Source organism: Streptomyces sp. NPDC001108, assembly GCF_053598535.1.
Genome location: NZ_JBSFKL010000024.1, coordinates 1 through 57,671, shown reverse-complemented (window position 1 = coordinate 57,671; position 57,671 = coordinate 1). Strand labels below are relative to the sequence as shown.

The 57,671-nt window shown below is 73.2% G+C and carries 44 protein-coding genes; 31 read left to right on the top strand and 13 right to left on the bottom strand.

The window, feature by feature from the left end; translation table 11 throughout:
* Positions 1-127: 127 nt before the first annotated feature.
* Entirely contained in the window at positions 128-2,662 is a 2,535-nt protein-coding gene (locus ACWC97_RS31990) for an MFS transporter (protein ID WP_450653131.1), read from the bottom strand.
* Between the two features lie 231 nt (positions 2,663-2,893).
* Positions 2,894-3,337, bottom strand: coding sequence for an SRPBCC family protein (locus ACWC97_RS31985; RefSeq protein ID WP_352279646.1), 444 nt, complete (start codon positions 3,335-3,337; stop codon positions 2,894-2,896).
* 180 nt (positions 3,338-3,517) lie between these two features.
* On the opposite strand from ACWC97_RS31985, the gene ACWC97_RS31980 reads away from it, so the two are divergent.
* The 3 genes from ACWC97_RS31980 (at position 3,518) to ACWC97_RS31970 (ending at position 6,912) form a co-directional block, all read left to right on the top strand.
* Positions 3,518-4,558 (top strand): Rv2578c family radical SAM protein, encoded by a 1,041-nt coding sequence (locus ACWC97_RS31980; RefSeq protein ID WP_352279647.1) that lies wholly within the window; start codon positions 3,518-3,520, stop codon positions 4,556-4,558.
* A 154-nt stretch (positions 4,559-4,712) separates the two neighbouring features.
* Positions 4,713-6,317 (top strand): alpha/beta hydrolase, encoded by a 1,605-nt coding sequence (locus ACWC97_RS31975; RefSeq protein ID WP_352279649.1) that lies wholly within the window; start codon positions 4,713-4,715, stop codon positions 6,315-6,317.
* Between the two features lie 85 nt (positions 6,318-6,402).
* Positions 6,403-6,912, top strand: coding sequence for an N-acetyltransferase family protein (locus tag ACWC97_RS31970; protein WP_450653128.1), 510 nt, complete (start codon positions 6,403-6,405; stop codon positions 6,910-6,912).
* A gap of 24 nt (positions 6,913-6,936) precedes the next feature.
* Here ACWC97_RS31970 and ACWC97_RS31965 read toward each other — a convergent pair whose 3' ends face one another.
* Entirely contained in the window at positions 6,937-7,518 is a 582-nt protein-coding gene (locus tag ACWC97_RS31965) for an adenylosuccinate lyase (RefSeq protein ID WP_352279651.1), read from the bottom strand.
* A gap of 359 nt (positions 7,519-7,877) precedes the next feature.
* Between ACWC97_RS31965 and ACWC97_RS31960 the strand changes: the two genes are divergently transcribed.
* The 14 genes from ACWC97_RS31960 to ACWC97_RS31895 all read left to right on the top strand — a co-directional run bounded on the left by ACWC97_RS31960 (position 7,878) and on the right by ACWC97_RS31895 (position 22,751).
* The gene (locus ACWC97_RS31960; RefSeq protein ID WP_450653126.1) at positions 7,878-9,659 is read left to right on the top strand and encodes a 3-hydroxyacyl-CoA dehydrogenase family protein; all 1,782 of its coding nucleotides are present in this window, start codon (positions 7,878-7,880) and stop codon (positions 9,657-9,659) included.
* A gap of 91 nt (positions 9,660-9,750) precedes the next feature.
* Positions 9,751-10,566: a TetR family transcriptional regulator gene (locus ACWC97_RS31955; RefSeq protein ID WP_352279654.1), complete on the top strand. Its 816-nt coding sequence runs from the start codon at positions 9,751-9,753 to the stop codon at positions 10,564-10,566.
* 60 nt (positions 10,567-10,626) lie between these two features.
* Positions 10,627-11,424, top strand: coding sequence for a GNAT family N-acetyltransferase (locus ACWC97_RS31950; RefSeq protein ID WP_450653124.1), 798 nt, complete (start codon positions 10,627-10,629; stop codon positions 11,422-11,424).
* 359 nt (positions 11,425-11,783) lie between these two features.
* Complete coding sequence (ccrA, locus tag ACWC97_RS31945) at positions 11,784-13,157, top strand: crotonyl-CoA carboxylase/reductase (RefSeq protein ID WP_450653123.1); 1,374 nt, start codon at positions 11,784-11,786, stop codon at positions 13,155-13,157.
* A 1-nt stretch (position 13,158) separates the two neighbouring features.
* Positions 13,159-15,171, top strand: coding sequence for a protein meaA (locus tag ACWC97_RS31940; protein WP_352279660.1), 2,013 nt, complete (start codon positions 13,159-13,161; stop codon positions 15,169-15,171).
* Positions 15,168-16,130, top strand: coding sequence for an HpcH/HpaI aldolase/citrate lyase family protein (locus ACWC97_RS31935; protein WP_352279662.1), 963 nt, complete (start codon positions 15,168-15,170; stop codon positions 16,128-16,130). The genes ACWC97_RS31940 and ACWC97_RS31935 overlap by 4 nt, the downstream gene beginning before the upstream one ends.
* Before the next feature lie 2 nt (positions 16,131-16,132).
* Complete coding sequence (locus ACWC97_RS31930) at positions 16,133-16,660, top strand: MaoC family dehydratase (protein ID WP_352279664.1); 528 nt, start codon at positions 16,133-16,135, stop codon at positions 16,658-16,660.
* A 2-nt stretch (positions 16,661-16,662) separates the two neighbouring features.
* Positions 16,663-17,868, top strand: a complete 1,206-nt coding sequence (locus ACWC97_RS31925; protein ID WP_352279666.1) for an acyl-CoA dehydrogenase family protein — start codon at positions 16,663-16,665, stop codon at positions 17,866-17,868.
* 181 nt (positions 17,869-18,049) lie between these two features.
* The gene (locus tag ACWC97_RS31920; protein ID WP_352279667.1) at positions 18,050-18,697 is read left to right on the top strand and encodes a phosphatidylserine decarboxylase; all 648 of its coding nucleotides are present in this window, start codon (positions 18,050-18,052) and stop codon (positions 18,695-18,697) included.
* The gene (gene pssA / locus ACWC97_RS31915) at positions 18,684-19,541 is read left to right on the top strand and encodes a CDP-diacylglycerol--serine O-phosphatidyltransferase (RefSeq protein ID WP_352279668.1); all 858 of its coding nucleotides are present in this window, start codon (positions 18,684-18,686) and stop codon (positions 19,539-19,541) included. The genes ACWC97_RS31920 and pssA overlap by 14 nt, the downstream gene beginning before the upstream one ends.
* A 240-nt stretch (positions 19,542-19,781) precedes the next feature.
* Entirely contained in the window at positions 19,782-20,180 is a 399-nt protein-coding gene (locus ACWC97_RS31910) for a DUF6221 family protein (RefSeq protein WP_450653119.1), read from the top strand.
* A 69-nt stretch (positions 20,181-20,249) separates the two neighbouring features.
* Positions 20,250-21,092 (top strand): PP2C family protein-serine/threonine phosphatase, encoded by an 843-nt coding sequence (locus ACWC97_RS31905; protein WP_352279672.1) that lies wholly within the window; start codon positions 20,250-20,252, stop codon positions 21,090-21,092.
* A 98-nt stretch (positions 21,093-21,190) separates the two neighbouring features.
* Positions 21,191-22,132, top strand: a complete 942-nt coding sequence (locus tag ACWC97_RS31900) for an MASE1 domain-containing protein (RefSeq protein WP_352279674.1) — start codon at positions 21,191-21,193, stop codon at positions 22,130-22,132.
* Positions 22,133-22,262: 130 nt separating this feature from the next.
* The gene (locus ACWC97_RS31895; protein ID WP_352279675.1) at positions 22,263-22,751 is read left to right on the top strand and encodes an SRPBCC family protein; all 489 of its coding nucleotides are present in this window, start codon (positions 22,263-22,265) and stop codon (positions 22,749-22,751) included.
* Between the two features lie 46 nt (positions 22,752-22,797).
* Here the strand turns inward: ACWC97_RS31895 and ACWC97_RS31890 are convergent, their stop codons facing one another.
* Positions 22,798-23,916 (bottom strand): glycerate kinase, encoded by a 1,119-nt coding sequence (locus tag ACWC97_RS31890; protein ID WP_450653116.1) that lies wholly within the window; start codon positions 23,914-23,916, stop codon positions 22,798-22,800.
* A gap of 132 nt (positions 23,917-24,048) precedes the next feature.
* Here ACWC97_RS31890 and ACWC97_RS31885 point away from each other — a divergent pair, with 132 nt between their 5' ends.
* The 3 genes from ACWC97_RS31885 (at position 24,049) to ACWC97_RS31875 (ending at position 26,743) form a co-directional block, all read left to right on the top strand.
* Positions 24,049-24,579 (top strand): NUDIX domain-containing protein, encoded by a 531-nt coding sequence (locus ACWC97_RS31885; protein WP_385217452.1) that lies wholly within the window; start codon positions 24,049-24,051, stop codon positions 24,577-24,579.
* A gap of 158 nt (positions 24,580-24,737) precedes the next feature.
* Positions 24,738-25,937: a hypothetical protein gene (locus ACWC97_RS31880; RefSeq protein WP_450653114.1), complete on the top strand. Its 1,200-nt coding sequence runs from the start codon at positions 24,738-24,740 to the stop codon at positions 25,935-25,937.
* A 65-nt stretch (positions 25,938-26,002) separates the two neighbouring features.
* A complete protein-coding gene (locus ACWC97_RS31875) occupies positions 26,003-26,743 on the top strand; it encodes an SIR2 family NAD-dependent protein deacylase (RefSeq protein ID WP_352279682.1) in 741 nt (246 codons plus the stop codon).
* 9 nt (positions 26,744-26,752) lie between these two features.
* Here ACWC97_RS31875 and ACWC97_RS31870 read toward each other — a convergent pair whose 3' ends face one another.
* Complete coding sequence (locus ACWC97_RS31870; RefSeq protein WP_450653112.1) at positions 26,753-27,160, bottom strand: (2Fe-2S) ferredoxin domain-containing protein; 408 nt, start codon at positions 27,158-27,160, stop codon at positions 26,753-26,755.
* Positions 27,161-27,495: 335 nt separating this feature from the next.
* On the opposite strand from ACWC97_RS31870, the gene ACWC97_RS31865 reads away from it, so the two are divergent.
* A complete protein-coding gene (locus tag ACWC97_RS31865) occupies positions 27,496-28,083 on the top strand; it encodes a TMEM165/GDT1 family protein (RefSeq protein WP_352279685.1) in 588 nt (195 codons plus the stop codon).
* A 61-nt stretch (positions 28,084-28,144) separates the two neighbouring features.
* Here the strand turns inward: ACWC97_RS31865 and ACWC97_RS31860 are convergent, their stop codons facing one another.
* From ACWC97_RS31860 to ACWC97_RS31845, 4 genes are all read right to left on the bottom strand, one after another.
* Positions 28,145-28,669 (bottom strand): methylated-DNA--[protein]-cysteine S-methyltransferase, encoded by a 525-nt coding sequence (locus ACWC97_RS31860; protein ID WP_450653110.1) that lies wholly within the window; start codon positions 28,667-28,669, stop codon positions 28,145-28,147.
* A gap of 21 nt (positions 28,670-28,690) precedes the next feature.
* The gene (locus ACWC97_RS31855; RefSeq protein WP_352279689.1) at positions 28,691-30,166 is read right to left on the bottom strand and encodes an AlkA N-terminal domain-containing protein; all 1,476 of its coding nucleotides are present in this window, start codon (positions 30,164-30,166) and stop codon (positions 28,691-28,693) included.
* 122 nt (positions 30,167-30,288) lie between these two features.
* The gene (locus ACWC97_RS31850) at positions 30,289-30,825 is read right to left on the bottom strand and encodes an O-acetyl-ADP-ribose deacetylase (RefSeq protein ID WP_352279691.1); all 537 of its coding nucleotides are present in this window, start codon (positions 30,823-30,825) and stop codon (positions 30,289-30,291) included.
* A 26-nt stretch (positions 30,826-30,851) separates the two neighbouring features.
* Complete coding sequence (locus ACWC97_RS31845; protein ID WP_450653151.1) at positions 30,852-32,258, bottom strand: phytoene desaturase family protein; 1,407 nt, start codon at positions 32,256-32,258, stop codon at positions 30,852-30,854.
* Positions 32,259-32,354: 96 nt separating this feature from the next.
* Here ACWC97_RS31845 and ACWC97_RS31840 point away from each other — a divergent pair, with 96 nt between their 5' ends.
* Complete coding sequence (locus ACWC97_RS31840; RefSeq protein WP_352279695.1) at positions 32,355-33,203, top strand: nucleotidyltransferase domain-containing protein; 849 nt, start codon at positions 32,355-32,357, stop codon at positions 33,201-33,203.
* 10 nt (positions 33,204-33,213) lie between these two features.
* Here the strand turns inward: ACWC97_RS31840 and ACWC97_RS31835 are convergent, their stop codons facing one another.
* Both ACWC97_RS31835 and ACWC97_RS31830 read right to left on the bottom strand, forming a co-directional pair.
* Positions 33,214-34,041 carry an inositol monophosphatase family protein gene (locus tag ACWC97_RS31835; RefSeq protein WP_352279697.1) on the bottom strand — a complete coding sequence of 276 codons (828 nt, stop codon included), beginning with the start codon at positions 34,039-34,041 and terminating at the stop codon, positions 33,214-33,216.
* 63 nt (positions 34,042-34,104) lie between these two features.
* Positions 34,105-35,910 (bottom strand): gamma-glutamyltransferase family protein, encoded by a 1,806-nt coding sequence (locus tag ACWC97_RS31830; RefSeq protein WP_450653107.1) that lies wholly within the window; start codon positions 35,908-35,910, stop codon positions 34,105-34,107.
* A 413-nt stretch (positions 35,911-36,323) separates the two neighbouring features.
* Here ACWC97_RS31830 and ACWC97_RS31825 point away from each other — a divergent pair, with 413 nt between their 5' ends.
* On the top strand, positions 36,324-37,514 hold the full coding sequence (locus tag ACWC97_RS31825; RefSeq protein ID WP_352279700.1) for a glycosyltransferase 87 family protein: 1,191 nt from the start codon (positions 36,324-36,326) through the stop codon (positions 37,512-37,514).
* 53 nt (positions 37,515-37,567) lie between these two features.
* Here the strand turns inward: ACWC97_RS31825 and ACWC97_RS31820 are convergent, their stop codons facing one another.
* Together ACWC97_RS31820 and ACWC97_RS31815 are read right to left on the bottom strand one after the other, a co-directional pair.
* Positions 37,568-38,233 carry a response regulator transcription factor gene (locus ACWC97_RS31820; RefSeq protein ID WP_352279702.1) on the bottom strand — a complete coding sequence of 222 codons (666 nt, stop codon included), beginning with the start codon at positions 38,231-38,233 and terminating at the stop codon, positions 37,568-37,570.
* Positions 38,221-39,504, bottom strand: a complete 1,284-nt coding sequence (locus ACWC97_RS31815) for a sensor histidine kinase (protein WP_450653105.1) — start codon at positions 39,502-39,504, stop codon at positions 38,221-38,223. Before ACWC97_RS31815 ends, ACWC97_RS31820 begins: the two co-directional genes overlap by 13 nt.
* Before the next feature lie 175 nt (positions 39,505-39,679).
* On the opposite strand from ACWC97_RS31815, the gene ACWC97_RS31810 reads away from it, so the two are divergent.
* From ACWC97_RS31810 to ACWC97_RS31775, 8 genes are all read left to right on the top strand, one after another.
* Complete coding sequence (locus tag ACWC97_RS31810; RefSeq protein ID WP_450653103.1) at positions 39,680-40,426, top strand: ABC transporter ATP-binding protein; 747 nt, start codon at positions 39,680-39,682, stop codon at positions 40,424-40,426.
* Positions 40,426-42,444, top strand: a complete 2,019-nt coding sequence (locus ACWC97_RS31805) for an FtsX-like permease family protein (RefSeq protein WP_450653101.1) — start codon at positions 40,426-40,428, stop codon at positions 42,442-42,444. Before ACWC97_RS31810 ends, ACWC97_RS31805 begins: the two co-directional genes overlap by 1 nt.
* A 303-nt stretch (positions 42,445-42,747) precedes the next feature.
* Complete coding sequence (locus tag ACWC97_RS31800) at positions 42,748-43,419, top strand: response regulator transcription factor (RefSeq protein ID WP_450653099.1); 672 nt, start codon at positions 42,748-42,750, stop codon at positions 43,417-43,419.
* Between the two features lie 22 nt (positions 43,420-43,441).
* Complete coding sequence (locus ACWC97_RS31795) at positions 43,442-44,821, top strand: sensor histidine kinase (RefSeq protein WP_352279712.1); 1,380 nt, start codon at positions 43,442-43,444, stop codon at positions 44,819-44,821.
* Positions 44,822-44,951: 130 nt separating this feature from the next.
* Positions 44,952-46,295 (top strand): serine hydrolase domain-containing protein, encoded by a 1,344-nt coding sequence (locus ACWC97_RS31790; RefSeq protein WP_352279714.1) that lies wholly within the window; start codon positions 44,952-44,954, stop codon positions 46,293-46,295.
* A 134-nt stretch (positions 46,296-46,429) separates the two neighbouring features.
* A complete protein-coding gene (locus ACWC97_RS31785; protein WP_450653096.1) occupies positions 46,430-56,668 on the top strand; it encodes an amino acid adenylation domain-containing protein in 10,239 nt (3,412 codons plus the stop codon).
* A 74-nt stretch (positions 56,669-56,742) separates the two neighbouring features.
* The gene (locus ACWC97_RS31780; protein WP_352279718.1) at positions 56,743-56,949 is read left to right on the top strand and encodes an MbtH family protein; all 207 of its coding nucleotides are present in this window, start codon (positions 56,743-56,745) and stop codon (positions 56,947-56,949) included.
* A 176-nt stretch (positions 56,950-57,125) separates the two neighbouring features.
* Positions 57,126-57,671, top strand: a 546-nt coding sequence (locus ACWC97_RS31775) for a condensation domain-containing protein (RefSeq protein ID WP_450653094.1), incomplete at its 3' end; no start/stop codon positions are given.

Sequence of the window (57,671 nt, the reverse complement as noted above, 5' to 3'; positions counted from 1 at the left end):
GGAAGGCTCCTTCCCCACCGCGACGTTCCGCGGTGCGTGATTCCACGGTAAGGCCCGGCGACCGGTGTGCGCCGGTCGTCGGGCCGATCGTCGCCGGGGGCGGCCCCGGTCCTTCACTGGCGCCTGCTCAGTCCTCGTGGCCGAGCTGGAGGTCGCGTTCGGTCCGTCCGCCGCCCGCGACCTGGAGGACGGTGGCTACCGGCGGATAGCCGGCCGCGATCACCGTGTACTCGCCGGTGGACAGGTCCACGAAGCGGAACGTCCCGTCGGCGCCCGTGGTGAGGGTGTCGACCACGTTGCCCGCCGCGTCCAGCAGGGTGACCCGGGCGTCCTCGACGGGCCTGCCGCCGTTGGCCCGGACGACGCCGCGCAGCACCGCGCCGCCCGCCAGCTCGATGTTCTGCCGGGTCTCCCGGGCCGCCTGCACGCTCACCGGCAGCGCGGCGGGCCGGAAGGCGGGGGCGCTGGCCGCGAGGGTGTACTCGCCCGCCACCAGCTCCGTGATGACATAGCCGCCCTCGCGGCCGCTGCGGGCGGAGGCGACGACCTCGCCGCGGACGTCGGTGAGGGTGACGGAGGCGTCGCGCACCGGGGTGCCGTCGGCGGTGGTGACGACCCCGGCGAGGCGCCCGGCGCCGCCGAGCACCACGTCGAGTTCGACCGGCCGTTCGCCGACGGTGACGCTGACGGCCTGCGGCTGGTGTCCTCCCGCCGCGGCGATCAGGACGTACGAGCCCGAACCGGGGGCGCTCAGCGTGTACCGTCCGTCGGCCGCGCTGGCGCCCCGGCCGACCTGCCGTCCCTGGACGTCGATGAGGGTGAGCGCGGCACGCGCGACCCTGGTGCCGTCGGGGTGCTGGACATGGCCGGAGACCGCGGCGCCGGAGCGCGGGGCGGCGGGCGGGACGGCGCCGGTGGCCGGTGCGGCCGGGAGCGCCGGGACGGTACGGGCGACCGGGACGGTGGGGGACTCGGTGGTGACGGACTCGGTGGTGCTGTCGGGGCTGTGGTGGGACACCAGCGGTTTCTCCTTGAGGAAGAAGGCGAGGAACAGGCCGAGCGCGAGCACCGGCACGAGGTAGAGGAAGATCCGCGGCATCGCGTCGGCGTACGCCTGGATGTAGCTGTCGCGCAGCGCGGGCTCCATCGCGTGGACGAGCTGCGGGGTGATGGACTCGGGGTCCGGGAGGTCGGCGCCGGACGGGAGCCGGACGGCGAGCGCGTCGGCGAGCCGGCCGGCGAAGAGCGTCCCGAAGACGGCGGCGCCGACGCTGCCGCCGATCTGCCGGAAGTAGTTGTTGGCGCTGGTGGCGGAGCCGATGTCGGCGGGGACGACCGAGTTCTGCACGGCGAGCACCAGCACCGGCATGACCAGTCCGATCCCGATGCCGAGCACGGCCTGCGCGATGCTGTACTCGATGCGCGGGGTGTCGACGTCGAGGAAGGAGAGCAGCCACATCCCGACCGCCGAGGTCCCACTGCCGATGATCGGGTACAGCCGGTAGCGGCCGGTGCGGGAGATCAGCTGGCCGGAGACGACGGACGCGACGACGATGCCGCCCATCATCGGGAGCATCAGCAGTCCGGACTCGGTGGCGCTGGCGCCGTCGACCATCTGGAGGAAGGTCGGCAGATAGCTGGCGGCGCCGAACAGGCCCACCCCGATGACCGCCCCGACGAGCGCGGTGACGTTGAAGATCGAGTCGCGGAACAGCCGCAGCGGGATGACGGGTTCGGCCGCCCGGCGCTCGACGGCCAGGAAGAGCAGGGCCGTCGCGAGTGCTCCGGCGCCCAGCCCCAGGATCATGGGCGAGCCCCAGTCGTACTCGGTGCCGCCCCAACTGGTCAGCAGCACCAGGCAGGTGGACGCGGCGGCGAGCAGCAGCCCGCCGAGGACGTCGAGCCGGGGCCGTACGGCGGGCCTGGGCAGTTTCAGTACGACGGTGATGACGGCGAAGGTGACCAGGCCGAACGGGACGTTGATGTAGAAGCACCAGCGCCAGGAGGCGTGGTCGGTGAAGAATCCGCCGAGCAGCGGGCCCGCCACCGAGGCGAGGCCGAAGGCGGCGCCGATGAGCCCCATGAACCGGCCGCGTTCGCGGGGCGGCACGACGTCCGCGATGATCGCCTGGACGCCGATCATGAGCCCGCCGCCGCCGATGCCCTGGACGGCCCGGAAGGCGATCAGCTCGTCCATGGTGCGGGACCAGCCGGCCAGCGCGGAGCCGATCACGAAGACGATGATGGCGAACTGGAAGACGCCCTTGCGGCCGAAGAGGTCGCCGAGCTTCCCGTAGATCGGCAGGCCGATCGTGGAGGCGAGCAGATAGGCCGTGACGGCCCAGGACATCTTCTCCAGGCCGTGCAGCTCGCCGACGATCTTCGGCAGCGCGGTGGCCACGATCATCTGGTCGAGCGCCGCGAGGAGCAGGGTGAGCATCAGTCCGAAGAAGATCAGCCGGATGCGCCGGGGGTCGGTCTCAGGCCCGCCCTCACCGACGGCTCCCGCGCCCGCCCTCCCACCGGCCTCGCCCGGTGGCGCGGACGACCCGGAGCGTTGCTCCGGTAACGGCCCGACGGACCGCGGGGGCGGTACGACGGCCGTACGGGCCGTCTCCTCGCCACCCGGTTCTTCCTCCAGCAGAGTCTTCCCGCCCACCACGTGTCCGCTCCCCTCGTCGCGTCTGCGCCGCCCTTTTCTCGCACTGCGCGGGGAGCGAGGCAAACGCGGCGGGGGGCGCCGACAGCGCGCGCGAAACGGTTTAACGCCCGGTGGGAGCCGCTGCGGCGGGTGGACCGGCGCACGGGGAAAACCACCCGAACCGGTGAGGCGGATCATGGCCGTCCCGGGCCTGGTCTGGCGTTCGGACCGGGCCCGGGAGAGGAGCCGGGGCTACTTCTCGACGCGGGTGGCGAGATTCTGCAGCAGCTCGTCGTAGATCCGGGCGAGGCCCTTGGGCGCGAAGGTGCGCTCGAAGAACCCGCCGATGCCGCCGGCGCCGTTCCAGACGGTCGAGACGACCGCCTTCGATCTGCCCTCGCCGGCCGGGGTGACGGTCCAGGTGGTGACCATCGAGGAGTTGCGGTCCTTCTCGACGAGCTGCCCGTCGGTGGGCTCGGTGACCTCCAGCAGGCAGTCGCGGACCCGCTTGCTGGTGGCCTGGAGCTTCCAGTGGACGAGGGTGCCCTCGCCGTCGCCGCCCTCGCGCACCTCGTACTCGCTGAAGTGTCCGGGCAGCACCTCGCCCCGGACCTCCTGGTAGTCGGCCAGGGCGTCGAACACCGTCTCCGCGTCCGCCGCGATGACTCGCTCCGTGGTGGCCTCGACCTGCGCCATGGCTCTTCCTCCAGCACTCGGTTGTTCGGGGGACACCGAGCCTTCCATCTCCGGCACCGCGCTCAAAATCCGGCCCGGACGCCCGCCCAGCCAGCTTCCGCCCGGCCCGGGACGAAGGGGAGGAAACGATCAAGGGAACAAGTGTTCTATTCTCGGGCCAGTGCTACCGAGGAGGCGTCCATGCGCTGGGACCATCTGACCGAGAACCCCGCGACGGCCGGGGACAGCGCGCTCTTCACCGCGGACGCGGTGACCACGCGCACCATCGACACCCCGGAGTTCCGGGGGATCACCTTCCACGAGATCCGGGCCCGTTCGATCGTGAACCGGGTGCCGGGCGCGTCCCGGATGCCGTTCGAGTGGACCGTCAATCCGTACCGGGGCTGCTCGCACGCCTGCGTCTACTGCTTCGCCCGCAAGACGCACAGCTACCTGGATCTCGACACCGGCCTCGGCTTCGACACCCAGATCGTCGTCAAGGTCAACGCCCCCGAGCTGCTGCGCGCCCAGCTCGCCTCCAGCCGCTGGCACGGCGCGCACATCGCGATGGGCACCAACGTCGACTGCTACCAGCGCGCCGAGGGCCGGTACCGCCTGATGCCCGGCATCCTCGCGGCCCTGCGGGACCACGCCAACCCCTTCTCGATCCTGACCAAGGGCACCCTGATCCTGCGCGACCTGGAGCTGCTCCGGCAGGCGGCCGAGGTGACCGAGGTCGGCGTCTCCATGTCGGTGGGCTTCGTCGACGAGACGCTGTGGCGGACCGTGGAGCCCGGCACCCCCTCCCCCGCCCGCCGGCTCGACACCGTCCGCAGACTGAGCGAGCACGGCATCGACTGCGGCGTCCTGATGGCCCCGGTCGTCCCGTTCCTCGGCGACCACCCCGACCAGCTGCGCGCCACGGTCCGCGCCATCGCCGCGGCCGGGGCCACCTCGGTGACCCCGCTCGTCCTCCATCTGCGCCCCGGCGCCCGCGAGTGGTACACGCAGTGGCTGGAAAAGCACCACCCGCACCTGGTCCGGCGCTACGAACGGCTGTACGCCCAAGGCGCCTACGCACCCACCTGGTACCAGCGTCGCATCACCCGGTACGTCCACGAGCTGGCGGCCGAGTACGGCATCGGCCCCGCCCACCGCGGGGCCGCCCGGAAGCTCCCCGCCCGCGAGAAGCGGCCCGCCGCGCTCGACGGCCCCGGCCCCACCCAGCTGTCCCTGCTCTGACCCGGCGCCCCGCCGCACGGGCGGCCGGACACGGGCCGCACGGGCAAACGGGTCAACTCTCCACGCAACAGGTCCTACCCGGCGCGAATGCGGGGAGCATGCGGCGGGGGCCGTGCCCCCGCGCAGCCGTCTTTCCCCCACCTCGGGAGGCCATATGACGAAACGTCCGGGAATTCTTCTCGCCGTCGGTGCGGCGGTCGCCGGTCTGGTGACCGCCGCACCGCCCCCGGCGACCGCCGACGGGGCCGCCCGGCCCGCCGCCGCGCAGCTCCGCTGGACCGACTGCGGCACCAAGGCGTATCCGCGACTCCAGTGCGCCAAGGTCACCGCTCCGCTCGACCATGACGACCCGTCGGGCCGGCGGATCACGCTCGCCCTGTCCCGCGTCCCGCACACCTCGAAGAACTTCCAGGGCCCCCTGCTCGTCAACCCGGGCGGGCCCGGCGGCAGCGGCCTGACGATGGCCGGATTCGTGGCGTCGGCGCTGCCGAAGGCGGTCGCCGCGGACTACGACGTGATCGGCTTCGACCCGCGCGGTGTCGGCCGGAGCAGACCGGCGCTGGACTGCGTCCCCCACTACTTCGACCCGGTGCGCCCCGACTCGGTGCCGGACTCGCCCGGCGTGGAGCGGGCCAACCGGAACCGGACCAGGGCGTTCGCCGAGGCGTGCGGGCGCAAGTACCCGGACCTGTTGCCTTTCATGGACACGGTCAGCGCGGCGAAGGACCTCGACGTGATCCGCCGGGCCACCGGCGCCCGGCAGCTCAACTACTTCGGGTACTCCTACGGCACCTACCTCGGCGCGGTGTACGCCAAGCTCTTCCCGGAGCGGGTGCGGCGCCTGGTCCTGGACTCCAACGTCGACCCGGACGACGTCTGGTACGACGCCAACCTCGCCCAGGACCACGCCTTCGACGCCCGGCACAAGGCGTTCACCGCCTGGATCGCGAAGCACGACGCCACCTACCGCCTCGGCACCGACCCGGCCGGGGTGGAGCGCGCCTGGTACGCGATGCGCGCGGCGGTCGGGCGCCACCCCGCGGGCGGGAAGGTCGGCCCGAGCGAACTGGAGGACACCTTCCTGCCGGGCGGCTACTACGACGGCTACTGGCCGGAACTGGCCGAGGCGTTCGCCGCGTACGCGCACGACGGCGACCAGGACGCGCTGGTGGACGCGTACGAGAGGTTCGGCGCGGTCGACGCCGAGGCCGACAACGGGTACGCGGTCTACGTGGCCGTGCAGTGCCGCGACGCGCGGTGGCCCCGGTTCTGGAACACCTGGCTCGGCGACAGCCGCCGGACGCACACCAAGGCGCCCTTCTTCACCTGGAACAACCACTGGTACAACGCGCCGTGCGCCGACTGGCCGGTCGCGCCGCTGAACCCGGTGCGCGTCTCCAACCGGTCGCTCCCGCCGGCGCTGCTCTTCCAGGCCACCGACGACGCGGCCACCCCGTACCCGGGCGGGGTAACCCTGCACCGCCGGCTGCACGGCTCCAGCCTGGTCGTGGAGGAGGGCGGCGGCAACCACGGCATCACCCTCGGCGGCAACGACTGCCTGGACGGCTACCTGGCGGACTACCTCGCCAAGGGCACCGTCCCCCGCGCCCGGCACGGCCGGGACGTCGCGGACGCGGTCTGCCCCCGGACCCCCGAGCCGGAGCCACCGGCCGACGGGCCCGCCGCCAAGTCGGTGCGGCCGCCGGACTCCGGCAGCCGGGGCGCCGTCCTGCACCGCCTGCTCGGCACCCGCACCTGACCCGCCGGACCCGCCCGCCCGCGGGCCGTCCCGGCGGCTGCGCCAGGATGGCCCGATGGACCACACGGCACGACCGGACGTGCGCATGAGGAACATGACCGCCGACGACTGCGCGGCGGTCACCCGGCTCCGGGCGCGCGGCTGGCGGGCGGCGTACACGGGCCTGGTGCCGGAGACGTACCTCGACGCCATGGAACGCGACGTCGCCGAGGACACGGAACGACGGCGGGCCGCCCTCGCCCGGGGCGGCCCGCTGGTGAACCTGGTGGCCGAGGCGGACGGCCCGGGGGTGATCGGCTGGGCGTGCTACGGGCCTCTCCAGGGCCCCGCCGCGCCCGAGCGGGGCGAGTTGTACGCGCTCTACGTGGCGCCCGAGCGGATCGGAACCGGGACCGGCCGGGCCCTGACGGCCGAGGTCCTGGCCCGCGCGGCGGCGCGGGGGCTCACCCACCTGGAGCTGTGGGTGCTGAAGGAGAACGCCCGGGCCCGCCGCTTCTACGAACGCGCGGGCTTCGCGGCGGACGGCGCCGAGGAGACCTTCGAGGCGGACGGTGTGCTCGTCCCCGAGGTGCGGTACGTGCGCGCGGCGACCTGAGCCCCGTCACGGTCCCGCGTCCGCTCAGCCGGTGCCCAGCCGGGCGAGTGCCTCCCGGGCCGCGCCGCCCAGGCGCGGATGCGGCACCGCCGCCGCCAGCAGGGGGCGGGCCCGCTCGTCGCCCAACTGCCCCAGCCCCTCCACACAGGCGAGCGCCACCCGCCAGTACGGCTCGCCCGGTGCCAGCAGCCGCTCCAGGGTGCTCATCAGCGCGGGCACGGACTCCGGGGCGCGCAACGCGGTGAGCAGCCGTACCGGGTGGAGGGCGTAGGCGGTGCGCAGGGCGTTGGTCGCCAGGGCGGCGGCGGCCCGGGGGGTACGGGGGTCGCCCAGGCGCGCCAGGGCGACGGCGGCGGAGACACAGCGCTCGGGGTCGCGGTGGTTGAGCAGCAGGACCAGCGCCTCGAAGGCCCGCCGGTCGCCCTCGCAGCCGAGCCGGAAGGCGGCCATCTCCCGGGCCCAGAGCGGGCGTTCGCGCTCCACCAGGACACCGGCCAGTTCCTCCGGGTCCTCGGTGGCGAGCAGGGCGCGGAAGGCCGCCGACTGCCCGGCCGCCTCCGCCTCGTCGGCAAGCCGGTCGGCCAGCGACCGGAACTCCTCGTCCATGACCGTCAGCGTATCGGCGGGGACGCAGCGTATCGAGGGGGCGCCGGAATGTGGCCCGACACACAACGGCCGAGGTCTGGCGTGCTCGTTACCCCGCGGTTAATCTCATGTGAGCGGGACACCTTCCCCGCTCTGCTCCGACGGCCTGGTGACGCAGCCGCCCGGAGTGCTTGTCGGTTCGGCAGATCTGCCAGACGCGGCTCCGGGACAGAGCCCGTCACCCTTCTCCGGTTCCCGGTGCGCCCATCGCTCCGGGCCCGTTCTCCACGACACGCAACGCCCGCGTGTGCGGCTCCCGTTCGCCCGTAGGCGTGCGCCGCGCTTCCTCTCAGCCGTCACTCTTTCTCTGGAGTCCCGTGATGGACACCCCCATCGGCACCATCGCCGTCGTCGGTCTCGGCACCATGGGCACCGGCATCGCCGAGGTCCTGGCCCGCGCCGGTCACCAGGTCATCGGCATCGACATCAGCGACGCGGCCGCCCGCCGGGCCGTCGCCGCACTGGAATCCGCGACCGCCCGTGCCGTGCGGCGCGAGCGGATCACCGAGCGGGAGCGGGGCGAGGTCCTCGCCCGTTTCCGCACCTCGACCGAGCTCGCGGCCGCCGCCGGGGCGGAGTTGGTGGTCGAGGTCGTGCCCGAGTCGTACGAGATCAAGCAGCGGGTGTTCCGGGAGCTCGACGCGATCGTCTCCCCGACCACGATCCTGGCGACCGGGACCAACGCCCTGTCGGTGACCCGGCTGGCCGCCGAGTCGCTGCGCCCCGAGCGGGTCCTCGGGCTGCACTTCTTCAACCCGGCACCGGCGATGAAGCTGGTCGAGGTGGTCTCCTCGGTGCTGACCGCGCCGCCGGCCGTCGAGGCGGTCACCGCGCTCGCCCGCAGCCTGGGCAAGGAGCCGGTCGCGGTCGGCGACCGTCCCGGCTTCGTCGCCGACGGTCTGCTCTTCGGCTACCTCAACCAGGCCGCCGCGATGTACGAGGCCAACTACGCCTCCCGGGAGGACATCGACGCGGCGATGCGGCTCGGCTGCGGGCTGCCGATGGGCCCGCTCGCGCTGCTCGACCTGATCGGCATCGACACCGCCCGCACCGTCCTGGAGGCGATGTACGCCGAGTCCCACGACCGGCTGCACGCCCCCGCCCCCGTACTGCGCCAGCTCAGCGACGCCGGGCTGACCGGCCGCAAGGCGGGGCGCGGCTTCTACACGTACGCGGAGGCCGGGAGCCAGGAGGTGGTGCCGGACGCGCTGACCCCGAAGGACGGCGGTTCGGTGGTGGCCGGGCGGCCGGTGCGCTCGGTGGGGGTGGCCGGTTCCGGGACGATGGCCTCGGGGATCGCCGAGGTCTTCGCGAAGGCCGGGTACGACGTGGTGCTCGCCGCGCGCGGCCAGGAGAAGGCGGACACCGCCAAGGGCCGGATCGCCACGTCCCTGGAGCGTTCCGTCGCCAAGGGGCGGCTGACGGCCGAGGCGCGGGACGCGGCGCTGGACCGGATCACCCCGGCGGGTTCGCTGGACGCCTTCGCCCGGGTCGATCTCGCGGTGGAGGCCGTGGCGGAGGACCTGGCGGTCAAGCAGCAGCTGTTCGGGACGCTGGACAAGGTCTGCCGGCCGGGCGCGGTCCTGGCCACCACGACGTCCTCGCTGCCGGTGGTGGCCATCGCTCGGGCGACCTCCCGCCCCGAGGACGTCATCGGGATGCACTTCTTCAACCCGGCACCGGCGATGAAGCTGGTCGAGGTGGTCCGTACCGTACTCACCGCCGACGACGTCCACGCCACCGTCCGCGAGGTGTGCGGTGCCGTCCGCAAGCACCCGGTGGACTGCGGGGACCGGGCCGGGTTCATCGTGAACGCGCTGCTCTTCCCGTACCTGAACAACGCGATCAAGATGGTCGAGGAGCACTACGCCAGCCTCGACGACATCGACGCGGCGATGAAGCTGGGCGGCGGCTACCCGATGGGTCCGTTCGAGCTGCTCGACGTGGTCGGGCTGGACGTCTCGCTGGCCATCGAGAAGGTGCTGCACAACGAGTTCCGCGACCCGGGCCTGGCCCCGGCGCCGCTGCTCGAACATCTGGTGGCCGCCGGCTGTCTCGGCCGCAAGACGGGGCGCGGCTTCCGCGAGTATGCCCGTCGCTGACCGCGGGGCCGGGTGGGGAGGGCTGCTCGATCCGTCGGGCGGCCCTCCCCCACGGGCGCACTCCCCGGACCCGATGCAGTACGTTCACACCATGTCCCAGCCCGCCAGGTCCTCCCGTGCCACCGCCGCGCCCGACGCCCCGGAAAGTGCCGCAGGCACCCGCGCCGCCGCCCAACGGCTCAAAATGCGCCGTGAGCTGGCCGCCGCGGCCATGGAACTCTTCGCCACGAAGGGCTACGAGGCGACGACCGTCGATGAGATCGCGGGCGCCGCCGGGGTCGCCCGGCGGACCTTCTTCCGGCACTTCCGCTCCAAGGAAGAGGCGATCTTCCCGGACCACGACGACACCCTCGTCCGGGCGGAGGCCGTCCTCAACGCGGCGCCGGCGCACGAGCACCCGCTCGACACCGTCTGCCGAGGCATCAAGGAAGTCATGAAGATGTACGCGGCGAAGCCCGCGGTCTCCGTGGCCCGCTACAAGCTGACCCGCGAGGTGCCCACCCTGCGGGAGGCGGAGATCGCCTCGGTGGCCCGCTACGAGCGGCTGTTCACCCGCTATCTGCTGGGCCATTTCGACGAGCGCGACCACCATGTCGGCAACGACGACCCGTTGCTGGCGGAGGTCGCGGCGTCCGCCGTCGTCACCGCGCACAACCATGTGCTGCGCCGCTGGCTGCGGGCGGGCGGCGAGGGCGACGTGGAGGCGCAGCTCGACCACGCGTTCGCGATCGTCCGGGACACCTTCGGCACCGGCATCGGGGCCGGCCGGACCACCGGCGCCGAGCCCGCGCCGCAGCCGGCCGCGTCGGTGTCGTCCCAGGGCGAGGTGCTGGTCACCGTGGCGCGGACGGACGCGCCGCTCGACGAGGTCATGCGCACGATCCAGCAGGCGCTCCGGGACCGCTGACCGGCGGGCCCGTACGCAAATCCGGTTGCCGCCCCCGCACCCCGGTGCTGGGGTGGCCGGATGACTGCACCCACCCCCGAAACACTGCTGGCCCTCTTCGACCGCGAGAGGCGTGAGCACTCCCGCCCGGACGGCCCGGGCGTCCGGGTCGAGCACACCGGCGACGTCGTCCGCCAGTCCGGCACGGCCGACGACTGGAACGGCGTCGTCTGGTCGGACCCCGGCCTGGACCCCGCGCGGGCGGACGCGGTGATCGCGGCCCAGGTGGCGCACTACGCGGCGCTCGGGCACGACGCGTTCGAGTGGAAGCTGTACGGGCACGACCGGCCGGCCGGTCTGGCGGACCGGCTGCTGGCGGCGGGCTTCGAGGCCGAGGAGCGGGAGACCCTGATGGTCGCCCCGGTCGGGGAGGTCTCGACGGAGGTGGCTCTCCCCGAGGGCGTACGGCTGCGCACCGTGCGGGACGCTGCGGACGTGGAGCTGATGGTCCGCGCCGGCGAGCGGGCGTTCGGCACGCCCCAGCCGCATCTGCGGCACCAGGTGCTGACCAGGCTGGCGGAGAACCCCGACGACTTCGTCGGGGTCCTCGCGATGGCGGGCGAGGAGCCGATCAGTTCGGCCCGGATGGAGCTGTACGCGGGCACGGGCTTCGCGGGGCTCTGGGGCGGCGGCACGGTCGAGGAGTGGCGCGGAAAGGGCGTCTACCGGGCGATGGTGGCCTTCCGGGCCCGGATCGCCGCGGAGCGCGGCTACCGCCACCTCCAGGTGGACGCCATGGAGACGAGCCGCCCGATCCTCCAGCGGCTGGGATTCCTCGCTCTGACCACCACGACCCCCTTCGTCCACCGCTCCCACTGATCGATCATCCATCGGGCATTTCCCCTCAGAACACCCCACTTTTCGCTCATCGGTGCCAGGGTGCCGACAAGTGAGAGAAATTGTTGGCACGGAGTGCCTTGCCACGTGTCACGGAGTGCCATACGTTGAAGTGGTCCGGGCGGCCGCCGGAGCGAGAACTCGCGAACGGCGGCTGTCCCAGCGGGCGCAACACCCGCGTGCCCGGACGCCTGCGTCACAGGCAGCCCTTCCGCTCCACAGAGCAAGCCGAAGTTCTCCACCGCCGGACCGACGGCACCCGTTTCTCCACTCCACCGCACCCCTCTGCTCGCAGGGACTCGCAAGCGTTCCCTCAGCGCCCCGATCCCCGGAGGCACCCCGTGAAGGAAATCCTGGACGCGATCCAGTCGCCGGACAGCACCGCCGCCGACTTCGCCGCCCTGTCCATGCCCGAGTCGTACCGCGCGGTGACCGTGCACAAGGACGAGACCGAGATGTTCCACGGGCTCGCCACACGCGACAAGGACCCCCGCGAGTCGCTGCACCTGGACGAGGTCCCGGTGCCCGAACTCGGCCCGGGCGAGGCCCTGGTGGCCGTCATGGCGAGCTCGGTGAACTACAACTCCGTCTGGACCTCGATCTTCGAGCCGCTGTCCACCTTCGGCTTCCTGGAGCGGTACGGACGGCTCTCCGAGCTCGCCAGGCGCCACGACCTGCCGTACCACGTCATCGGCTCCGACCTGGCGGGTGTCGTCCTGCGCACCGGTCCCGGCGTCAACGCCTGGAAGCCCGGAGACGAGGTCGTCGCGCACTGCCTGAGCGTGGAAATGGAGTCCAGCGACGGCCACAACGACACGATGCTCGACCCCGAGCAGCGCATCTGGGGCTTCGAGACCAACTTCGGCGGCCTGGCCGAGATCGCCCTGGTCAAGTCCAACCAGCTGATGCCGAAGCCCGGCCACCTCAGCTGGGAGGAGGCCGCCGCGCCCGGCCTGGTCAACTCCACCGCCTACCGCCAGCTGGTCTCCCGCAACGGCGCCGGCATGAAGCAGGGCGACAACGTCCTGATCTGGGGCGCCAGCGGCGGACTCGGCTCCTACGCCACCCAGTTCGCGCTGGCCGGCGGCGCCAACCCGATCTGCGTCGTCTCCTCCCCGGAGAAGGCCGCCATCTGCCGGGCCATGGGCGCGGAGGCGGTCATCGACCGCAACGCCGAGGGCTACCGGTTCTGGAAGGACGAGCACGAGCAGGACCCGCGCGAGTGGAAGCGGTTCGGCAAGCGGATCCGCGAACTGACCGGCGGCGAGGACGTGGACATCGTCTTCGAGCACCCGGGCCGCGAGACCTTCGGCGCCTCCGTCTACGTCACCCGCAAGGGCGGCACCATCGTCACCTGCGCCTCCACCTCCGGCTACCAGCACGAGTACGACAACCGCTACCTGTGGATGTCGCTCAAGCGGATCGTGGGCTCGCACTTCGCCAACTACCGCGAGGCGTGGGAGGCCAACCGCCTGATCGCCAAGGGGAAGATCCACCCGACCCTCTCGAAGGTCTACTCCCTGGAGGAGACCGGCCAGGCCGCCTACGACGTCCACCGCAACCTCCACCAGGGCAAGGTCGGCGTCCTGGCCCTGGCGCCCCGCGAGGGGCTCGGCGTCCGGGACGAGGAGATGCGCGCGAAGCACCTCGACGCCATCAACCTGTTCCGCGACGCCCCGACGGCGCGGACCGGCGAGCACGGCCGGGGTGTCTGACATGGGCGGGCGTCAGAAGGACCGCCCGTGGCTCATGCGGACGTACGCCGGTCACTCGACCGCCGAGGCGTCCAACGAGCTCTACCGGCAGAACCTCGCCAAGGGCCAGACCGGCCTGTCCGTCGCCTTCGACCTGCCGACGCAGACCGGCTACGACCCCGACCACGTCCTCGCCCGCGGCGAGGTCGGCCGGGTCGGTGTGCCGGTCTCCCACCTCGGCGACATGCGGAAGCTGTTCCAGGACATCCCCCTGGAACGGATGAACACCTCGATGACGATCAACGCCACCGCGATGTGGCTGCTGGCGCTCTACCAGGTGGTCGCCGAGGAGCAGGGCGCCGACCCCACGAAGCTCCAGGGCACCACGCAGAACGACATCGTCAAGGAGTACCTCTCGCGCGGGACGCACGTCTTCCCGCCCGGCCCCTCGCTGCGGCTGACCACCGACATGATCGCCTACACGGTCGGCCGCATCCCGAAGTGGAACCCGATCAACATCTGCAGCTACCACCTCCAGGAGGCGGGGGCCACCCCGGTCCAGGAGATCGCGTACGCCATGTCGACCGCGATCGCGGTGCTGGACGCCGTGCGCGACTCCGGCCAGGTGCCCGAGGAGCGGTTCGGCGACGTGGTCGGGCGGATCTCGTTCTTCGTCAACGCGGGCGTCCGCTTCATCGAGGAGATGTGCAAGATGCGCGCCTTCGGCCGCATCTGGGACCGGATCACCCGCGAGCGGTACGGCATCACCGACGCCAAGCAGCGCCGCTTCCGTTACGGCGTCCAGGTCAACTCGCTCGGGCTGACCGAGGCGCAGCCGGAGAACAACGTCCAGCGGATCGTCCTGGAGATGCTGGCCGTCACCCTCTCCAAGGACGCCCGCGCCCGCGCCGTCCAACTGCCCGCCTGGAACGAGGCGCTGGGCCTGCCCCGCCCCTGGGACCAGCAGTGGTCGCTCCGCATCCAGCAGGTGCTGGCGCACGAGAGCGACCTGCTGGAGTACGAGGACATCTTCGCGGGCTCGCACGTGATCGAGGCCGCGGTGGACGAACTGGTCACCCTCTCGCTCGCCGAGATCGACCGGATCCAGGAGATGGGCGGCGCCATGGCCGCCGTCGAGTCGGGCTACCTGAAGTCCGAACTGGTTGCCTCGCACGCCGCCCGGCGGGCCCGGATCGAGGCGGGCGAGGAGCGGATCGTCGGCGTCAACATCTACGAGACGACCGAGCCGAACCCGCTCACCGCGGACCTCGACGGGGCGATCATGACGGTCGACCCCGCCAACGAGGCCACGGTGGTCGCCGCCCTGCACGCATGGCGCGACGACCGCGACGAGGCCCGGGCGACCGAGGCGCTGGCCGCGCTGAAGAAGGCCGCCGCGGGCACCGGGAACCTGATGGAAGCGACCGTGGAGTGTGCCCGCGCGGGGGTCACCACCGGCGAGTGGTCCTGGGCGCTGCGCGACGTCTTCGGCGAGTTCCGGGCCCCGACGGGCGTCTCGTCCGCCCCGGTCGCGGTGACCGCCGAGGCGGGCTCCCCGCTGGCGCTGGTCCGCGAGAAGACCGCCCGCACCGCGGCCGACCTGGGTGTGGGACGACTGCGGCTGCTGGTCGGCAAGCCGGGCCTGGACGGGCACTCCAACGGCGCCGAACAGATCGCCGTACGGGCCCGCGACGCCGGGTTCGAGGTCGTGTACCAGGGGATCAGGCTGACCCCCGAGCAGATCGTCTCGGCCGCGCTCGCCGAGGACGTGCACTGCGTCGGGCTGTCGATCCTCTCCGGCTCGCACGCCGAACTCGTGCCGGACGTGCTCGGCCGGCTGCGGGCGGCGGGCGCCGCCGAGATCCCGGTCATCGCGGGCGGGATCATTCCGCCCGCCGACGCCGCGGCCCTGGTCGGGGCCGGTGTCGCCGCCGTATTCACCCCGAAGGACTTCGGTATCACGGAGATCATCGGCCGTATCGTCGACGAGATCCGGAAAGCGAACAAGCTCGACCCTCTGGAGGTCCCCGCATGACTGCCACCCATCGCCTGCGTCCGCGCCGCTCGTGCCTGGCCGTGCCCGGCTCGAACCCGCGGTTCCTGGAGAAGGCCCAGGGCCTCCCCGCCGACCAGGTCTTCCTCGACCTGGAGGACGCCTGCGCCCCGCTCGCCAAGGAGGGCGCCCGGCACACCATCGTGGACGCGCTGAACAACGGCGACTGGACGGGCAAGACCCGGGTCGTCCGCGTCAACGACTGGACCACGCACTGGACGTACCGCGACGTCATCACCGTCGTCGAGGGCGCCGGCCAGAACCTCGACTGCATCATGCTGCCGAAGGTCCAGGACGCCCAGCAGGTGGTCGCCCTCGACCTGCTGCTCACCCAGATCGAGAAGACGATGGGCTTCGAGGTCGGGCGGATCGGCATCGAGGCGCAGATCGAGAACGCCAAGGGCCTGGTGAACATCGACGACATCGCGGCCGCCTCGCCCCGGCTGGAGACGCTGATCTTCGGCCCGGCCGACTTCATGGCCTCGATCAACATGAAGACCCTGGTCGTCGGTCAGCAGCCGCCCGGCTACGGCGCCGACGCGTACCACTACATCCTGATGCGCATTCTGATGGCGGCCCGCACGCACGACCTCCAGGCGATCGACGGCCCCTTCCTCCAGATCCGGGACGTGGACGCGTACCGCGAGGTCGCCGGGCGCGCGGCGGCCCTCGGCTTCGACGGCAAGTGGGTGCTGCACCCGGGTCAGGTCGAGGCGGCCAACGAGGTGTTCTCGCCCTCGCAGGAGGACTACGACCACGCCGAACTGATCCTCGACGCGTACGAGTGGTGCACCTCCGAGGAGGGCGGCAAGAAGGGCTCGGCGATGCTCGGCGACGAGATGATCGACGAGGCGAGCCGCAAGATGGCCCTGGTCGTCGCGGGCAAGGGACGCGCCGCCGGTATGCAGCGCACCTCCAAGTTCGAAGCCCCGGAGGCCTGACCATGCAGTTCGGCCGCACATACGAGGAGTTCGAGGTCGGTGCCCTCTACAAGCACTGGCCCGGAAAGACGGTCACCGAGTACGACGACCACCTTTTCTGTCTGCTGACCATGAATCATCACCCGCTGCACATGGACAGCAACTATGCGGAACGGACGACCGATTTCGGAAAGAACGTCGTCGTCGGCAACTACGTCTACTCGCTGCTGCTCGGCATGTCCGTCCCGGACGTCTCCGGAAAGGCGATCGCCAATCTGGAGGTCGAGTCGCTGAAGCACGTCGCACCGACCTTCCACGGGGACACGATCTACGGCGAAACCACCGTGCTCGACAAGATTCCGTCAAAATCCAGGAGCGACCGCGGAATCGTCCACGTCGAGACCCGCGGATACAAGCAGGACGGAACTCTGGTCTGCGTGTTCCGCCGCAAGGTGATGGTCCCCACCGAGACGTACATCAAGGAGCGCGGCGGCGAGCAGCCCGGCCGCCCCGAGCTGAAGCAGCCTTCGCAGAAGAACGTGGAGAAGTAGCCATGACGCGACTCGCCCAGACCGCCGGCCTCACCGATGTCCAGCGGGAAATCCTCGCCACGGTCCGGGATTTCGTCGACAAGGAGATCATTCCGGTCGCGACCGGGCTGGAGCACCGCGACGAGTACCCGACCGAGATCGTCGAGGGGCTCAAGGAGCTCGGCCTGTTCGGGCTGATGATCCCCGAGGAGTACGGGGGGCTGGGTGAGTCGCTTCTCACATACGCGCTGTGCGTGGAGGAGATCGCCCGCGGCTGGATGAGCGTGTCGGGAATCATCAACACGCACTTCATCGTGGCATACATGCTCAAGCAGCACGGCACCCAGGAGCAGAAGGACACCTTCCTGCCCCGGATGGCGCTGGGCGAGGTCCGGGGCGCGTTCTCGATGTCCGAGCCGGCGCTGGGCTCGGACGTCTCGGCGATCAGCTCCCGGGCGGTCCGGGACGGCGACGCGTACGTGCTGAACGGCCAGAAGATGTGGCTGACCAACGGCGGCACCTCCTCGCTGGTGGCCGTGTTGTGCCGGAGTGACGAAGGCCACCCCGAGGGCACCGCCCCGCACAGGTCGATGACCACGTTCCTGGTCGAGAAGGAGCCCGGCTTCGGAGAGGTCCGGCCGGGGCTCACCATTCCCGGCAAGATCGACAAAATGGGCTACAAAGGCGTCGACACGACCGAGCTCATCATGGATGGACTACGAATTCCGGCCAATCGAGTACTGGGGGGCACCACCGGTCGGGGGTTTTACCAAATGATGGACGGCGTCGAGGTCGGCCGGGTGAATGTGGCCGCCCGTGGCTGCGGAGTCGCGCAGCGTGCGTTCGAGCTGGGCGTTTCGTACGCGCAGCAGCGCCAGACCTTCGGAAAGCCGATCGCGCAGCACCAGGCCATCCAGTTCAAGCTGGCTGAAATGGCCACCAAGGTGGAAGCCGCCCATGCGATGATGGTAAATGCAGCCCGCAAAAAGGACTCCGGCGAACGAAACGACCTGGAGGCAGGGATGGCGAAGTACCTCGCCTCCGAATACTGCAAGGAAGTCGTCGAGGACGCCTTCCGCATCCACGGCGGCTACGGCTTCTCCAAGGAGTACGAGATCGAACGCCTCTACCGGGAGGCGCCGATGCTGCTCATCGGCGAAGGTACCGCCGAGATCCAGAAAATGATCATTGGGCGCCGACTCCTTGAGGAGTACCGGTTCCAGGGGTGATTGTCCCCTTGCGGGCGATTTGGCCGCGAAGAAGATCACACCCTGTCACCCTCGGCCGGTGCCTGCCCCCCGTCCGACTCGGCTGCTGGCTTGCCCAGTTGTTGCTCGCAACCGATAACATCGCCGGAAAAGCCGCCGTCCCCCGTTGCCAGCGCGGCCTCATCCGCTACGAAGGTCATCCATGCCCGACAGCCAAACCTCTGCACCACGCGGCGGGGTCCGCCTTGCGCGCGGAGCTTCGCCGTGGCTCCTCCCGACCGTCGCCACCGCGGCGCTCAGCCTCTCCCGGGCGCGCAAGTCCGGGCGCTGGGCCGCGGTGGCCGTGCCCACCACCGCGCTCGCGGCGGGCATGCTGTGGTTCTTCCGCGATCCCGAGCGCGAGATCGCGCAGGGCCGGGTCATCTCCCCGGCCGACGGCGTGGTGCAGAGCATCATGCCGTGGAAGGACGGACGCACCCGTGTCGCGATCTTCATGAGCCCGCTGAACGTCCACGTCAACCGTGCGCCGCTGGCCGGCACGGTGACGTCCGTCGAGCACGTGCCCGGCGGTTTCGTTCCGGCGTTCAACAAGGAGAGCGAGAACAACGAGCGCGTCGTCTGGCACTTCGACACCGAGCTCGGCGACATCGAGATGGTGCAGATCGCCGGTGCGGTCGCGCGTCGCATCGTCCCTTACATCCCGCAGGGGACGAAGGTGGAGCAGGGCGAGCGCATCGGCCTGATCCGCTTCGGCTCGCGGGTCGACATCTACCTGCCGGAAGGTGTCGAGGTCGCGGTCGAGGTCGGCCAGGCCACCACCGCGGGGGTGACTCGAATTGACCGTGATTGATCCCGACACAAAGGCCGGCTGGGTGCCGGAGTCGGAGTCCGAGGAGGACGCCGGCGAGGACATGCCGCTCTCTCTGCGGCTGTCGATAGCGGACACCCTGACGCTCGGCAACGCGACCTGCGGGTTCATGGCGGTGTACTTCACCACCACCGGAATCCTCATCCCGCACCTGACGGGCAGCGACGAGAGCGGCATGGCGCGGCACTCCGCGGCCACCGCCGTGATCCTCATGCTCCTGGCCGCGGTCTTCGACCTCTTCGACGGGCTCGTGGCGCGCAAGCTGCGCTCCTCGCCGATGGGGGCCGAGCTGGACAACCTCTCGGACCTGATCAGCTTCGGGCTCGCCCCGGCGTACTTCGTCCTGGTCTACGGCATGGTCGCGGACGACGCGCACCAGCGGGTGTCGGCGCTCGCGGCGGTCGTGGTGCTGCTGGCGGTGGTGCTCAGACTTGCCAGATTCTCCTGCGTGACCATGAAGGACGGCATGTTCCAGGGCATGCCGAGCCCCTTCGGAGCGCTCACGGTCGTCTCGATCGTGCTCCTGGAGCTGCCCTTCGTGCCGACGCTCCTCGCGATCATCGGGGTGGCGTGGCTGATGGTCAGCAGGGTCGAGTACCCGAAGCCGCGGGGCGTGCTCGCGGTGGCGATGCTCAGCTGGATCGTCTCCGCGATGGGGCTGCTGGCCGCATGGGCGCTGGACGCCCCGGGCGGGCAGCTGCTCCTGCAGACCGGCTGCGCGCTCCAGGTGGTCCTGGGCGCGGTCATCCCGCTCTTCGCGACGGCCCGGCGGGTGAACACCTTCCGCGACAACCGCCGCGAGGCGCGCACGGCGCAGCTGCCGTAACGCTGTACGGAACGTGACGAGAAGGACCCGGGTGCTCCCCAGCACCCGGGTCCTTCTCGTACGGGGCGCGCCGCCGCGCGGGCGCCCCCGCGCGGCGGCGCGGGCACAGTATGTTGACCCCTGGGGAACGGGGGCTTCCGGGCCGTGTCCGGCGGGCACGGGTCACGGGCATCCGCGGAGCGGAGCCATGGGGCGCGGTTCCTGGAAGCCAGGCCATGATGACGAAGGACGCGGACCCCGATGACAGAGAACGCCGACATGATCGAGTTCGTCCGGGCGCGCCTCGCCGAGGAGGAGCGTCTCGCACTGGAGGCGGGCGGCGACAGCTGGCGGTGTCCGGCCGGGGTGCCCGGCGAGATCCACGACCGCTCGGGGTCGATCGCGTTCACCCTGCGCACGCTCGGGTTCGACCAGCACATCGCGCTCCAGGACCCGGCGCGCACGCTGCGCCGGATCGAGACGAGCCGGGTCCTCCTGAACGAGTACGCCGAGGTCGCGGACCTGGACACCGACCGGCCCGAGGAGGATTTCCGGTCCGGCCGGGCGGTGGGGCTGGGGTTCGCCGTGCGGCAGCTGGCCGCGGAGCACGCCGCCCACCCCGGGTACCGGGCCAGGTGGCTGCCCCGGTTCATCCAGTAGCGACCGTACGGGCGGCGGCCGATGGGCCTAAAGTTTCAGAAGGGGCGTATCGGACCGCCCGGGGACGCCATGCACCGACACCGCAGGGATTCGGAGACCGCCCAGGAGCTCCTCGTGGACCTCGGGCGCCTCGTCGACCAGGCCCTGGAGGACATCAGGCACCAGCGCGCCCGCGCCGAGCTGGGGCTGGAGCTCCAGCGGCACATGCTCCCCGCCGGGCTGCCGGACTTCCCGGGGCTGCGGGTCGGGGCCCGGTACTCGCCCTCGCAGAACGGCCTGGCCGTCGGCGGCGACTTCTACGACGCGTTCGCCCTGCGGGACGGGGCGGTGGGGCTCGCCATCGGGGACGTGCAGGGGCACGGGGTGGAGGCCGCCGCGCTCATGGGCGAGGTACGGGCCAGTCTCCGGGCGCTGGCCAGTGTCACCACCGACCCCGGCAGCGTGCTGGCCCGCGTCAACGACCTGCTGATCTCGCTGGGCGGCGAGCTGTTCACGACCTGCTGTCTGCTGAGCATCGCCCCGGGCAGCGGCCGGTTCTCGGTGGCGCGGGCCGGCCACGTACCGGTGGTGTGGGGCGGCGACGACGGCGGGTCCGGGGTCCTTCTGGACCCGGGCGGGGTGCCGCTGGGCATCCTGGACGACCAGCGGTACCCGGTGACCCGCCGACGGCTGCCGGGACCGGGGTACCTGGTCCTGCTGACCGACGGGGTCGTGGAGGGGCCCGCCTACCCGGTCGACCGGGGGCTCGCCGCGGTCGCGGAGTTGGTCGGTGCGGCGCGCGGGGCCGATCCCGAGGCGCTGGCCGGACAGGTGATCGAGGTGGCGGACCTGACCGGCCACGAGGACGACGCCGCCGTGCTCGTGGTGCGGTACGACGGGGCGCCGCCGGTGGGCCGGGTGTCCGGTGAATGAGTGCGGGTGGTGCCGGGCCCCACGCCGCAGGCATGTGTCCGGCACCTCCCGCTGCGCCTGAGGCGGCGGGCGGCGGCGTGGTGCCCGATGCTGGGAGGGTGGACAGGACGCGGGCGCGGCGGCGTACGGTGACGGTCCTGACGGTCCTCGCGGTGGCCGCCTGCTACTACGCGACGGCCCGGCTGGGGCTTCTCCAGCAGTTGGTGCGCGGACAGGTCACCGCGCTCTGGCCGTCGACCGGGATCGCGGTGGCGGCGCTGCTCCTGTTCGGTCTGCGGGTCTGGCCCGGGATCGCGCTCGGCGCCCTTTGCGTGAACATCACCCTCGGGCCCTCGCCCTCGTACGTGCTGGTGATCGCCGCCGGGAACACGCTCGCCCCGGTCTTCTCCGTCCTGCTGCTGCGCCGCGCGGGGTTCCGCGAGGAGCTGGACCGGCTGCGGGACGCGCTGGCGCTCGTCTTCCTGGGCGCGCTGGCGGGCATGCTGATCAGCTCCGTGACGGGGGTCGGTGCCCTGGTCGCCTCGGGGACGCTCTCCCCGGCGGAGTTCTGGCCGACCTGGTCGGTCTGGTGGACGGGCGACGCCATCGGGGTCATGGTCGTGACGCCGTTCCTGCTCGCGCTGCGCAGGGTACGGCCGCCGCTCGACGCGGGACCGGCCCGGTGGGCGGAGGCCGCCGTGCTGGCGGTGGCGACCGGGGCCGTCACCGTCCTGGTCACCGTCGTGGTCGGGGCGCCGCTGCTCTTCCTCGTGTTCCCGTTCCTGGTCTGGGCGGCCTTCCGCTTCGAGCGCGGCGGCGCCGCGTGCTGCGCGCTGGGGGTGTCGGTGCTGGCGGTGCTCGGTGCCGGACGGGGCACCGGGCCCTTCGCCCATCACAGCCTGCTCGCCAACATGATCACGCTCCAGGCGTTCATCGGCACCGCCGCGCTCACCTCGCTGCTGCTGGCCGCGGTCGTCACGGAGCGGAGCGCCACGTACCGGGAGATCAAGCGGCTCTGTGACCAGCTCTCCGGGAAGGTGAGCCGGCAGGAGGAGCCCTGAGCTCACTCCATCGGCCCCGTGTCGGGTGCGCGAAGCGGTGACGCGCCGCAGGCTGACGGGTGACGGCACCGCGACAAGGGCAACCGGACGGCCGCTGAACGGGCGTACGGTCGCCGTAAGAGGTGGAGCCATGCCCCATGTTTCTGCGCATGTCCACGTGTCCCGCCCCGCCGACGAGATCTTCTCGTTCCTGCGGGATCCGCGGAACCTGGCGGAATGGTCCTCGACCATAGAGCGGGTGGTCGAGGGTCCGGTCGCCGCCGAACCGGGCGACGAGTACACCTGCAAGTTCCCCGGCAGACGGCGGATGCACCGGCTGCGGTGCGTCGCGAGCACCCCGGGCGAGTACCTGGCCTTTCGCGGTACGGGCATGTGGACGCCGCTGGGCCGCCACTACCCGGAGGTGGAGTTCCGGCTGAGTCCGGGCGGGGAGGGGACGAAGGTCACCGTCTCGGTCCGGCCCCATCTGGACGGCGGCATGATCATCCTGGCGCCGTTCGTGACGATGGCCTGGCGCCGGGACCTGCCCTCGGAGCTCCACTGCCTGGCCGAGCTGCTGGGCGGCGGGCGGTCGGACGAGGAGCGGGAGGACCGGGATCCGTCCCCGTCCAAGGGCTGACGCGCGGGGGCCGGGGCTGTCCCCCCGGCCCCCGCGCGGCTCGTGCTCAGGGCAGCAGGAAGTCGCGTGCGAGCGCCTCGGCGGCGCGTTCCAGCAGGGGGCCCGCCTGGGCCATGGAGACGGCCGGGTCCGGCTCCAGGTCCGCGAGGGCGTAAGCCCGCCGGATGCCCGCCGCTTCCAGGGCCTCCGGGGGCAGGGCGAGCCGGCCGCAGACCGCCACGGTCGTGACCCCGGCCGCGCGGGCGGCGGCCGCCACCCCGGCCGGTGCCTTGCCGTGCAGGGTCTGCTCGTCGAGGGAGCCCTCCCCGGTGATCACCAGGGTGGCGCGGGCCAGCGCCGGGGCGAAGCCGAGGACGTCGAGCATCACCTCGATGCCGGGGCGGAAGCGGGCGCCGAGGGCGACCAGCGCCCCGTAGCCGATGCCGCCGGCCGCTCCGGCGCCGGGCAGCCGCGCCTGTTCCGGGCCGAGGACGGAGGCGTAGTGGGCGAGCGCGGCGTCGAGGACCGCGATGTCGTCCTCGCTCGCGCCCTTCTGCCTGCCGTAGACCTTGGGGGCGCCCTTCGGTCCGGTCAGCGGGTTGTCGACGTCGCTGGCGAGGATCAGGTCCACCTCGGCCAGCCGGGGATCGAGGCCGGACAGGTCCGCCTTCGCCAGGGCGGCCAGCCCGCCGCCGCCGGGGCCGACCGGCTCGCCGTCACCGTCCAGGAAGCGGGCCCCGAGTGCGGTGAGCATGCCCGCGCCGCCGTCCGTGGTCGCGCTGCCGCCGACACCGAACACGAGGGTGCGGGCCCCGGCGTCCAGCGCGGCGGCGAGGAGTTCGCCGGAGCCGTACGTGGTGGCCGTCAGCGGGGCGAAGACCCCCGCGGGCAGGTGCTGGAGGCCCGAGGCCTCGGCCATCTCCACGACCGCCGTGGTCCCGCGCAGCGCGTACGCCGCGGTCACCGGCTCCCCCAGCGGCCCGGTCACCCGCGCCTCGCGCCGCTCGAACCCGGCGGCCACCGCCGCCGCGACCGTGCCGTCGCCGCCGTCCGCCACCGGCAGGGTCTCCACCCGCACCCCGGGCACGGCCCGTCGCAGCCCGGCCGTCACCCGCTCCGCGACCTGCACGGCCGTGAGCGAGCCCTTGAACTTGTCCGCCGCGACGAGCACGCGTGCGGTCTCCATCACTGCTCCGTCCGCCACCTTGCATCCCTTGCTCTCGAACAGGCAGTCGCGCCGCCCCGACCCTATCCGCAGCGGATACCCCCTGCCCAGAGCCCTGGTCGCCCGGTTGCGCCCGGCCGATACGCTGCCCGCGTGACCACTTCTGACTACGCCGCGTACATCGCCGGACTCCCCCGGGTGCTGGCCGCCGCGGCCACGCTGTTCCGGGACGAGCGGGGGCGGGTGCTGCTCGTCGAGCCGAACTACCGGAAGGGCTGGGCGCTGCCCGGCGGGACCATCGAGTCCGACGAGGGCGAGACCCCCCGGCAGGCCGCGCGGCGCGAGACCGCGGAGGAGATCGGGCTGGACCTGCCGCCGGGGCGGCTGCTCGCCGTGGACTGGACGCGCGGCCCGCACCGTCCGCCGATCGCCGCGTACGTCTACGACGGCGGGGTGCTGGACGCGGCGCGGCTGGCGGCGATCCGGCTCCAGGAGGAGGAGCTGCTGTCCTGGCGGCTGGTGGAGCCCTCGGAGACCGACCGCTATCTGCTCGGTCCGCTCGCCTCGCGGGTACGGGCGGCGCTGGAGGTGCTCGGTCACGGCGGGGGGCCGGTGGAGCTGGAGGACGGGCGACCGGTGGAGGTCCGGCCCGGGGAGGAGTACGGCACCCGGATCACCCCATAGTCGCATACGAGTCGAATTCCCGTTGCGCCCCGTTGTGCTGACGGGGCGTCACCTGGTAGTCCGGTCGACGGCTGCCGGAATCGTGCGTTCATGTGCTCTTGGTCCGCCGTGCACGCCGGACCGGCATCATCCGGAACTCCACGGACAGCGGAGGGATCATGCGTACGCACTCGGGACTCCTTGGTGGGCGGCCGGCCGCGGCCGTCGCCGCACTGGCCTGCGCGGTGGTCGTCGCCACCGCGCCGACGGCGCTGGCCGGACCGGCACCGGCCACCGCGCCCGCCGCCCGCTCCACCCTGCCGTCGTCGGTCGACGGCGGTGCCTGGCAGTCCGGCCATCTCCAGGGCATGGCCATCGACCGCCGCAAGGGCTTCATGTACTTCTCGATGACCAATCTGCTGGTCAAGACGGATCTCGCCGGCAGACCGGTCGGCTCGGTCACCGGCTTCACCGGGCACCTCGGCGACCTGGACTTCAACGAGAAGGACGGCCGGGTCTACGGCTCGCTGGAGTACAAGGAGGCGAAGTCCTTCTACATCGCGATCCTCGACGTCGACCGCATCACCCGGATGAACATGGACGCCCAGTCCACCGGGGTCGTCTCGACCATCCACCTCAAGGAGGTCGTGAAGGACTTCACCGCCGACATGAACGGCGACGGCGTCTTCGACGGCGACACCGGCGCCACCCCCGACCATCGCTACGGCTGCAGCGGCATCGACGGCGTCGCGTTCGGCCCGGCCTTCGGCGACCGGCGCGGCAAGCGCGCCGGGACGCGGCTGACCGTGGCGTACGGCGTGTACGCCAACACGGGCCGCACCGACAACGACCACCAGGTGCTGCTCCAGTACGACGTCTCCCGGTGGAGGAAGTACGAGCGCCCGCTGACCGAGTCGGCCCCGCACACCAGCGGCCCCGCCCGGGTCGGCGGCAAGTTCTTCGTGTACACCGGGAACACCACGTACGGCGTGCAGAACCTGGAGTACGACGGGCACAGCGGCAACTGGCTGATGGCGGTCTACAAAGGCACCAAGCCCGGCTTCCCGAACTACTCGGTCTTCGCCGTGGACGGGTCCCGCAAGCCGGTGCGCGGCCCGGTGCGCGGGCAGCAGCGCCCGGAGCGCGGCCTGCTGCTGTCGCTGCTGCGCGCGGGTGCGCAGGACCCCGCGACCGGTACGCACGGCTGGCCGGCACCGGGCCAGTACGGGCAGTACGGGCTGGTCTCGCTCGACGACGGGAGGTTCTACGTGGCGCGCAGCGGCACGGTCCAGGACGGCGGGGTGACCCGGCAGACCGCCCACGCCCTGCTGAACACCTGGACGGGGCTCACCCCGTCGCCGTTCACCCCCGTCCCCTGACGTCCGCCCCCGCACCGGGGGAAACCGTCTCGCGGAGCCCGCCCGGCGCTGCGTACGCTCGTGGCATGACGCTTGTCGCGATCCTCAGCGGCGCCGGGATCTCCACGGACTCCGGCATTCCCGACTACCGCGGCCCCCAGGGGCTCTGGCGCAAGGACCCGGAGGCGGAGAAGCTCGTCACGTACGACTTCTACATGGCCGACCCGGAGATCCGCCGCCGCTCCTGGCAGATGCGCCGGACCAGCGCGACCTGGGCCGCCCGGCCGAACGCGGCGCACCACGCGGTGGTGGAGCTGGAGCGGTCCGGCACCCCGGTCCGGGTGATCACGCAGAACGTCGACGGTCTGCACCAGCTGGCCGGGCTGCCCGCCCGGAAGGTCCTGGAGCTGCACGGGACGGCGCGCGAGGTGGTGTGCACCGGCTGCCACGCCCGGTCGTCGATGGAGGAGGCGCTGGCCCGGGTGGAGGCCGGTGAGGCCGATCCGCCGTGCACGGCCTGCGGCTCCATCCTGAAGTCCGCCACGGTCATGTTCGGCGAGCGGCTCGATCCGGTGGTGCTGGGCGACGCGATGGCGATCGCCAAGGGCTGTGAGCTGTTCATCGCGGTGGGGACGACGCTTCAGGTGCAGCCCGCCGCCTCGCTGGCCGGGATCGCGGTGGAGCACGGGGCGCGGCTCGTGGTGGTGAACGCGGAGCCGACGCCGTACGACGCACTCGCCGAGGAGGTCGTGCGGGAGCCGATCGGTACGGCGCTGCCCGCGCTGCTGCGGCGGCTGGCTCCTCCGGGCGGCGCGGCCGGGGCGTGAGGGACGCGCTCAGCTCCGGTCGAGCTCCTGCTGCACGCGGCGCGAGGGGCGGAACGTGTAGAGGTCGAGGATCTCCGGCGGTTCGGCCACTCCCGGGCCGCCGGCGGCGACCCAGGCGACGATGTCGTCGGCCGCGTCCGCGTCGTTGACCAGGCCGAGCCAGACCGGGCGGCCGCCCGCGCGACGGCCCTCGGCCGACGGCTGCACGACGATCACGTTGGCCTGCTCGCAGGCGTCCAGGCACTCCACGGCGCGCACCCGGGCCGCTCCCTCCAGCGATCGCCGCAGCCCCGCGAGCTGCCCGGCGTGGTCCAGGCCGGGGACCTTGGGCGTTCCGCAGCAGCAGCCCCGGCAGACGCTGATGGTAGGCCGGGAAGCCCCCTGGTCGGGGACCGTTCCTCGGGTGCGGCGGCTCATGCGGGGCGGCCTCCGGTGCGGGCGCGGGCGATCACCCGGGGACTCTACCCGCCTTCCTTTCGAACATCCGATCGCCCACGACCGGGCGGGGCTGGGGTAGAGTGGGCGGCTGCGAAGGGGAGTAGCCCCGCAAACCGGTCGTCGACACACTGGAGCCCCCGGGTTCCCGGTGGCCGGGCCCGTGGATGGTCGCGGGCGGGCGAGACCTTCGGTCAGGTATGACACGCCCGCATCCGTGGGCGCCGACGTCATGCCGGGCCGAGTGGTCCTCCGGATGCCCACAGTGGCGCTTCGCGAAGGCCCGGGGCCCGGCTCCTAGAAGAAAGCCACCCGGAATGCATCTCGACCCCCTGGCGATCGTCACCGCCTTCGGGCTCATCTTCCTCGCGGAACTCCCCGACAAGACGATGTTCGCGTCGCTCGCGATGGGCACCCGCATGCGGCCGCTGTACGTCTGGTTCGGCACGTCGTCCGCGTTCATCGTCCATGTCGCCATCGCGGTGGGGGCGGGCAGCCTGATCGGGCTGCTGCCGGACTGGACCGTCAAGCTCGTCTCCGCCGCCCTCTTCGGGTTCGGGGCGTTCATGCTGCTGCGTTCCGGCGGTGGTGACGACGACGAGGAGGACGGCGGCGCGAAGACGGTGACCGGTTTCTGGCCGGTGTACTCGACCGCGTTCATGGCCGTCTTCATCAGCGAGTGGGGCGACCTCACCCAGATCACCACGGCCAACCTGGCCGCGAGCAACGGCACCTGGTCCACCGCGATCGGGTCGGCCGCCGCCCTGATGTCGGTGTCGGCGCTGGCGCTGCTCGCCGGGCGCTTCATCGCCAAGCGGGTGCCGCTGAAGACGGTCCAGCGGATCGGCGGACTCTGCATGCTGGGGCTGGCGATCTGGACCCTGGTGGAGATCTTCGTCGGCTGACGCCGAACGGACGGGCCCGGACCACCCCTGCCGAGGGGGGTGGTCCGGGCCCGTCCGCGGTTCAGAACAGGGCCGGGGTGTCCTCGGCCGTGCCGCTCTCGAAGGACAGCAGCCGCTGCTTGCGGTCGAGCCCGCCGCCGTAGCCGGTGAGGCTTCCGGAGGCGCCGACGACCCGGTGGCAGGGGACGATGATGCCCACCGGGTTCTTGCCGTTGGCCAGCCCCACGGCGCGGGAGGCGCCCGGCTTGCCGAGCTCCTCGGCCAGTTCGCCGTACGAGCGGGTCTCGCCGTACGGGATGTGCTGGAGCAGCGCCCAGACCTCGCGCTGGAAGGGGGTGCCGTCCAGTCGCAGCGGCAGGTCGAAGTCGCGCAGTTCCCCGGCGAAGTAGGCGTCGAGCTGGCGGACCGGCTCGGTGAAGGGGCGCGGGTCGGGCGCGCCGAAGGTCTCCTCGGCCGGGCGGTGGCGCTGCCCGGTCATGTAGAGGCCGCAGAGGACGCCGTCGGCGGCGACGAGGGTGAGCGGGCCGTACGGGCTGTCGACGACGGTGTGCCGTCGGGTCGCCGGGTCCGTGGATGTCGTGGTCATGGCTGGGCTTCCCGGTCGTGGTCAGGTGGGCAGGTGGTTGATGGGGTGGTCGTCGACGGTCCACAGGTACTGCACCGCGTACGCCCGCCACGGGCGCCAGGCGGCGGCACGGGCGGTGAGCGCCGCGGGGGTGGCCGGGAGACCGAGGTGCGCGGCCGCGCGCCGGATGCCGAGGTCGGTGGGGAGGAAGGCGTCCGGGTCGCCGAGGGCCCGCATGGCGATCACGTCGACGGTCCAGGGGCCGAAGCCGGGCAGGGCGGCCAGCTGGGCGCGGGCCCGTTCGCGGTCGGTTCCGGTGTCGAGCCGCAGCGATCCGTCGGCGAGCGCGGTCACCAGGGTGGTGAGCGTGGTGCGGCGGCTGCGCGGCAGGGCGAGCTGTTCGGGGTCGAGTCCGGCGAGCTGTTCGGGGCCGGGGAAGAGGTGGGTGAGGCCGCCGCCCTCCGGGTCGTCGACGGGGTGGCCGTGCGCGGTGACCAGGCGTGCCGCGTGGGTGCGGGCGGCGGCGGTCGAGACCTGCTGGCCGAGGACGGCGCGTACGGCGAACTCGGCGCCGTCGACGGTACGCGGCACCCGGCGCCCCGGCGCCGCCTCGACCAGCGGGGCGAGGAGCGGGTCGGCGCGGAGCTGCTCGTCGACGGCGACCGGGTCGGCGTCCAGGTCGAGCAGCCGGCGGCAGCGGCTGATCGCGAGGGTGAGGTCGCGCGGGTCGGTGAGGTGGAGCCGGCAGACGATGTGGCCGGGGCGCGGGGCGAGGGCGACGGTGCCGTGCCCGTGGCGCAGCGCGAGGGTGCGGCGGTAGGCGCCGTCGCGCCACTCCTCGACGCCGGGGACGGCGGTGGCGGCGAGGTGGCCGAAGAGGTTGCTCGGGTTGAGCGGGGCCCGGTACGGCAGGCGCAGCGTGATCGCGCCCGGGGTGGCCGGCGGCCTCGTCTCCCGGGCGGCGCGGTCGCGCAGCTCGCCCGGGGTGAGGGCGAAGACCTCGCGGACGGTCTCGTTGAAGGTGCGGACCGAGGAGAAGCCGGCGGCGAACGCGACGTCCGCCATGGGCAGCCCGGTCGTCTCGATGAGCACCCGGGCGGTCTGGGCGCGCTGGGCGCGGGCCAGGGCGAGCGGTCCGGCGCCCAGTTCGGCGTGGAGCTGGCGCTCGATCTGGCGGGCGGAGTAGCCGAGCCGGTTCGCGAGTCCGGCGACGCCTTCCCGGTCGACGACGCCGTCCTGGATCAGCCGCATCGCGCGGGCGACCAGATCGGCCCGGGCGTCCCACTGGGGGGAGCCGGGGCTGGTGTCGGGGCGGCACCGCTTGCAGGCCCGGAAGCCGGCCTGCTGGCAGGCGGCCGCGCTGGGGTAGAAGGTCATGTTCTCGGCCTTGGGCGGCACGACCGGACAGCTGGGACGGCAGTAGATCCGGGTGGTCAGGACCGCCGTGAAGAACCAGCCGTCGAAGCGGGCGTCCTTGGACCGGACGGCCCGCACACAGCGCTCGGTGTCGGTGTACATGGGTCAAGCATCCGTCGTCCGGGGCCCCTGAGGCTGGCGAGAATCCGACATCAACCTCCGGCTGCCAGGACTTCTCCGATGCCCGGTGGACCGTACGCGTGGGGCCCGGGTCCGGTGGACGTTCAGCGCTGCGCAGCCAGGGCCGACTCGAACTCCACGTACGCGTGGTCGTCGAAGAGGACGAACCGCACCTCCTCGACGGGCGGCACGGCCTCCTCGATCACCGTGCGGACGGCGATCCGCGCCCCGTCGTCCAGGGGCCAGCCGTAGATGCCGGTCGAGATGGCGGGGAAGGCGACGGTGCCCGCCCCCAGCTCCGCCGCCACCCGCAGGGACTCGCGGTAGCAGGAGGCGAGCAGGGCGGAGCGGTCCTCGACGCTGCTCCAGACCGGCCCCACGGTGTGGACCACCCAGCGCGCGTCGAGCGCGCCGGCCGTGGTGGCGACCGCCTGGCCGGTGCGCAGGCCCTTTCCGTAGTGCGAGGCGCGCAGCTTCCGGCAGGCGGCGAGGATCTCCGGGCCGCCGCGCCGGTGGATCGCGCCGTCGACCCCGCCCCCGCCCAGGAGGGAGGAGTTGGCCGCGTTGACGATGACGTCGGCGGACTGCCGGGTGAGGTCGCCGCGGACCAGCCTGACGGTGACGCCGTGGGAAGTGCGCATGACGGACATCATGCCGTGCCCCGGGCTCACGTCGCCCGCAGACGGCGCCAGACCGCCTTCGCCGCGTGGTGGCCGCACATGCCGTGCACTCCGGGGCCGGGAGGGGTCGCCGAGGAGCACAGGAAAACCGCTGGGTGGGCCGTCGCGTACGGGACCCGGGCGAGCTTGGGGCGGATCACGGTCTGGAGTCCGGCGAACGCGCCGCACGCGATGTCGCCGCCGACGTAGTTGGCGTTGCGCGCGGCGAGCTGGGGCGGGCCGGCGACGGCGCGGGCGAGCACCAGGTCGCGGAAGCCGGGGGCGAAGCGCTCCAGTTGGCGTTCGATGACGTCGGTGGCGTCGCCCTCCCAGCCCGCGGGGACGTGTCCGTAGGCCCAGAAGACGTGTTTGCCCTCGGGGGCGCGGGACGGGTCGACGAGGCTGGGCTGGGCGGTGATCAGGAACGGCACGCTCGGGTCCTGCCCCCGCACCGCGGCGGTCAGCGCGGCGTCGATCTCACCGGCCGTGGGGCCGATGTGGACCGTGCCGGCCCGGCGGGCCTCCTCGGCGGTCCAGGGGACGGGGCCGGACAGCGCGTAGTCGATCTTGAAGCAGGAGGCGCCGTACCGGAAGCCCTGGTAGGCGCGGCCGAGACCGGCGATGCGGGCCAGGGCGGTCGGCGAGGTGTCGAAGACGTAGGCGCGGGCGGGCGGCAGCTCGTCGAGCCGCCGGACCTCGGTTCCGGTGCGGATCGTGCCGCCCTGTTCGCGTACGTAGCCGGCCAGGGCGTCGGAGATCGCCTGCGAGCCGCCGCGCGGCACGGGCCAGCCCCGCTCGTGCGCCGCCAGCGCGAAGAGGAGGGCGATCCCGGCGGTGGCCGGGCCGCTGGTGGGGGCGATGGCGTGGGCGGCGAGCCCGGCGAACAGGCCGCGCGCCTTCGCGTCGCGGAAGCGGCGGGAGAGGAGCGAGGCGGGCTGGATGGCGTCGAGCCCGAACCGGACCCAGCGGTAGGGGTCGCGGGGCAGCCCGTCCCAGGGGGTGCGCAGGAAGTCCTGGGCGAGGGTCTCCCAGTGGCCGAGGTAGGGGGCGACGAGTCTGCGGTAGGCGCCCGCGTCGCGGGGCCCCAGGGACATGGCGCTCTCGCCCACCGAGCCGGTGAGCACGGCGGCCGTGCCGTCCGGGAAGGGGTGGGCGAGCGCCAGCTCGGGCTGGATCCACTCCAGGCCGTGCCGGGCGAGCGGCATCGTGTCGAACGCGGGCGAACCGATGGCCAGCGGATGGACGGCGGAACAGGGGTCGTGGCGGAAGCCGGGGAGGGTGAGCTCCTCGGTGCGGGCCCCGCCCCCGACGGTCTCCTCCGCCTCGAAGACCTCCACGGAGAAGCCCCTGCGGGCCAGTTCGGCCGCGGCGGTCAGTCCGTTGGGCCCCGCCCCCACGACGACGGCATCGAGCATCGACGTCACCTTCGGACTCCTTCGTCAGCCGACGGCCAGGAGAGCCAGGATATTCGGCGCCACCGACAGTCCCGCCGCGGGTAGGGTCACCGCCCGATGAACACCTCGGATTCCCGCGCCGTGTCCGCTCCGGCCCCCGCCCCCGTCCTGCCCGCCCGTATCGCCGCGATGGCGTCCGGGCTCGCCGCCGTGCCCGGCGTCCGGGCCGTCGCCCTCGGCGGCAGCCGGGCCCGCGGCGCCCACCGCCCCGACTCCGACTGGGACCTCGGGGTGTACTACCGGGGCGCCCCCGACACGGCCGCGCTCGCCGCGCTGGCCTCCGGGTTCCAGGGCTCCCCCGTCGAGGTCGCCGGGCCGGGCGGCTGGGGCCCCTGGGTGGACGGCGGGGCCTGGCTGCGGGTGGACGGCGTCCAGGTCGACTGGATCCTGCGCGACCTGGACCGGGTGGAGGCGGTCTGGGCGGACTGCCGCGAGGGCCGGTACGAGGTGGGCGTACAGCCCGGCCATCCGCTCGGCTTCTGGTCCCCCGCGTATCCGGGCGAGGTGGCGCTGGGGCGGGTACTGGCCGATCCGCGCGGGGAGCTGGCGCCGCTCAGGGAGGAGACCCTGCGCTATCCGGAGCCGTTGCGCGCGGCGCTCGTCGCGGCGGCCTGGGAGGCGGACTTCTCGGTGGCCGCCGCCCGCAAGTCGGCCCCCGGCGGGGACGCGCTGCACGTCTCCCTGTGCCTGTCCCGGGCGTTCGGGGTCCTCGCACAGTCCCTCCACGCCCACCACCGGGCCTGGTGCCTGAACGAGAAGGGGGCCACGGCCGCCGCGGCCGCCCTGCCGGACGCCCCGGCGCGCTACGCGGAGCGGGTCGGCGCGGCGCTGCGGGGGCTGGATCCGGCGGCGGTGGAGCTGGCGGCGGAGCTGGTCGGGGAGGTGCGCGCGGCCTGCGGCGGGTGAGGCGCCCCGGTCAGGCCCCGGTGCGCAGGGCCGCCAGGACGCGGGCGGCGGTCGCCTCGTCACGGGCCGCCGTGAACGGCAGGGTGTTGCCGCCGGCGATACGGAACGGCGCGCCGGAGAGCGTGGTGTGCGTGCCGCCCGCCTCGGCGACCAGCAGCAGCCCCGCCGCGTGGTCCCAGGCGTACTCCCAGGTGAAGGCGACCGCGTCCAGCGCGCCCCGGGCGATGTCGAGGTATTCGAGGCCGGCCGAGCCGCAGGGCCGGGCGGCGATCCCGTCGGTGCGCAGCCCCAGCAGGGCGCGCTTCTGCTCGTCGGTGGTGTAGTCCGGGTGCGACGACGCCACGTGCAGCGGCTCGCCGGAGGCGGGTGAGCCGGAGCGTATCGCCTCGCCGTCGAGGGTGGCGCCGCCGCCGCGTACGGCGACGGCCATCAGGTCCTGGGCCGCGGCGTACGTCCACGAGGCGAGGAGTTCGCCGCGGTGGGCGAGGGCGACCAGGGTGCAGAAGCCCGGCTCGCCGTGGACGAACTGGCGGGTGCCGTCGATCGGGTCGACGATCCACACGGGGGCGTCGCCGCCGAGGGCGTCGTAGACCTTCGGGTCGGCGTGCACCGCCTCCTCACCGACGACGACCGAGCCGGGCAGCAGCCGGGTCAGGGAGGCGGTGAGGTGTTCCTCGGCGAGGCGGTCGGCGGTGGTGACGAGATCGTACGGGCCGTTCTTCTCGATGATCTCGTCCTCGGCGAGCTGCCGGAAGCGGGGCATGATCTCGGCGGCGGCCGCTGCGCGGACCGCCGCCTGGACCTCGGTCGAACCGTCGGTGAGGAGTGCGTCGTACATGCCCCCAGCCAATCACGTCCCGCCGGAGCGCCGACGACCCGGTCGTGGCGGGAGCATGGCCGCTCAGCGACCGACGGCGTAACCCTGCATGCCGCGCGGGTTGGCCGCGGCGGACAGCACCCCGGTCCCCGGGTCCCGGGCCACGGCGCACAGCCTGCCCTCGGACCAGGGTTCGCCGACGGTGACGTCATGGCCCCGGCGGCGCAGCTCCGCGACGATCTCCGGGTCGGTGTTCCCCTCGACGGTGACGCTGCCGGGGCGCATCCCGCGCGGGAAGAAGGAGGCCGGGAAGCTGTCGGTGTGCCAGTTCGGGGCGTCGACGGCGCCCTGGAGGTCGAGCCCGCCGCGGACCCGGGCGCGCAGGGCCACCGCCAGGAAGAAGTGCACCTGCCACTGGTCCTGCTGGTCACCGCCGGGCGTGCCGAACGCCAGCACGGGGACCCCGTCGCGCAGCGCGAGCGACGGGGAGAGGGTGGTGCGGGGGCGGCGGCCGGGGGTGAGGGAGTTGGGCAGCCCCTCTTCGAGCCAGGTCATCTGGAGCCGGGTGCCGAGCGGGAAGCCGAGCTCCGGCACGACGGGGTTGGACTGGAGCCAGCCGCCGCTGGGGGTGGCGGAGATCATGTTGCCCCAGCGGTCCACCACGTCGAGGTGGCAGGTGTCTCCCCGGGTCGTCCCGTCCTTCGCCACGGTCGGCTCGCCGACCCCGGGGGCCGGGGCGGTGTCGGGGGCGGGCCCGGCGGCGCCCGACACCAGGGCCCTCACGTGCGCGCCGAGCACCGGTTCGCGGCCGCCCGGGCGGCCGGGGCGCAGCGCGTGCGAGGCCGTGCCGGTGATCAGGGCGCGACGTTCGGCGTTGTACGGCTCGGAGAGCAGCGCGTCGAGCGGGACGTCGGCGGCGTCGCCGTACCAGGCCTCCCGGTCGGCCATCGCGAGCTTGCAGCCCTCGATGAGGAGGTGGACGTAGTCGGCGCTGCCGTAGCGGGGCAGTTCGGCGGGGAGCAGGGCGAGCTGCTGGAGGAAGGCGGGGCCCTGGCTCCAGCCGGGTGCCTTGGCGAGCGTCCAGCCGTTCCAGTCGTAGGTGGCGGGCGCCTCGTAGGAGGCGGACCAGCCGGCGAGGTCGGCGGCGGTGAGGGTGCCGGTGTGTCGGGAGCCGGTGGTGTCCATGGTGGGGCGGGCGGCCTGGCGGACGAGGGCCTCGGCGACGAATCCCTCGCGCCAGATCCGGCGGGCGGCCTCGATCTGCGCGGTCCGCTCCGTGCCGCCGTTCTCCTCCGCCTCGGCGATCAGGCGGCGCCAGGTCGCGGCGAGCCGGGGGTTGCGGAACAGCTCACCGGGCCGGGGCGGGCGGCCGCCGGGCAGGTACACCTCGGCGGAGGAGGGCCATTCGGTCTCGAAGAGTCGGCGGACGGTCTCCACGGTCCGGCCGACCCGCTCGACGGGGGCGTGGCCGTCCTCGGCGTAGCCGATCGCGTACCGGAGCACCTCGGCGAGGCCCTTGGTGCCCTGGTCGCGCAGGAGCAGCATCCAGGCGTCGAAGGAGCCCGGTACGGCGGAGGCGAGCGGTCCGGTGCCGGGGACCAGGTCGAGGCCGAGGGAGCGGTAGTGGGCGATGGTCGCACCGGCCGGGGCGGGGCCCTGGCCGCACACCACGCGCACCTCGCCGTCGCGCGGCGCGATGATCATCGGTGTCTCGCCGGCCGGGCCGTTGAGGTGGGGTTCGACGACGTGCAGGACGAATCCGGCGGCGACGGCCGCGTCGTAGGCGTTGCCGCCGTCCTCCAGGACCGCCATCGCGGACTGCGAGGCGAGCCAGTGGGTGGACGACACCATGCCGAAGGTTCCCCGGAGGGTGGGCCGGGTGGTGAACACAGGGTCTCTCACCTCGCTGTCTGCTCGCTTCGGCCCAACTCGTGGACGCGGGGTCGGTCCTGGGGAGGATCCGGGGAGTCCGCGCCGGGGCTTTCCGTCCCCCGCTCCCCGGCGGACGGCCGATCGCCCGGCGCCCCCTCTTCCCGGCCTCCGGCATGAAGTGGGCGTAGTGGTCGAGGGCGATGGTAGGCGACGAGTGCCCCGGTCACGTGGCGAGGGTCACGGCCGACTCTCCTGCGTCGAGGGGACAGCGGCCGCCGGACCCGCCGGGGCGGGGTGGGGAAAACCCCACCGCCAAGTCTCGACCTGGCTGTCATGACCCGGGCCAAAGAGTTGGCTGCAATGGTCCGGTGCTGACTCGCCGGGTACAACAGACCCTGAACGTCCGGAAGTTGTGGTGCTGCGGATGGCTCGTGGCCGCGGTGTGGGCCGCCGCGTTTCCGTTGGTTTCGACGCTCGGGCCGCACCGCTTCTGGGGGGCGAGCGCCTGCGTCGGGTATCTGTGTGCGGCCGTTGTGGTGCTCTGCTCGCGCTCGCACGGCCAGGTCGTCTCGGTGTGGATCGCCGGGGTCGGGGCCGTTCTCGTGCCGCTCGCGGTGCTCGTGCTGACCGGTGAGGCGCAGATCGAGGTCGACGTGGTGGAGCGGGCCGGGCTTCTGACGTTGCGTCAGGGCACTCCTTATCTGGCCGATCCGCAGTCCGTGGCGGAGGTCACTCCCTATCTGCCGGGCATGGCGCTGTTCGGGTTGCCGAAGGCGCTGCCGGGTGACGGCTGGGAGACGTTGCGGTTCCTCGGGGACGCGCGGCTCTGGTTCGCGGCGGTGTTCCTCGGGTGCCTGTGGGCAGCGGGCCGTGTCCTTGGTGGCAGGGGTGTCGGCCAGGTCGTCGGTGCCGCGTTGATCGTCTCGCCGGTGGTGGCGCTGCCGCTCACGGTCAGCGGTGTCGATCTGCCGCTCACCGGACTGCTCTGCCTGGCACTGGCGTCGGCCGCCCGGCACCGTCCGGTGGCCGCCGGGATCGCGCTCGCGCTGGCGTGCTCCTTGAAGTGGACGGCGTGGCCCGCGCTCGCCGTCGTCGCGGCGCTCCTGGCCACCCGCTCGGGACCGGGTGCCGCTGTCCGCGCCACGGTGGTGGCGGTGACCGGGACGGTGCTGGCGATCCTGCCGAGCGCCCTGTTGTCGCCGGGCCCGCTGGTCCAGCAGGTCTTCGCCTTCCCCGCCGGGCGGGGCGAGTGGGAGACCCCGGCGGCGAGCCCGCTGCCCGGACGGCTCCTCGCGGACCTCGGCCCGTACGGCTGGTATGCGGCGACGGCCCTGTTGGCGGCAGGCGGGCTGGCCGTCGCCGTCTCGCTGTGGGTCCGGCCGCCGGCCGGCCTGGTTCCGGCCGCCGACCGGCTGGCGGTGGGGCTCTGTACGGCCTTCCTGCTGGCTCCGGCGGGGCGGTTCGGTTACCTGGCGCTGCCGGTCTTCCTCGGCGTGTGGGGCCGGCTGGCCGACCCGGCGCGCCGGCCGGCACCCGCCAGGAGCCTCGTCGCGGTGGCCGGCCCCGCAGCCCGTCCGTCCCGGCCGGCGGTGAACGGTGAATGCTCGGCGTACCGCGAGTGACCCGGACGGCCGCGCCCCGGTGGAAATCCGGCCCGGCAGCGCGGTGCCGGCACTCAGGCGGCGGGGTCCTCGCGGCGCAGATGGGCGAGCACGGCGAGGACCCGGCGGTTGCCCTCGGCCGGGTCGAGCTCCAGCTTCATGAAGATGCTGCTGGCGTGCTTGACCACCGACGCCTCGGTGATGGTGAGCCGCTGGGCGATGGCCTGGTTGTTGAGGCCCTCCGCCATCACGGCGAGCACCTCCCGCTCGCGGGGGGTCAGCCGCTGGAGCGGCTTGTCGGCGGCCCCTTGCTGGAGCAGTACCCGCACCACCTCCGGGTCGATCACGGTCTGCCCGGCGGCGACCCGGTCGAGGGCGTCGAGGAATTCGGTGACGTCCCCCACCCGGTCCTTCAGGAGGTAGCCGAGGCCGCCCGCCGTCGACGAACCGCCCAGCAGCTGGGTGGCGTAGGCGGTGGCGACGTACTGCGACAGCACCAGCACCGGCAGGGACGGATCCTCGCGGCGCAGCTCCAGGGCCGCGCGCAGCCCCTCGTCGCGGAAGCCGGGCGGCATCCGTACGTCGGTGATGACCACGTCCGGCCGGTCCGCCCGCACCGCGCGGGCCAGTTCCTCCGCGTCCCCGACGGCGGCGGTCACCTGGTGCCCGACCCGGGAGAGCAGTTCGACCAGTCCGGCACGGAGCAGGACGGCGTCCTCTGCCAGCACTACGCGGAGCACGGAACCGGCACCTCCACCCGGAGCTGTGTGGGTCCGCCGACGGGACTGGTCACGATGAGCCTGCCTTTCAGAATGGCCACGCGGTCCGCCAATCCTTGCAGACCGGCACCGGCCTCGGGGTCGGCGCCGCCGTGGCCGTCGTCGGTGACGAGCAGGACGAGGGTGTCGTCCCGGACCCGGCCCACGATGGACACCTGGTCCGCGCCGCTGTGCTTGGAGGCGTTGGTGAGTGCCTCGGTGATCGTGAAGTACGCCATGGTCTCCATGGCGGACGGCAGCCGGTGCGGCAGATCCAGGTCGACGACGACGGGAATCGGATTGCGCAGGGCGAGTTCGGCGACCGCGGCGGGCAGCCCGTGGTCGGTGAGCACCTGCGGATGGATACCGCGTACCAGCGAACGCAGCTGGTCCAGGGCCTGGCGGGCCTCGCCCCTCGCCCGGGTGACGAGCTCCTTGGCGCCCGATTCCCCGCCGCGCAGCTCCAGTTCGGCCAGCCCCAGTGTCATGGTGAGCGCCACCAGCTGCTGCTGGGCGCCGTCGTGCAGGTCCCGCTCGATCCGGCGGCGCTCGGCCTCGAAGGCGTCGACCAACCGGGCCCGGGAGCGGGTGAGTTCGATGACCCGGCTTTGGAAGTCCTCGTCGCGGGCGGAGAGCAGGACCTGGGCGACGCGTACCTGGAGACCGGCAAGCAGGCCGCCCGCGTACGCCGAGACCACCAGGCCGAACAGCCCGGCGGCGCTGCCGGGCAGAGCGGCGACGGGGTCGGAGATCGGCTGCCCGGGCACCAGCATCACCGTGTCGGGGGCGATGGCCCAGACGATCACCGGGGTCACCGTGAGGACCAGCGAGAGCCCGAGCAGCGCGGCGAAACCGATGCCCGTCGCCGTGAAGACGAACCCGAGCAGCAGCGCGTACGCCAGCTCCCGCCAGGTCGCCCGCTCCCGCAGCCGGGTACGCAGCCACGGCAGCGCGCTCGTCCCGGGCAGGGAGCCGTGCGGGTCGAGCGGCGGTTCCGGTTCCACGAGCCGCAGCCGGCGCCGTTCCAGGGCCGCGACGGGGACTCCGAGGACCGCCAGGGCCAGCAGGAGCAGCAGTCCGACACCCACCACCGACAGGCCCACACCGGCCAGGAACAGCGCGGCGCACAGAAACAGCACCACCGCTCCCACGACCAGGCCGCTCAGCAGGAAGGCCCAGCAGCGCCAGGGCCAGGCGGAGACCAGGAAGCGCATCGGGCGCCGTCGCACGGCCTCCCAGACGGCGACACTCATCGGTCCGTGTTCCTCCGGAGGATCTGGGGCCGGCGGATGCACCGGGACGGCGATCGAGTGGGGTTCACCTGGAACTCTAACCGCCCGGCGGTGGCCCGGCAGTAGGGAAAACCCTCCCCCCGACACTCCTCGCAGCCCCACTGCCCCGGGCCCGTGTCTCTGCTGGACTGGGAACATGCCACTGCTCACGGACATTCAGCTCCCCGCCATCCAGCTCTCGGCCGTCTCCAAGAGCTATCCGAGCGCCGCGGGTCCCGTACCCGTGCTGCGCGAGGTCAGCGTGGGCTTCCCCCAACGGGCGCTGACCGCGGTGATGGGTCCTTCCGGTTCCGGCAAGACCACGCTGCTGAACTGCGCGGCGGGGCTCGACAAGCCCGACACCGGCAGGGTCCTGCTGGGTGAGACCGACCTGGCGGCCTGCGGGGAAAGCGAGCTGACCGTCGTGCGCCGCAGCCGCATCGGCTTCGTCTTCCAGCAGTTCAACCTGCTGCCGATGCTGACCGTGTACGAGAACGTGGCACTGCCGCTGCGGCTGCAGCGCGGGCGGGTGCGACGGGACCGGATCATGGAGGCGTTGCAGCAGGTGGGTCTTGGGGACAAGGCGGGCCGGCGCCCGGCACAGCTCTCCGGCGGCCAGCAGCAGCGGGTGGCCATCGCGCGGACGCTGGTGGCCGAACCGGAACTCGTGTTCGCCGACGAGCCCACCGGCTCCCTGGACCGCCGCAGCGGGCGGCAGATCATGGAGCTGCTGCGCGACACGGTCGACCGGGCCGCGCGCACGGTGGTGATGGTCACCCACGATCCGGCGGCCGCCGCCTGCGCGGACCGTGTCATCTTCCTCTCCGACGGTCACATCGTCGGCAAGCTCGACCACCCGACGGCCGAAGCGGTCGCTCAGCAGCTCAGCCTCTGGGAGCAGTGATGTGGCGCATCTCGTTGCAGTCGGTACGGCACTACTGGGCCCTGTTCGCCGGGACGTTCGTCGCGCTCGCGCTCGGCGTCGCGCTGATCGGCGTCTCGGCGGCGGCGCTGGCGGCGACCTGGGCGGTGGACGGGACGCCGGACGGCTCGAACCCCACGGCGACCTTGAAGGACGGCGCCGGCACGGCCCACACCCTCTCCAGCGGTGATCTGGACATGGGCGGGGTGCAGAGCGTGCTGGCGATGGCCGGGGTGGTGTCGGCGTTCGTGACGGTCTTCGTCATCGCCGGGACCTGTGCCTTCGGCATCGCGCTGCGCCGCCGCGACATGGGGTTGCTGCGTCTGGTGGGGGCGGGCGGCGGCCAGGTCCGCCGGATGGTGCTCGGCGAGTCCCTGGCGGTGGCGGTGCCGGCCGCGGCGCTCGGCTGCGCGGTCGCCGCGGTGACGGCGCCGGTCGCCGTCGAGGCGCTGAACGGGACCGGTCTGTCGCCGGTCGACCTGCGGCCGGGCCCGCTGCTGTGGCCCCTGGTGTTCGCCGCGGGCAGCGGACTGGTCATCGCCGTGCTCGGCATGGTGGCCGCCTCGAAGCGGGCCGCGCGGGCACGGCCGAGCGAGGCGCTGCGCGAGGCCGACCTCGACTCCCGCACGATGACGGTGGGGCGCGCCGTGACCGGTGTGCCGGCGCTGCTCGCCGGTGCGGTGATGGTGGCGCTCGCACCGGGCTCGGGCGCCGAGGCGGCGACGCCGCTGGCGCTGTTCGGCACGATGGCGCTGGCCATCGGGGCCACCCTGCTCGGGCCGTGGTACCTGCCGCCACTGCTGCTCCTGATGGCGGTGCCGCTGCGCTGGGCGGACCCGGTGGCGGGACGGCTGGCGGCGGAGTCGGTGCGTACGTCCCGGCGGCGGACCGCGTCGCTGGTGGGGCCGGTGCTGGCGATCCTCGCGATCGTCGGGATCTTCACCACGGTGTTCTCCACCACGGGTGCGGCGACCTCGGCGGACGACCGGGCGCGGACCACCGCCCAGCTCGTGGTCGAGCCCGCCCGGGACGGCGCCACGCTGGACCGGGACACGGTCGACCGGCTGCGGGAGGACCCGCGGGTGGCCGCCGTGTCGGCCCCCGCGCCGCTGGAGATCGCGGTGGCCGGCCCGTACTCGGTGTGGAAGGAGCAGGCGGCGCTGGCGGACCCGGTGGCGCTCTCGCGTACGCACCGGATCACCGTGGTGGGCGGCTCCCTCGGGCCGCTGGAGCCGGGCACGGTGGCCATCTCGAAGGAGTTCTCCGAGTGGTACGGGAACCACGCGGGCTCCACCATCACCTACAGCCTGTTCGGCGGCGAGCCGGTCCGGGCGAAGGTCGCGGCGGTGCTGGACGGCGGTTCCGCCGTGCCTCCGGTGGTGCTGCCGCCGGACACCCGGGGCGCCTCCCCCGCCCCGCGCCCGGAGCGTGCGGCGGTGCTGCTCGACGGGCGGGGCGCGGCCTCTGCCGGGGCCGCCGCGGCGGAGCTCACCGAGCGGCTCGGCGCCGACCGGGTGCGGGTGCTGTCGGCCGACACGTGGTTCGGGCGCACCGGGACCGACCAGGACCGGCTGAACAGCCTGGTGCTGGCCGTGCTGACGGTGCCCGCCTCGCTGTACGCGCTGATCGCGGTGGCGAGCACCCTGGTCATGTCGTACAGCAGGCGCGGCCGGGAGATCGCCGGTATGCGGATGATCGGTGTCAGTGCGGGCCAGGTCCGGCGGATGGCGCTGTGGGAGACCCTGGCCACCACGGTGCTGGGGGCGCTGATCGCGGCCGCGGTGGTCGCGTGGGGCGCCCACGCCTACCGGGGGTCGCTGAGCGTGTACGGCGGCGAGCCTCCGCTGAGCGTGCCGTGGGGCATGCTCGGAACGCTCTTCGCGGCGTGTGTCCTGGTGGGGGTGGTGGTGAGCCTCGCCGCGACCTGTCGCCTCCTGCGGCAGGTCAGCACCGCCACCACGACACCGCACCGGGCTCACCGGATCCCGCAGAAGGTCTGACCCGGCCTCGGGAGGTGTTTCGGGTCCGGTCACGGGTCTCCCCGGCGGAGGTGCGACGCCCCCGACGCACCTCCGCCCGGTACCACGGGCATCCAGGGCGTGTTTGGGCTACTCTCGGGCCGCGCCGCTCCGCCCCCGGCAGGGGTGCTCCCCGCCTCCGTCCGCTCCGTGCCGGTCGCCGTCGTGAACGTAGCGGTGTGCTCCGCGCCGCCCCTATGCTGACAGTCCACACCATTTTTTCGTACCAATCGGCATCACTCACCCATCGGTTGATGGGCACGAACCCGAAGAGCAGGAGTCTCCATGCGCGTCGCGATCGCCGAGGATTCCGCGCTTCTGCGGGCGGGAATGACGAGACTGCTGGCGGACGAGGGCATTGAGGTCGTCGCTTCGCTGGGCGATGCGACGGGCATTCTGGAAGTGGTGCGCAAGGACCGTCCGCACGTGGTCATCATGGATGTCCGGATGCCGCCGACCCATACCGACGAAGGCATTAGGGCCGCGCTGGAGATCCAGCGGCTGGGAACCGGCACCGCCGTCCTGCTGCTCTCCCAGTACGTGGAACCCACCTACGCGGAGGAGTTGGTCCACGGGGCACCGGCCGGGACGGGTTACCTGCTCAAGCAACGGGTGGGCGACTTCGCGGAGTTCCTCTCGGCGCTGCACCGGGTCCGGCAGGGCGAGACGGTGCTGGACTCGGACATCTTCAAGCAGTTCGTGGGAAGTCCGCGCGAGAAGCACGCGACGGAACTACTGTCCCCGCGGGAACGACAGGTGCTGGAACTGATGGCGACCGGGCTGACGAACAGCGGAATCGTCAACCGTCTCGGGATATCCGAGCGCGCGGTGGAGAAACACGTCACGTCGATCCTGGGCAAGCTGAAAATAGCGAACTCGGGCGAGAATCACAGGCGGGTGCTGGCCGTTCTGAACTATCTGCGGGGAACCGACAGGCTCCACGACAAACCCGAATGAGATGCGGTGGGCTCCTGATCCGGTGAATTCCTCGACCCCGTACAGAGTTGCGGCCGGCCTCATCTACCTCTCCATCGGCAGCCTGGTTGGGCTGCTGCTGGCCCCGCTGCTCGTCCTCTCGCTGCTGCTGCGCGTCGCGTCGTGGCTGCCGCTCGTCGCCGTGCCGCAAGCCGTCGTCCTCTGCGTACGCGTGGTGCCGACGATTCTCCGACGGCGTCCCGGCAAGGAGGACCACCCGGGCCCCCCGGAAGCGGAGAGCCCGATGCGCGAGGTGCTGCGGCTGCTCCCGGACCGGATGGCGGTCCTGTACAAGGGACTCTCGTTCAGTCTGCCGCTGCTGCGGGCCGTCGCCGACCTGGAGCGGCTCCTCGCCCGCTCGGTGATCGCCGACACCGGCCAGACCGACGCCCCGATCCGGCCGACGGCGAAGACCGAGCCGGAGGAGCAGCCCCGGGCCGGCTGGGACGACATCCGGTACATCGGTCTGCTTCTGCTCGGCACGGTGTGGCTGCTGCCGCTGGCGTCTCTCGCGGTCCCGGTGGTGGTCTTCCTCGTGTCGCTGCCACTGGGACCGGCCGAGCAGCTGGCCTTTGGTCCCGGCAACACACTGACGGTGTCCAGCACCGTGACCCGGGTGGCGGTGGCGCTGGCCTCGGTGGCGGTCTTCACCCTGCTCATGGGGCTGCTGTTCTGGATGGGCGGACTGCGGGCCCGGGTGGTGCTCCGCATCCTGAGCCGCCTCGACGAGGCGGAGACCCATCGCCGCGAGGAGGCTGCGGAGCGCCAGCGGATCGCCGCGCTGCGGGTGAACGACGCCGATTACCGCCGTCTGGAGCGCGATCTGCACGACGGGGCGCAGGCACGGCTGGCCGTACTTCTCATGAACCTCTCCCTCGCCAAGAACCGTCACGGGGACGACGCCGCGCATTTGCGTGCCGTGGTCGAGGAAACGCATGAGGAAATAGGAAAGGCACTGGACGAGATTCGCAGTCTGGTACGGGGAGTTCAGCCGCCCATTCTCAGCGACCGCGGCCTGGAAGCGGCGGTGACCGCACTGACCGAGCGCTTTCATGTGCCGGTCGAAGTAATCAGCGGGCTTCGGCGGCGACCTGATGTGAATGTCGAGTCGACGGCGTACTACATCGTCGCCGAATGCCTCGCCAACACCGTGAAGCACGCCTCCGCCCCCCTCATTCAGGTCACGCTCGAGGAGCACGACAACCACCTGGCCGTCTCGGTGACCGACAACGGCACGGGTGGCGCCTCGCTGGCGGGCGGGACGGGACTGCGCGGGCTGGGCGACCGGGCCGCCGCGCTCAACGGCTGGCTGGACATCAGCAGTCCGCCAGGTGGCCCCACTCGGGTGACCGTCACCCTTCCCTGGACTCCGCACCCCATCTGAGCTGGGACTTTTCCTCACATCGAAAGCTCTTGCCGTTCAACGAACAGTTGATCGAAGATGAGGTGGTACGGCTACCCGCACCCCTCGCGGTACGGGTAGCCGCACCGTCGGCGTTCGACAAGGGGGAATCTTGGAAGCGGACCAGGCGGAGGATCTCCTACGCACTCTCGCCCGTGCGCACGCGGTCCCTGGCGCACAACTCGCCATCCACCGAGCGGGCGGCAGCCTCTCGGCGACCACCGGGGTGGTACGGACCGGCACCACCGATCCGGTCTTAACCACAACGGCTTTCGCCCTGGGTTCGGTGACCAAGGCATTCACCGCGACTCTGGTCGGCCAACTCGTCGCCGAGGGTGAAATCGAGTGGGACGACCCCGTCGCGGACTACGTGGCGGAATTCGACAGCGCGGCGGACGACGCCTTTTCCGGGATCACCCTGCGGCACCTGCTCAGCCATACCGGCGGACTGGTGGCCGACCACGAGACGGACGATGTCGCGGAGACCTCTCTCACCCGTTACACGGCGAGTGTCGCGGCGACGACCCGCACACTGCACCGGCCCGGGTCGTGCTTCTCCTATTCGAATTCCGGATACAACATCCTCGGCAGGGTCGTCGAAGCCGTCACCGACATGAAGTGGCAGGCCGCCCTGGCCAACATGACGCTGCGTCCGCTCGGCATCGACCCGGCCTTCGTGCATGACGCACCGAGCAGGCAGCGGCCCCTGGCGCAGTGTCACACGGTCCGCCCCGGCGCGGCCCGGCAGGTCACGCCCGTCGGCCTCTTCCTGCCCCCCAGCTGGGCCCCGGCGGGCGGGCTGGCCGGCAGCGCCGACGACTTGGCGGGCCTCGCCACCCTGCTCCTGGGCACCTGTCCCGACGCCGCCGTACTCCTGCCCGAGGAGCAGCGCGCCGAGATGCACGCCCGGACGCCCGCGGCCGACGCGTTCGGCATGGCCGACGGCTGGGGCCTGGGGCTGGCCCGTCACGCGTCGCCGGACGGCGACTGGCTGGGCCACGACGGCACGGTCGACGGCGGCACCGCCCACCTGCGGTTCCGGCCCGCCGACGGCACCATCGTGGCCCTGACCACCAACGCCACCACCGGCACCGCGATGTGGGCGGAGCTGGTCGACGCGCTCCGCGAGGACGGCGTCCCGGTGGGCGACCACCGGCCCGTGGCCCCCGCCACGCCACGGCTCACCACCGGACTCGGCCGGTTCGACGGCGACTACCGCAACGGCGACACCCTGTTCCGCGTGCGCACCGCCGGGGACGGCACCGCACCGCGCCTGACCGACGCCACCGGCCTCGTCGCCGACCTGGCGGTCCACGAGGACCTCACCTTCACCGCCCGGCGGACCGACACCGACACCGCCCCCTACACCGGCCGGTTCGTCACGGACCGCGCCTCGGGCGAGACACACCTCATGCAACTCGGCGGCCGTTCCGCCCGGCGTACCGCGGCTTCGTAGCGCCCTTCCGCAGTGTCCCGGCCGGGACACCGCGCGCCGTCCGGCCTTCGCCCCCCCCTTCCCGACTTTCCCGTCGGTTTCCGGGCACCCCGCGCCCTCCCCTGCCCGGAAACCGCTTCTCTGGAGGTACACACGTGGTTCGCGCCGACGCGCCGGTGGACCGGACGGTCACCGCTCAGACCGACTTCTGGCGGACCCGGCTGGACGGTGTCCCGCCGCTGGACCTGCCGGCCGACCGACCGCGCCCGGTGATCCGGTCGAGCGGCACCGCCACCCACGAGTGCGAGCTGCCCGCCCCGGCCGCGGCGGCCCTGGCGGAGCTGGGCCGGGGCCGTGGCACCGCCTCCACCGCGGTCCTCGCCGCCGCCGTCAACGCCCTGCTCGCCCGCTACTCCGGCCAGGAGGACATGGCGCTCGGAACGGTCTCCCCCCGCTCCGGCCACACCGTCGTCGTCCGCACCACCGTCGACCCGGCCGCACCCTTCGCCGTCCTGCTGGACGACACCGGCCGCGCCCTGGACGAGGCCCTCGGCCACGACGGCGTCCCGTTCGCCGACCTCGTCGACGCCCTCGCCCCCACCCGCGACACCAGCATCACCCCGCTGATCCAGGCCATGGTGGCGGTTCTGGACGAACTCCCTTCGCAGCACCGGGACTTCGACCCGCTGGACCTTTCGGTGGAGGTCACCGGCGCCCGGCTGCGGGTGCGGCACAGCACCGCTCTCTTCGACCCGGCGACGGCCGCCGGGCTCGCCGGGCACCTCGCCGTCCTGCTCGCCGGGGCGGCGGCGGGCCCGGACACACCAGTCAGCGCGCTGCCGCTGATCACCGAGGACGAGTTCACCGAGGTCGTGCACGACTGGAACGACACCGCACGCCCGGTCCCCACCGGCACCTTCCCCGAGCTGTTCGCCGCCCGGGTGGCCGCCCGGCCCGAGGCGAGTGCCGTCATCGACGAGCACGGCCCCGTGAGCTACCGGGAACTGGACGAGCACGCCAACCGCATCGCTCACCACCTTCTGGAACTCGGCGCCGGGCGCGACCAGTTGATCGGCCTCTGCGTCGAGCGGGGCGCGGCCATGGCGGCCGGACTGCTCGGCATCATGAAGGCGGGCGCCGCCTACCTTCCGCTCGACCCCGCGTACCCGGCCGACCGGCTGGCGTACATGCTCCAGGACTCGGACGCCCGCATCGTCGTCACCCAGCGCGAGCTGCGCGACCGGCTGCCCGACACCGACGCGGCCCTGGTGGACCTCACCGCCGACCGGGCCGCGCTCGACGCCCGCCCGACGACCGCCCCCCGGATTGCGCCGGCCGTCGAGGACCTGGCGTACGCCATCTACACCTCCGGCTCCACCGGCCGCCCCAAGGGCGTCCTCGTCTCCCACACGGGCATCGGCAACCTGGCCGCGGTGCAGGCCGAGGCGTTCGGCGTCACCACCGGGAGCCGGGTCCTCCAGTTCGCCTCCGCCAGCTTCGACGCGGCGTTCTGGGAGATCTGCATGGGGCTGCTGAACGGCGCCACCCTCGTCATGGGCTCCAAGGAGACCCTGGCGCCCGGCGAACCGCTCGCCGCCTACGCCGCCGAGCACGGCGTCACCCACGCCACCCTGACGCCCGCCACCGTCGCCGTGCTGCCCGAAGGGCGCGGCCTGCCCGACGGCGCCACCCTCGTCGTCGCCGGCGAGGCCAGCACCGCCGACCTGGTCGCCCGCTGGTCGAACGGCCGCCGCATGATCAACGCGTACGGCCCGACCGAGACCACCGTCTGCGCCACCATGAGCCGCCCGCTCAGCGGCGCCGTGGTCCCCCCGATCGGCACCCCGATCGCCAACTTCCGGGCGTACGTCCTCGACGACGCCCTGCGGCCCGTCCCGGCGGGTGTGCGCGGCGAGCTGTACCTCGCGGGCCCCGGGCTGGCCCGCGGCTACCGGGGGCGGCCCGGCCTCACCGCGGAGCGGTTCGTCGCCAACCCCTTCGGCGCGCCCGGCGAGCGCATGTACCGCTCGGGGGACATCGCCCGCTGGAACACGGCGGGTGACCTGGAATACCTGGGCCGGGTCGACGACCAGGTCAAGGTGCGCGGCTTCCGCATCGAGCTCGGCGAGATCGAGAGCGCCCTGGCGCTCCACCCGGACGTCGCCCAGGCGGTCGTGGTGACCCGCAACGCCAACCTGCTGGCGTACGTCGCGGCGGCCGGGGAGCGGCACCCCGCCGCCGACGACCTGCGGGCCTTCCTCGCCCGGAGCCTGCCCGACCACATGGTGCCCACCGCCGTCGTGGTCCTCGACGCCCTGCCGCTCACCCCCAACGACAAGGTGGACCGCAGGGCGCTGCCCGACCCCGTCACCCCGCGGGAGAGCGGGGGCGGCGCCGAGGACGCGCCGCGTACCGCCGTCGAGGAGACCCTGGCCGCCATCTGGACCGATGTGCTCGGCGTCGAACGCATCGGTGTCCACGACGACTTCTTCGCACTCGGCGGCAACTCGATCCTCTCCGTCCGCGCCGTCTCCCGGATGCGCGCGGCACTCGGCGTCCCCGTGGCGCCCCGCGCCCTCTTCGACACCCCGACGATCGCCGGGCTCGCCGCCTCGGTGGCACCCGAGGACTCCGTCGAGGACTCCGCCATCCCGCTCGTGCCGCGCGACGGCGCCCGGCCGATGCCGATGTCGTACGGTCAGCAACGCCAGTGGTTCCTGCACGACTTCGACCCCGACAGCGCCGAGTACCACACCGCCGCCGGCCTGCGGCTGACCGGCGCCCTCGATCCGGACGCGCTGCACGGCGCCGTCCAGGACCTGACCGCGCGCCACGAGGCGCTGCGGACCACCTTCGGTGTGGTAGGCGGCCGCGGCGTCCAGGTCGTCCACGCGCGGCTCGCCCCCGCGTGGCGGACCGAGGACCTCTCCGCCGTCCCCGAAGCCCTGCGCGAGGAGCGGCTGCGCGAGCTGGTCCGCGCCGAGACGGCCCGCCCGTACGATCTGACGGCCGGCCCGCTGGTGCGTGTCCTGCTCGTCCGCCTCGCCGACGACGAGCACGTCTGCGTCCTGGGCATGCACCACATCGTCACCGACGGCTGGTCCACCGGCATCGTCCTGCGCGAACTGGGCGCGTGCTACGCCGCGCGCACCGAGGGCCGTACGCACCGGTTGCCCGAACCCGCCGTTCAGTACGCGGACTTCGCCGCGTGGCAGCGCGGACGCCTGGAGGGCGGCGGCCTCCTCACCCGGCAGCTGGAGTGGTGGCGCGAGCGGCTGGACGGCATCACTCCGCTGCAACTTCCCACCGACCGGCCGCGGTCCAGGGTGCGGTCCACCGCGGGCGCCACGCACACCTTCGCCGTGCCCGCCGCCACCACGCGGGCCGTCGAGGAGTTGGCGCGGCGGGAGGGCGCGACCCTCTTCATGGCGCTCACGGCGGCGGTGAAGACGGTCCTCGCCCGCTGGTCCGGGCAGACGGACATCGCCGTCGGCACGGCCTCCTCCGGCCGCAACCACCGCGACCTGGAGGAACTGGTCGGCTTCCTCGTCAACACGGTGGTGCTCCGCTCCCACGTCGACACCACCTCGTCGTACAAGGAACTGCTGGCACGGCTGAAGGAGACCGCCCTGGAGGCGTTCGCCCATGAGGACGTGCCCTTCGAGCGGATCGTGGACGCGGTCGGCGCGGCCCGCGACAACAGCCGCACCCCTCTGGTGCAGGCCATGGTGGTGCTGCAGAACGCGCCGTCCGACCGCGCCCGGCTGCCCGGCCTCGATGTCGCCGACCACCCGGTGCACCGCGAGGCCGCGCCGTTCGACCTGACCGTGGAGTTCTTCGAGGGCGAGGACGGCCTCACCGCCCAGGTGGGCTACAGCACCGCCCTGTTCGACGAGGCGACCATCGCCCGGTTCGCCGGGCATGTGACCACGGTGTTGGCCGCCGCCGCGGCCGAGCCGGACCGCAGCCTCGCCACCCTGCCGATGCTGACCGACGCCGAGCACCACCGGCTCGTCCACGACTGGAACGGCGCCACCACCTCCCCGCCGGCCGGTACCTTCCCGGAGCTGGTCGCCGAGAGCGCGCGCCGCCGCCCCGACGCGCCCGCCGTGGAGGACCCGGACACCACGCTGAGCTACCGGGAGCTGGACGAGCGGGCCAACCGACTCGCCCACCAGCTCCGTTCGCTCGGTGCCGGGCCCGGAACCCGCGTCGGGCTGTGCCTGGAGCGCGGCGTGGAGACCGTGGTGGGGCTGCTCGGCATCATGAAGGCGGGGGCCGCCTATCTGCCGCTCGACCCCGGCTACCCGGCCGACCGGCTCGCCTTCATGCTCCAGGACTCCGGCGCCTCACTCGTCGTCACCCGCACCGAGCTGGCCGGGTACCTGCCGGACACCGGCGCCGTCGTCGTCGACCTCGACGCCGACCCCGGACTGCGGGACGGGCTCCCGGCCACCGCACCCGCGCCGGGGCCGCGTCCGGACGACCTCGCGTACGTCATCTACACCTCCGGGTCGACCGGAACGCCCAAGGGGGTGCTCGTCCCGCACCGGGGTGTCGGGAACCTGGCCGCCGCCGAGATCGAGCGGCTGGAGGTGACCGAGGAGAGCCGCGTCATCCAGTTCGCCTCCTCGTCGTTCGACGGCGCGGTGATGGAGATCCTGATGGCGCTGCCCGCGGGCGCCACCCTCGTCCTGCCGCCGCACGGGCCGCTGGTCGGCGAGGCGCTCCAGAGCTTCCTGCGCGAACGCCGCATCAGCCACGCCCTGCTGGCGCCCTCGGCCGTCGCCACCCTGACCCCGGAGGGGCTGGAGGGGCTGCGCACCCTGGTCGTCGGCGGTGAGGCGAGCACCGGCGACCTGGTGGCCCGCTGGTCCGCCGGCCGCCGCATGATCAATGCGTACGGGCCCACCGAGTCCACCGTCGTCGCCACCATGAGCGCTCCGCTCGCCGGGGGCGCCGTCCCGCCGATCGGCACCCCGTTGCCCAACACGCGAGTCCGGCTGCTGGACGCCGCGCTCCAGCCGGTGCCCGTCGGGGTCCCCGGTGAGCTGTACATCTCCGGGCCGCACCTGGCCCAGGGCTACCACCGGCGGCCGGGTCTGACCGCCGAGCGGTTCACCGCCGACCCGTACGGGGCGCCGGGCGAGCGGATGTACCGCTCCGGTGACGTGGCGCGCCGCCGGGCCGACGGCAGCCTGGAGTACCTGGGCCGCGCCGACAACCAGGTGAAGCTGCGCGGCTTCCGCATCGAGGTGGGCGAGATCGAGACGGCGCTCGGCCGCCATCCGGACGTACGGGACGCCGTGGTCGCCGTGCACCGCGACGAAGCGGGCCGGCAGCGGCTCGTCGGCCACCTGGTGGCCGACCGCGACCTGACCACCGGCGAACTCCGCTCCCATCTGTCCGGTTCGCTGCCGGACTACATGGTGCCCGGTGTGTACGTCTGGCTGGATCGGCTGCCGCTCACGCCGAGCGGCAAGGTCGACCGGCGGGCCCTGCCCGAACCGGACTTCCGGGCGGAGCTCGGCGGCTCGGACCACACCCCGCCGCGCAACCGCACCGAGGAGCTGCTGGCCGGCATCTGGGCCGAGGTGCTCGGCGTGGAACGGGTCGGCGTCCACGACAACTTCTTCGACCTCGGCGGCGACTCGATCCTCTCCATCCAGGTCGCCTCCCGCGCCCGCCAGGCCGGCATCCGGCTCACCTCCCGGCTGCTCTTCCTCAACCAGAGCGTCGCCGCCCTCGCGGAGGCCGCCGGGACGGTCGAGGAGGCCGCGGGCGACGGACCGGCCGAGGTGACGGGCGAGGTCGCTCTCACCCCGATCCAGAGCTGGTTCTTCACCGAGCACACCGTCGACCCGGACCACTACGGCATGTCCGCGCAGGTCGAACTGGCACCCGACACGGACATCGCTCTGCTGGAGCGTGCCCTCGCCGCGGTCGTCGGCCACCACGACGCCCTGCGGATGCGGTACACGCGCCGGGACGACGGCCGGTGGGGCCAGGAGTACGGCGGTGCCGCCACCCCGCCGCTCGCCGTGCGCGACCTCTCCGGGCTCGCGGCGGACCGGCGGGAGGCCGCCCTGCACGAGGCCGCGTCGGCGGCGCAGCGGTCACTGGACCTGGCGGGCGGCAGCCTGTTCAGGGGCGTGTTCTTCCGCCTCGGCCCCTCCCTGCTGCCCCGGCTGTTCCTGGCCGTCCACCACCTGGTGATGGACGCGGTCTCCTGGCGCATCGTCCTGGAGGACCTCGCGACCGCCTACACCCGACTCGCCGCGGGACGCCCGGTCGACCTGGGCGCCAGGACCAGCAGCTACCAGCACTGGGCGGCCCGGCTCGCCGGCCATGTCCGCTCCGGCGCACTGGACGGTGAACTCGCCCACTGGCGGGCGGTGTCGGCCGGTGTCCGGCCGCTGCCCCGCGACGGCGACGGGGACCAGGCGCCCGGGGCCAACACCTTCGGCGGCGCGGCGACCGCCTCCGTGCGGCTGGGCCGCGCCGAGACCCGGGCCCTGCTCCAGCAGGTGCCCGCGGCGTACCGCACCCGGATCAACGACGTGCTGCTGACCGCGCTCGGCCGGGTGCTCCGCGACTGGGCCGGGGCGCCGGTCACCGTCGCCCTGGAGGGCCACGGCCGCGAGGAGCTCTTCGACGACGTCGACCTCACCCGCACCGTCGGCTGGTTCACCACCATCCACCCGTTCGCGCTGGATCTCCCCGACGGCCCCGACGGCGACTGGGGAAGCGCCCTCAAGGCGGTGAAGGAGCGGCTGCGGGCCGTACCCGGCCACGGCATCGGCTACGGCGCCCTGCGCCACCTCTCCGAGCCCGGCAGCGCCGCACACCGCGCCCTGTCACACGCCCCGGCCCCCGAGATCAGCTTCAACTACCTGGGCCGGTGGGACGGTGCCACCGGCACCGAGAGCCTGGTCCGTTCGCGGCTCGCGGAGCGGCTCGGTGCCGACCAGGCGCCCGCACAACCCCGTCCGCACCTGATCGACGTCGTGGCCGCCGTCGGGGACGGCGAACTGCGCGTCGACTGGATCCACGCCCCCGCCGTCCACCGCACGGAGACGGTCCAGCGGCTCGCCGACGCGTTCCTCGCCGCGCTGCGCGGCCTGGTGGAGCACTGCCTGCGGCCGGAGAACGGCGGCGCCACCCCGTCCGACTTCCCGCTCGCCGGGCTCGACCAGGCGGCGGTGGACCGGATCGCCGGCACCGGCCGGGACATCGAGGACATCCACCCGCTCACCCCGGTGCAGAGCGGCATGCTCTTCCACACCCTGTCCACCCCGGGCGCCTACTCCGAGCAGGTGACCTTCGAGCTGGACGGCATCGCCGACCCCGGGCTGCTCGCCCTGGCCTGGCAGCAGGTCGCCGACCACGTCGGTGTCCTGCGCGCCGGTCTGGAGTGGCGGGACGTCGAGCGCCCGCTGATGGTGGTCCGGCGCCACGCCGAACTGCCGGTGACCCATCTCGACTGGCGGGCGCTGCCGGCCGACGAGCGGGAAGAGGCGGTACGGCGGTTCCTCGCCGAGGACCGCGCGCGCCCCGTCGCCCCGACCACCGCGCCGCTGATGCGGCTCGCCCTCATCCGGCTCTCGGACACCACCGTCCGGCTGGTCTGCGCCTTCCACCACATCCTGCTCGACGGCTGGTCCACCTTCGACGTGCTGGCGCAGACCCACGCCGCCTACGCGGCCCTGGCCGCGGGCCGGGAGCACCCGCTGCCCGCCCGGCGCCCCTTCCGCGCCTACCTCGACTGGCTGGAGCGGCAGGATCTGGCGGAGGCGGAAGCGTACTGGCGCGAGACCCTCGACGGCTTCGCGGCGCCGACGCCGCTGCCCGCCGTGCGGCACACCGCTGCGGGCCACGCCACCGGTTCCACGGCCCGGCTGGCGCGGCGTCTGGACCCCGCCGCCTCCCGCGAGCTGTTCGCCTTCGCCCGGCGGCACCGGCTGACCGTCAACACCGTTCTCCAGGGCGCCTGGGCGCTGCTGCTGGCCCGGCACGCGGGCGAGTCCGACGTGGTCTTCGGCGCCACCGTTTCGGGCCGTCCGGCCGACCTGCCCGGCGCCGACGCCATGATCGGCATGCTCATCAACACCCTGCCGGTCCGGGTGCGCGTCGAGGAGTCGGCGGGCGTCACCGCCTGGCTCCAGGAGCTCCAGCGGACCCAGGTGGAGGCGCGCCAGTACGAGTACGTGCCGCTCCCCCGCATCCAGGCGTGCGGCGCGGTCGGGCGCGGCGCCGATCTCTTCCGCACCCTGGTCGTCTTCGAGAACTACCCGATGGACGAGGAGGCGGCCGCCGCCCACGGGCTGCGGCTGCGCCGCCTCGCGGGCACCGAGGCCACCCATTACCCGCTCAACCTCATCGCCTATGCCGGCGACGACCTCAGCTACACCCTGGCGTACGACGCCGAGCTGTACGAGGAGGCGACCGCCGAGCTGCTCTGCGGCCGGCTGGAGGCGCTGCTCGGCTCCCTCGCGGCCGCTGACGGGGACATGCCGGTATCCGCGGTGGCGATGCTCACCGGGGCGGAGGCGGAGCAGACCGTACGCGACTGGAACGACACCGCCGAGGAGCTGCCCGGGGCGTCGGTGCCGGAGCTGTTCGCCGCCCGCGTCCGGGAGCACCCCGACGCCGTCGCCGTCACCGGCGCGGACGAGGAACTGACGTACCGGGAACTGGACGAGCGGGCCAACCGCCTCGCCCACCACCTGGTCGCGCTCGGTGCCGGGCGGGACACCCCGGTGGGCCTGTGCCTGGAACGTGGCGCGCGCACGGTCACCGCGCTGCTCGCCACGCTCAAGGCCGGGGCGGCGTACGTCCCGCTGGACCCGGGCTATCCGGCCGACCGGCTGGCGTACATGATCGGCGACGCCGGAGTGGGGCTGCTGGTCACCGAGAAGGCGCTGCGCGACCGGGTGCCCGCCGCCCCGGTCCGGACGGTGGACCTGGACGAGGACGCCGGGGCGGTCGCCGCCCGGCCCGGCGGCACGGCGCCCGCGCCGCACCCGGCGCCGGACGATCTCGCGTACGTCATGTACACCTCGGGCTCCACCGGCACCCCCAAGGGCGTGCTGACCCCGCACCGGGCCGTGGTCCGGCTGGCGTCGGCGAGCGGCTACACCGACGTCCGCCCCGGCGACACGGTGGCGCAGTTCGCCTCGCTCTCCTTCGACGCGTCGACCTTCGAGCTGTGGACGGCGCTGCTGCGCGGCGCCCGGGTGGCGGTGCACCCGCCGGGGGTGCCGACCGCGGCCGGCCTCGGCCGGTTCATCGCGGAGCACGCGGTCACCCACCTGTGGCTCACCGCGGGCCTGTTCCACCAGGTCGTCGAGGACGACGTCACGGTCTTCGCCGGGCTGCGCCAACTGCTGGCGGGGGGCGACCGGCTCTCGCCCGAGCACTGTGCCCGGGTCCTCGACGCCCTCCCCTCGCTGCGGCTCACCAACGGCTACGGCCCGACCGAGGCCACCACCTTCACCACCACGCACGATGTGCGCGGCGCGCTCGGCGAGGGTTCCGTGCCGCTGGGCTCGCCGCTGGCCAACACCCGGGTGTACGTCCTGGACGGGGCGCTGGCACCGGTTCCCCGCGGGGTGCCGGGCGAGCTGTACATCGCCGGTGCGGGGCTCGCCCTCGGCTACCACGCGCGGGCCGGGCTGACGGCGGAGCGGTTCGTCGCCGACCCGTTCGGCGCCCCGGGCAGCCGCATGTACCGCTCGGGGGACCGGGTGGCGTGGCGGGCGGACGGCACGCTGGAGTTCCTGGGCCGCAGCGACGGCCAGGTCAAGATCCGCGGCTTCCGCGTGGAGACCGGCGAGATCGAGGCCGTGCTCGCCGGCCATCCCGCCGTCGGGGACGCGGCCGTGGCCGCGCACACCGAACCCGGCTCGGGCCGGACCGTCCTGGTCGGTCATCTGGTCCCGGCCCGGGGAGCCGCTCTGCCCGGTGCCGCGGAGTTGCGCGCCCATCTGGCGGCCTCGTTGCCGGAGCACATGCTGCCGGCCCACTACACCGCCCTGGACGCCCTGCCGTTGACCGCGAACGGCAAGGTCGACCGGTCGGCGCTGCCCGACCCGGAGGAGACGCGGCTCGCCACCGCCACCGCGTACGTGGCGCCGTCCTCGCCCACCGAGACGCTGATCGCCGAGATCTGGCAGGAGCTGCTCGGGGCCGAACGGGTCGGCCTGCACGACAACTTCTTCGAACTGGGCGGAGATTCGCTGCTGGCCCTGCGGACGGTGTCGCGGATCAACGCGGTGTTCGGCACCGACCTGACCCCGCGCTCCGTCTTCGACCGGCCGACGGTCCTCGAATCGGCCGCCGAGGTCGAGGAAGTGATCCTCGCCGAGCTGGAGGCGGCCGCGGCACCGTCCTGACGCGTCCCGTGGTCCCCGGCGGGCCGACGACGGCCCGCACCCCACTCCCATCCCTCCCGTACGAAAGGCACACCGTGTCCAACCCCTTCGAGAACTCCGACCGTTCCTACGACGTGCTCGTCAACGACGAGGGCCAGTACTCCCTGTGGCCGACCGGCACCGCTGTCCCGGCGGGCTGGGAGACCGTGCTCGCCGACCGCTCCCGCGAGGAGTGCCTCGCCCGGGTCGAGGAGCTCTGGACCGACATGCGCCCGCGCAGCCTGCGCGACGCGACCGCCTGACCCGGCACGGCGCCACCGGGCCCCGGCCCCGCTCCGTGCGCGGGCCGGGCGCCCTCCCGGCCCCGCGGGCGCCCGGCCCGCCGCGTACCGCGCCCGTACCGCCCCGGGCCCCGTGCCGGGAGCCCACTCCTCGACCAGCAGACCGCCGACCCGCATATCCCTGGGGGATTGTTCCGATGAACCAGCCGTCTTCCCGCGATGACCGGATAGCAGGACTCCCCGCACACCTCCGGGAGGCCCTCGCCCAGCGCCTGGCCGGTCGGGGCGGCGGGGCGAAGAGGACCGCGCCGCTGGTTCCCGCGGTGGCCCGCGACGGTGAGCTGCGGATGTCCCACGGCCAGCAACGCCTGTGGTTCCTGGAGGACTTCGACCCGGGCGGCGCCGCCTACCACTCGGCGCTGCCGCTGCGGATCACCGGACGCCTCGACGCCCGCGCGCTGCGCACGGCCGTCGGTGACCTGGTGGCCCGTCATGAGGCGCTGCGGACGACGTTCGGCCTGCGGGACGGCGTGGGGGTGCAGTTCGTCCACGAGCGGCTCGACGCCGACTGGGTGGACGCCGAGGCCGGTGACGAGGAGGCCGCCCGCAAGACCGTCCTGGCGGAGCTGGCCCGTCCGTACGACCTGGGGAACGGCCCGCTCGTCCGCGTCCTGCTCGTCCGCCTCGCCGACGACGAGCACATCTGCGTCCTGGGCATGCACCACATCGTCACCGACGGCTGG

Bases quoted from the DNA above. Each gene is read 5' to 3' on its own strand.
- ACWC97_RS31985 (WP_352279646.1), bottom strand. From the start codon at position 3,337: ATGGCGCAGGTCGAGGCCACCACGGAGCGAGTCATCGCGGCGGACGCG.
- ACWC97_RS31980 (WP_352279647.1), top strand. From the start codon at position 3,518: ATGCGCTGGGACCATCTGACCGAGAACCCCGCGACGGCCGGGGACAGC.
- ACWC97_RS31975 (WP_352279649.1), top strand. From the start codon at position 4,713: ATGACGAAACGTCCGGGAATTCTTCTCGCCGTCGGTGCGGCGGTCGCC.
- ACWC97_RS31970 (WP_450653128.1), top strand. From the start codon at position 6,403: ATGAGGAACATGACCGCCGACGACTGCGCGGCGGTCACCCGGCTCCGG.
- ACWC97_RS31965 (WP_352279651.1), bottom strand. From the start codon at position 7,518: ATGGACGAGGAGTTCCGGTCGCTGGCCGACCGGCTTGCCGACGAGGCG.
- ACWC97_RS31960 (WP_450653126.1), top strand. From the start codon at position 7,878: ATGGACACCCCCATCGGCACCATCGCCGTCGTCGGTCTCGGCACCATG.
- ACWC97_RS31955 (WP_352279654.1), top strand. From the start codon at position 9,751: ATGTCCCAGCCCGCCAGGTCCTCCCGTGCCACCGCCGCGCCCGACGCC.
- ACWC97_RS31950 (WP_450653124.1), top strand. From the start codon at position 10,627: ATGACTGCACCCACCCCCGAAACACTGCTGGCCCTCTTCGACCGCGAG.
- ACWC97_RS31940 (WP_352279660.1), top strand. From the start codon at position 13,159: ATGGGCGGGCGTCAGAAGGACCGCCCGTGGCTCATGCGGACGTACGCC.
- ACWC97_RS31935 (WP_352279662.1), top strand. From the start codon at position 15,168: ATGACTGCCACCCATCGCCTGCGTCCGCGCCGCTCGTGCCTGGCCGTG.
- ACWC97_RS31930 (WP_352279664.1), top strand. From the start codon at position 16,133: ATGCAGTTCGGCCGCACATACGAGGAGTTCGAGGTCGGTGCCCTCTAC.
- ACWC97_RS31925 (WP_352279666.1), top strand. From the start codon at position 16,663: ATGACGCGACTCGCCCAGACCGCCGGCCTCACCGATGTCCAGCGGGAA.
- ACWC97_RS31920 (WP_352279667.1), top strand. From the start codon at position 18,050: ATGCCCGACAGCCAAACCTCTGCACCACGCGGCGGGGTCCGCCTTGCG.
- ACWC97_RS31910 (WP_450653119.1), top strand. From the start codon at position 19,782: ATGACAGAGAACGCCGACATGATCGAGTTCGTCCGGGCGCGCCTCGCC.
- ACWC97_RS31905 (WP_352279672.1), top strand. From the start codon at position 20,250: ATGCACCGACACCGCAGGGATTCGGAGACCGCCCAGGAGCTCCTCGTG.
- ACWC97_RS31895 (WP_352279675.1), top strand. From the start codon at position 22,263: ATGCCCCATGTTTCTGCGCATGTCCACGTGTCCCGCCCCGCCGACGAG.
- ACWC97_RS31890 (WP_450653116.1), bottom strand. From the start codon at position 23,916: ATGGAGACCGCACGCGTGCTCGTCGCGGCGGACAAGTTCAAGGGCTCG.
- ACWC97_RS31880 (WP_450653114.1), top strand. From the start codon at position 24,738: ATGCGTACGCACTCGGGACTCCTTGGTGGGCGGCCGGCCGCGGCCGTC.
- ACWC97_RS31875 (WP_352279682.1), top strand. From the start codon at position 26,003: ATGACGCTTGTCGCGATCCTCAGCGGCGCCGGGATCTCCACGGACTCC.
- ACWC97_RS31870 (WP_450653112.1), bottom strand. From the start codon at position 27,160: ATGAGCCGCCGCACCCGAGGAACGGTCCCCGACCAGGGGGCTTCCCGG.
- ACWC97_RS31865 (WP_352279685.1), top strand. From the start codon at position 27,496: ATGCATCTCGACCCCCTGGCGATCGTCACCGCCTTCGGGCTCATCTTC.
- ACWC97_RS31860 (WP_450653110.1), bottom strand. From the start codon at position 28,669: ATGACCACGACATCCACGGACCCGGCGACCCGACGGCACACCGTCGTC.
- ACWC97_RS31855 (WP_352279689.1), bottom strand. From the start codon at position 30,166: ATGTACACCGACACCGAGCGCTGTGTGCGGGCCGTCCGGTCCAAGGAC.
- ACWC97_RS31850 (WP_352279691.1), bottom strand. From the start codon at position 30,825: ATGCGCACTTCCCACGGCGTCACCGTCAGGCTGGTCCGCGGCGACCTC.
- ACWC97_RS31845 (WP_450653151.1), bottom strand. From the start codon at position 32,258: ATGCTCGATGCCGTCGTCGTGGGGGCGGGGCCCAACGGACTGACCGCC.
- ACWC97_RS31840 (WP_352279695.1), top strand. From the start codon at position 32,355: ATGAACACCTCGGATTCCCGCGCCGTGTCCGCTCCGGCCCCCGCCCCC.
- ACWC97_RS31835 (WP_352279697.1), bottom strand. From the start codon at position 34,041: ATGTACGACGCACTCCTCACCGACGGTTCGACCGAGGTCCAGGCGGCG.
- ACWC97_RS31815 (WP_450653105.1), bottom strand. From the start codon at position 39,504: ATGAGTGTCGCCGTCTGGGAGGCCGTGCGACGGCGCCCGATGCGCTTC.
- ACWC97_RS31810 (WP_450653103.1), top strand. From the start codon at position 39,680: ATGCCACTGCTCACGGACATTCAGCTCCCCGCCATCCAGCTCTCGGCC.
- ACWC97_RS31805 (WP_450653101.1), top strand. From the start codon at position 40,426: ATGTGGCGCATCTCGTTGCAGTCGGTACGGCACTACTGGGCCCTGTTC.
- ACWC97_RS31800 (WP_450653099.1), top strand. From the start codon at position 42,748: ATGCGCGTCGCGATCGCCGAGGATTCCGCGCTTCTGCGGGCGGGAATG.